Below are 55,550 nucleotides of genomic sequence, written 5' to 3' on the forward strand. Positions count from 1 at the left end.
CGGCCGATCGGCCTGCTCTCGGGCGGCAATCAGCAGAAGGCGCTGCTGGCGCGCTGGCTCGCCACCGAGCCGCGTCTGTTGCTGCTGGACGAGCCGACCCGCGGCATCGATGTCGGCGCGCATGCCGAGATCATCCGCCTGGTACGGGACCTCTGCGACCAGGGGCTGGCGCTACTCGTCATCTCCTCCGAGCTCGACGAGATCGTGACCTATTCCAACCGCGTCGTGGTGCTGCGCGATCGTGCCCATGTCGAGGAGCTCAAGGGCGAGGCGGTCGAGGTCTCCAGCATCCTGGCCGCGATCGCGGCCGACGGCGCGACCGCAGCGCAAGGGGCGGTGCCATGACGCTCCGCCTGCCGCGCCGTGGTCTTGCGCAAGCGCTCGCGCTGATCGTGATCCTGCTCGCCGATCGCCTGGTGTCGCCGCAATTCTTCAACCTGCATCTGCAGGACGGCCGGCTGTTCGGCTCCGTCATCGACGTGCTCAACCGCGGCACCCCGGTGGCGCTGCTCTCGCTCGGCATGGTCCTGGTGATCGCGACCGGCGGGATCGATCTGTCGGTTGGCGCGGTGATGGCGATTGCCGGCGCCACGGCCGCGAGCCTCGCCGACGCGCATTCCTTGCCGGTCGTGCTGCTGGCGGCGCTGGGTGTCGGTCTGCTGTGCGGCCTTTGGAACGGCATCCTGGTCGCGGTGCTCAGGATCCAGCCCATTGTCGCCACCCTGATCCTGATGGTGGCCGGGCGCGGCATCGCGCAGCTGATCACGGAAGGGCGCATCGTCACCTTCACCTCGCCCGACCTGGTGTGGCTTGGCAATGGCGCGGTGCTCGGCCTGCCGACGCCGGTCGCAATCGCGATCGGCATGCTGCTGCTCACGGCGGCGGTGGTGCGCGGCTCGGCGCTCGGGCTCCTGATCGAGGCGACCGGCGGCAATGCGCGCGCCAGCGAGCTCTCCGGCGTCGGCACCCGCGCCATGATTCTAGCGGTCTATGTCTGGTGCGGCATCTGCGCGGCGCTGGCCGGCGTGATCGCGGCCGCCGATATCATGGGCGCGGATGCCAACAATGCCGGGCTCTGGCTCGAGCTGGATGCGATCCTCGCCGTGGTGATCGGCGGCACCTCGCTGTTCGGCGGTCGTTTCAGCCTGGTGCTGGCGGTCGCGGGCGCGCTGATCATCCAGGCGATGAACACGGGCATCCTGCTGTCCGGCTATCCGCCGGAGCTCAATCTGCTGGTCAAGGCGGTGGTCGTGCTCGCGGTGCTGCTGGTGCAATCGCCGCGGCTGTCCGATCTCTCCGGCATCATGGCGCGGTGGCGGAGCAAGAAGCCATGAAACGTCTGTCGCCGATCGCGATTACCGCGCTGGTGCTCGTCGCCGGCTTTGCGCTTTGTGCGCTGCAATTTCCCAATATCGCCTCCACGCGCGTGGTCGCCAATCTGCTCACCGACAATGCCTTCCTCGGCATCGTCGCGACCGGCATGACCTTCGTGATCATCTCGGGCGGCATCGATCTGTCGGTCGGCTCGGTGATCGGCTTCACCACGGTGTTCGTGGCCTTGGCGATCGAGCGCTGGGGCATCCCCCCCTATCTCGCCTTTGCCATGGTGCTCGGGCTGTGCGCGCTGTTCGGTGCGGCAATGGGTAGCATCATCCATATTTTCGACCTGCCACCCTTCATCGTCACGCTGGCCGGCATGTTCCTGGCGCGCGGCGTCAGCTTTCTGCTCTCGACCGAGTCGATCCCGATATCGGCGCCGATCTATTCGACCGTGTCGGATTTCGCGATCCGGCTCCCCGGGGGCGGGCGGCTGACCGCAATCGCGATCGCGATGCTGGTGGTCCTCGTCGCCGGTGCGTGGCTCCTGCATCTCACGCGGTTCGGCGCCAATGTCTATGCGCTCGGCGGCAGCCGTGCCACCACGGCCCTGATGGGCATCCCGGTCGGGTCGATGACCGTCCGAATCTATATGCTGTCCAGCGTGCTCGCGGGTCTCGCCGGAATCGTCTTCTCCTTCTATACTGCGGCCGGCTATTCACTCTCCGCCGTCGGCGTCGAGCTCGACACCATCGCCGCGGTGGTGATCGGCGGCACGCTGCTCACTGGCGGACAGGGCTCGGTGATCGGCACCTTCCTAGGGGTCCTGATCCAGGGCATGATTCAGACTTATATCAATTTCGACGGCACGCTTTCGAGCTGGTGGACCAAGATCGCGACCGGCGTCCTGCTGTTCGCCTTTATTGGCCTGCAGCAAGGACTGATTGCACTGTCACGCCGCTCGGCGGCCAAAACCGCGAGGGCTCACGCATGACCTCGCATATCGTCGTCATTCCGACCCGCCGGGCGCATTCCAACCACGCGGAAGTGGCGCGCAGCATCGGGATCGATATCATCTCCGGACGCTATTCCGAAGGCACGCGGCTGCCGGGCGATGCCGAGCTGACCGCCATGTTCGGCGTGTCGCGGCCGGTGCTGCGCGAAGCCGTGAAAACGCTCGTCGCCAAGGGCCTGCTTTCGACCAAGGCCCGGGTCGGCACTGTGGTGCGCGAGCGCGCGGCCTGGAACATGTTCGATCCTGACGTGCTGGCCTGGCATCTCGATGCCGGCATCAACAGGCGCTTCCTGTCCGATCTTGCTGAAATCCGGCTTGCGGTCGAGCCGCGCGCCGCCGCGCTCGCTGCCGAACGCCGCAGCGAGAATGATCTCGACGAGATGCGCAAGGCGATGGAGCGGATGCGGCGCGAGCCATCGACCTCGATGGCCTTCGCGGAGGCCGATCTCAGCCTGCATGTCGCGGTCGCCAATGCTGCCGGCAATCCGTTCATGCGTTCGATTGGCGCCGTGATCGAGGCGGCGCTGCGCGCTTCGTTCGTGCTCAGCGCGCCGGTCGAGACCGCCGATCGTGAGACCGTGCTGGTCTGGCACCAAAGCATCGTCGATGCGATCGCCGCCTGCGATGCCGAAGCGGCATCCGCTGCGATGATCGAAGTCATTCACAACGGCCGGCGCCGCCATGCGCAGTCGGTCGAACAAGCGGATCAGGAATGAGCAACGACAATTCAAAGCAGGCTGATCGGAAGAAACCGCTGCGCAGCCAGGCGTGGTTCGGCCGTCAGGACAAGATGGGCTTTTATTATCGCTCATTCCTGAAGAACAGCGGCACGCCGCAGGACCGGTTCGAGGGCCGGCCGGTGATCGGTATCTGCAACACCTGGTCGGAGCTCACGCCCTGCAACGCGCATTTCCGTGTCATCGCCGAGCATGTGCGCCAGGGCGTGCTCGATGCCGGCGGCTATCCACTGGAATTTCCGGTCTCCTCGCTCGGCGAGGTGACGATGCGCCCGACCGCGATGCTGTTCCGCAATCTCGCCTCGATGGATGTCGAGGAGGCGATCCGCGCCCATCCGCTCGATGGGGTCGTGCTGCTGATGGGCTGCGACAAGACCACGCCGGCGCTGCTGATGGGCGCCGCCTCGGCGGATCTGCCGACCATCGGCGTCTCAGGTGGCCCGCAGCTGCGCGGCGTCTATCGCGGCCAGATCATCGGCTCCGGCACCAACATCATCTCGATGAGCGAGCAGCTGCGCGCCGGCGAGATCACCTTGGCTGAATTTCATGAAGCCGAAGCAGCGATGAACCGCTCGGCCGGCAGCTGCATGACCATGGGCACGGCCTCCACCATGGCCTCGATGGTGGAAGCTCTCGGGATCGGCCTGCCTGAGAACGCCGCGATTCCGGCCGCTGATGCGCGCCGCAACCTGTTAGCGCGCATGTCCGGTCGTCGCATCGTCGAGATGGTCGGCGAAGATCTCAAGCCGTCGGACATCCTGACCCGCGCCGCCTTCGAGAACGCGATCCGCACGCTTGCTGCGATCGGCGGCTCGACCAATGCGGTCGTGCATCTGCTCGCGATCGCCGGTCGCCTTGGCGTCGAGCTGTCGCTTGAGGATTTCGACCGGCTGTGCCGCGACGTGCACTGCCTGGTCGACCTGATGCCCTCCGGCCGCTTCCTGATGGAGGACTTCTATTATGCCGGCGGCCTGCCGGCGGTGCTGCGCGCACTCGGCGAGCGCGGGCTGCTGCACAAAGATGCCCCCACCGTCAACGGCAAGACGCTGTGGCAGAATGTGGAGTCGGCGCCGAACTGGAACTCGGAGGTGATCACGCCGTTCGAGACTCCGTTCAAGACTGAAGCCGGCATCGCCATCCTGACCGGCAACCTCGCGCCCAACGGCGCCGTCATCAAGCCGTCGGCGGCCTCGCCGGAACTGATGCGCCACACCGGCCGCGCCGTTGTGTTCGAGAGCGTCGAGGAGATGCATGACGCCGTCGATGACGAGAGCCTCGACATCGATGCCTCCTGCATCATGGTGCTGAAGAATTGCGGCCCGAAGGGCTATCCGGGCATGGCTGAGGTCGGCAACATGCCGCTGCCGGCCAAGCTGCTCCGCCAGGGCGTGCGCGACATGATCCGCATCTCCGACGCCCGCATGTCCGGTACGGCCTACGGCACCGTGGTGCTGCACGTCGCGCCGGAAGCAACCGTCGGCGGCCCGCTGGCGCTGGTGAAGAACGGCGACATGATCACGCTCGACGTCGCCGCACGCTCGCTGCACCTGCATGTCAGCGACGAGGAACTCGCCACCCGCCGTGCCGCCTGGAAGCCGCCCAAGCCACATGCCGCGCGCGGCTATCAGAAGCTTTACGTCGATCACGTGCTGCAGGCCGATCGCGGCGTCGACTTCGATTTCCTGGTCGGGCGCAGCGGCTCGCCCGTGCCGCGCGACAATCACTAGAGGTGTTCATGACTGCATCCGTCAACCCGCGTTATCAAGGCGTCTTCCCGGTCGCGCCGACCGTGTTCGATGCCGATGGCCGCCTCGACCTCGAAGGCCAGAAGCGCGCGATCGATTTCATGATCGATGCCGGCTCGCACGGCATCTGCATCCTCGCCAATTTCTCCGAGCAGTTCGTGCTGACTGATGACGAGCGCGACACGGTGATGACGACAGTGCTGGAGCATGTCGCCGGCCGTGTGCCGACCATCGTGACGACCACGCATTTCTCGACCTTCGTCTGCGCCGAGCGCTCGCGCCGCGCCCAGGAGAAGGGCGCCGCGATGGTCATGGTGATGCCGCCCTATCACGGCGCCACCTTCCGCGTGCCGGAGGCATCGATCTACGAGTTCTACAAGGGCGTGTCGGACGCGATCTCGATTCCGATCATGGTGCAGGATGCGCCGGTCGCCGGCACGCCGCTGTCGGTGGCGTTCCTGGCCCGCATGGCCAAGGAGATCGAGAACCTGGCTTATTTCAAGGTCGAGGTGCCGCGCGCCGCAGAGAAGCTGCGCGCGCTGATCGAAGCCGGCGGCACCGCGATCGAGGGGCCGTGGGATGGCGAGGAGGCGATCACCCTGATGGCCGATCTCGACGCCGGTGCAACCGGCGCGATGACCGGTGGCGGCTATCCCGACGGCATCCGCCAGATCACCGATCCTTATTTCGCCGGTGAGCGCGACAAGGCGATCGACGCCTATCAGCGTTGGTTGCCGCTGATCAATTACGAGAACCGGCAGGCCGGCCTTGCCGCCTGCAAGGTACTGATGAAGGAGGGCGGCGTGATCCGGCACGACACGCTGCGCGCGCCGCAGCCGCCGATGCATCCGGCGACCCGCGCCGGCCTGATCGAGATCGCGCGCCGGCTCGATCCGGTCGTGCTGCGCTGGGGGCGGTAATGGCCGAGCTTCGCGTAGCCATTGTCGGGTTCGGCAAGATCGCGCGCGACCAGCATGTCCCCGCGATCAACGCCACCGAGGGCGTGACGCTGGCGGCGGTCGCAAGCCGCAATGCCTCGCTGCCGGGCCTGCCGCATTTCAGCACCATCGAAGAGCTGTTGCGCAATGGACCGGAGATCGATGCGGTCGCGCTGTGCACGCCGCCGCAGGTCCGCCGCGCCCAGGCCGTTGTGGCACTCAAGGCCGGCAAGCATGTGATGCTGGAGAAGCCGCCTGGCGCAGCCGTCAGCGAACTCGATCCGCTGGTGGCGCTTGCGGCCGCGCAAAAGCGCACGCTGTTTGCGACCTGGCATTCCCGTTACGCGCCGGCGGTCGAGCCCGCGCGCAACTGGCTCGCGCGCCGGCGCATCAAAAGCGTCAAGATCGACTGGAAGGAGGACGTGCGGGTCTGGCATCCGGGGCAGGCCTGGATCTGGGAGCCCGGCGGGCTCGGGGTGTTCGATCCCGGCATCAATGCGCTGTCGATCCTGACCCGCATTCTGCCCGAGCCGGTGTTCGTCACCTCGGCCGAGCTGTCGTTCCCGTCCAATCGCGCCGCGCCGATTGCAGCCAATCTCGCGCTCACCGATACCGGCGGGCTGCCGATCGCAGCCGAGTTCGATTTCCGCCAGACCGGGCCGCAGAGCTGGGACATCGTGGTCGACACCGATGACGGCCGGCTGAGACTGTCGAGTGGCGGCGCAAGGCTGGTGGCGGGCGACGAGGTGCTGGTCGACGAAAAGGAGGCCGAATACCCCGGGCTCTATCGTCGCTTCGTCGAACTGACCGCGCACGGCGCCATCGACGTCGATCTGGTGCCGCTGCGGCTGGTGGCCGATGCGTTCCTGCTCGGCGGCCGCCGCATCGTCGAACCATTCGAGGACTAAACGCATGGCGGGCGCACGCATCATCGAGGACGTGTTCGGCACCTTGCCCGATGGGCGTGCTGTCGATCGCGTCGTGCTGCGCGGCGAGCGCGGCTTCGAGGCGCGTATCATCACCTATGGCGCGGCGCTGCAGGCGCTGATCGCGCCGGATGCCGGCGGCGCGTGCGACGACGTCGTGCTCGGCCATGACGACATCGAAGGCTATCTCGCGCATCGCCAGTATTTCGGCGCCACCGTCGGCCGCTACGCCAACCGCATCGCGAATGCGCGCTTCGAGCTTGACGGCGAGACGGTCCGGCTCAGTGCCAATGATGGGCCACACGCGCTGCACGGCGGCCCTGATGGCTTTGATCGCAGGCTGTGGCAGATCACCAAGGTCGAGGACGGCCCGCAGCCGGCCGTGACCTTGCTTTATGTCAGCGCTGATGGTGAGGCGAACTATCCCGGCCGGCTCGATGTTCGCGTCACTTATCGGCTGACCGCTCCCACCGAGCTGTCGGTGGAGTTCACGGCGAAGACCAGCCGTCCGACCATCGTCAACCTGACCAATCACAGCTTCTTCAATCTGGACGGCGTGTCGGCGCAGACCGACATTCTTGATCATCGGCTGACGGTCGCCGCCGACCATTTCCTGGGGATCGATGAGACCGCAATCCCGCTGCCGGGGCTGCCGCGTGCGGTCGAGGGGACGCCGTTCGACTTCCGCGAGGCGACTGCCATCGGCGCACGCATCCGCGCCGACGACACGCAGCTCCGTAACGGGCACGGCTACGACCACAATTTCTGCCTGCGCGGCGGCGGGTTGCGGCTTGCCGCGTGCCTGGAGGCGCCGCGCTACGGCCGCGTGATGGAGCTCCTGACCGACCAGCCCGGCCTGCAGGTCTATTCCGGCAACTATCTCGACGGCACCAAGGGCGGCAAGGGACGGCTGCATCGACAGTCCGATGCGCTCTGCCTGGAACCGCAGGTCTGGCCCGACGCGCCGAACCGGCCGGATTTTCCGAGCCCGCGCCTCGTGCCGGACCAGACCTACAAGCACAACATTGTGTATCGCTTCTCGACCTCCGGAGCTGGCGCATGATCGAGCAGGTGCCGACGTCCGTTCTCTGCGCCGAGCGCTGCCATCTCGGCGAGGGCCCGACTTATGATCCCGCAACTGACACCGCCTGGTGGTTCGATATCCGCGAAGGCCTGCTGTTCGAGGCCAAAATCGGCAGCGGCGAGGTGCGCCGCCATGTGCTCGGCAAGATGGCCAGCGCGCTAGGGCGGATCGATGCCGCACGCCAGCTGATCGTCACTGAGGACGGGCTCTATATCCGGACCGTCGCCGATGGCGCGCTGTCGTTGTACCTGCCGCTGGAAGCGGACAATCCGGCGACACGCTCCAACGATTCCCGCGTGCATCCGAGCGGCACGTTCTGGATCGGCACCATGGGCCGCAAGGCCGAGCGCGGCCTGGGTGCGATCTATGCGCTGCATCGTGGCGAGCTCAAGCGGCTGTTTCCGAACATCACCATTCCCAACGCGATCTGCTTCAGCGCCGACGGTTCGGTCGGCTACTTCGCCGACACGGACGAGAACGTGCTCTATCGCGTCGCGCTCGATGCCGCGACAGGCCTGCCGCTGCAAGCGCCGACCGAGCTGATCCGGCATCGTGGCATCGGCGGCCTGGATGGCGCCGTGGTCGATGCCGAGGATCGGATCTGGAATGCGCGCTGGGGCGGCGGCTGCGTCGACGTCTACAGCCCGCAAGGCGAGCACCTGCGCTGCCTGAAGGTGCCGGCGAGTCAGGCCAGCTGCCCGGCCTTCGTCGGTCCTGATCTGTCGCGCCTGCTCGTCACCTCGGCGTGGCAGGACATGGACGAGGCGGCCAAGGCCGCCGATCCGGAACATGGGCGCACCTTCCTGCTGGAGGTCGGCGCGCGCGGCCGCGCCGAGCCCGACGTCAAGCTCTCAAGCTAAGAGGAGGATCGTTCAGCAAGGCAATTCGCTGCTACCGAGCTATCCTGGAACTGCAATCAGAGATCGCACGTTCGTTTGTTCAAAGTCGAGAAGACAAAGGGAGTGAAATATGTTGAAACTGAAGACCATCGTGGCCGCGGCGCTCGCCGGCCTCGGCACCGTCGCGCTGTCCGGCGCGGCCATGGCCCAGAGCAAGCCGACCATCGGCATCGCGATGCCGACCAAGTCGTCGGCGCGCTGGATCGACGACGGCAACAACATGGTCAAGGTGCTGAAGGAGCGCGGCTACAACACCGACCTGCAATATGCCGAGGACGACATCCCGAACCAGCTCTCGCAGGTCGAGAACATGGTCACCAAGGGCGCCAAGGTGCTGGTGATCGCCGCGATTGATGGTACCACTCTGTCAGACGTCTTGAAGCAGGCCAAGGACAAGGGCGTCACCGTGATCGCCTATGACCGCTTGATCCGCGACACGCCGAACGTCGACTACTACGCGACCTTCGACAACTTCCAGGTCGGCGTGCTGCAGGCGCAGTCGATCGTCGACAAGCTGGGCTTGAAGGACGGCAAGGGGCCGTTCAACATCGAGCTGTTCGGCGGTTCGCCGGACGACAACAACGCCTACTTCTTCTACAACGGCGCGATGTCGGTGCTGCAGCCCTATCTCGACTCCGGCAAGCTGGTCGTCGCCTCGGGCCAGAAGGGCATGGACAAGGTCGCCACGCTGCGCTGGGACGGCGCCACCGCCCAGGCCCGCATGGACAACCTGCTCAGTGCCTATTACGGCAACAAGCGGGTCGACGCGGTGCTGTCGCCCTATGACGGTCTCTCGATCGGCATCATCTCGTCCTTGAAGGGCGTCGGCTATGGCAGCGGCAACCAGCCGATGCCGGTCATCTCCGGACAGGATGCCGAGGTGCCGTCGGTCAAGGCGATCCTGCGCGGCGACCAGTACTCGACCATCTTCAAGGACACCCGCGACCTTGCCAAGGTGACCGCCGACATGGTCGATGCCTCGCTGAGCGGCAAGCAGGTGCAGGTCAACGACACCAAGACCTACAACAACGGCGTCAAGGTGGTGCCTGCCTATCTGCTCAAGCCGGTCGTGGTCGACAAGAGCAATTGGGAGAAGGTCCTGCTCGACAGCGGCTACTACAAGAAGTCGCAGGTCGAGTGATCTTGCTCTAAATTCCCTCTCCCCCTTGCGGGGAGAGGGGGCAGGCTGAGGGAAGCCTCCGTGACTTTCGCGGAGGCTTCTGCTCACCTCTTCCCGCAGGCGGGGTGAGTTGAAGGCGGGGGAGATGGAAGTCTTGGACAGGGACACAAAACGATGACCGCAATCCTGGAGATGCGCAACGTCAGCAAGAGCTTTGGCAATGTCCAGGCGCTGCGTGACGTCAGCTTCACGGTCGAGCCAAGCGAGATCCACGCCCTCGTCGGTGAGAATGGCGCCGGCAAGTCGACCCTGATGAAGGTGCTGAGCGGCGTGTATCCGCATGGCCGCTATGAGGGCCAGATCATTTTCGAAGGCGAGGAGCGGCGTTTCCGCGACATCAATGATTCCGAGGCGCTTGGCATCATCATCATCCATCAGGAACTCGCGCTGATTCCGCTGATGTCGATCGCCGAGAACATCTTCCTGTCGCACGCCCCGTCGCGCTTCGGCGTGATCGATCGCGACGAAGTCTACCGGCGCACCCAGCAATTGCTGGCCCAGGTCGGCCTGAAGGAGTCGCCCGATACGCTGATCACCGATCTCGGCGTCGGCAAGCAGCAGCTGGTCGAGATCGCCAAGGCGCTGTCGAAGCGCGTTAAGCTGTTGATCCTGGACGAGCCGACCGCGAGCCTGAACGAGGCCGACAGCCAGGCGCTGCTCGACCGGCTCGTGACCTTCCGCGAGCAGGGGATCTCCTCGATCCTGATCACCCACAAGCTGAACGAAGTCGCCCGCGTCGCCGATCGCATCACGGTGCTGCGCGATGGCCGTTCCGTCGATGGCATTGATTGCCGGGCCGAGCCGGTCCTGGAGGACCGGATCATCAAGAGCATGGTCAATCGCGACATGGCGCATCGCTTCCCGGAGCGGCAGCCGAAGATCGGTGAGCCCGTCTTCACGGTCGAGAATTGGTCGGTCTATCACCCGCAGCATCCCGACCGCCAAGTCATCAAGAATGTCAATTTCGAGGTGCGCCGCGGCGAGATCGTCGGCATTGCCGGCTTGATGGGTGCCGGCCGCACCGAATTCGCCATGAGCCTGTTCGGCCGTGCCTGGGGCACCCACATCACCGGCAGCGTTCGGCTCGAGGGCCACGACGTCAATCTCTCCAGCGTGCCGGCCGCGATCGATGCCGGGCTTGCCTATGTCACCGAGGACCGCAAGCAGCTCGGCCTGATCCTGGCCGACGACGTCCGTAAGAACATCACGCTGGCGAGCCTGTCTCAGGTCGCGCCCAAGGGCGTGGTGGACGACATCGCGGAACTCAAGGCGGCGTCCGGCTATCGTGGCCGGATGCGGATCCGCTGTTCGGACGTCTATCAGGAAGTCGGCCAGCTCTCGGGCGGCAACCAGCAGAAGGTCGTGCTGTCGAAATGGCTGATGACCGATCCCAAGGTGTTGATCCTGGACGAACCGACGCGCGGCATCGACGTCGGCGCAAAATACGAGATCTATTGTATCATCAACGAGTTGGCGGAGGCCGGGCGCGGCGTGGTGGTAATCTCGTCGGAAATGCCGGAGCTGCTCGGCATCTGCGACCGGATCTGCGTCATGAATGACGGCGCCTTTGTCGGCGAATTTGCCGGCCACGACGCTACGCAGGAGAAAATCATGCGTGCTATCATGCGCAACGAAGCAATCAAGAACCAGCAGGACGACCGCCTCGTGGCGCGGGTGGGAGGATAAGAATCATGACTGACAAGACGGTTTCGCTTCCCGAGGAGCGGACGCATGGCAGCTTCCTGAAGAACAACCTGCGCAGCTACGGCATGATGCTGTCGCTGGCTGCGATCATGCTGTTCTTCCAGTTCATGACTGACGGCACCTTGCTGCAGCCGCTCAACCTGACCAACCTGGTGCTGCAGAACAGCTACATCGTCATCATGGCGCTGGGCATGCTGCTCGTGATCGTCACCGGACATATCGACCTGTCGGTGGGCTCGGTGGCGGGCTTCGTCGGTGCGGTCGCGGCTGTCCTGATGGTCCGCTACCACGTCGATTTCCCGCTCGCGATTCTCGCCTGCCTCGTGGTCGGCGCAGCGATTGGTGCGGCCCAAGGCTATTGGGTGGCTTATTTCGGCATTCCCTCCTTCATCGTCACGCTGGCGGGCATGCTGGTGTTCAAGGGCCTGGCGCTGGCGCTGCTGCAGGGCCAGTCGGTCGGTCCGTTCCCGGCGACGTTCCAGAAGCTGTCCTCCGGCTTCATCCCGGAGATGTTCCCGAGCGCGGCGCATCTCTATCCGACCTCGCTCGCGATCGGCGCGCTGCTCACCCTCGGCCTGGTCTATGCCAGCGTGAAGGGACGTTCGCGCGAGCAGGCGCATGGCATCGAGGTCGAGCCTTTCGCGGTCTTCGCTGCCAAGAACGTGGTGCTTGCCGGGGTGATTTTGTACTTCACCTATCTCATCGCCTCGCATCGCGGCCTGCCCAACGTGCTCGTGATCATGACCATCCTGATCGCGCTCTACGGCTTCATGACCCGGCGGACCGTGGTCGGCCGGCAGATCTACGCGGTCGGCGGCAATGCCAAGGCGGCGAAGCTCTCCGGCATCAAGGCCGAGCGGCTTGTCTTCCTGACCTTCGTCAATATGGGCGCGCTCGCGGCGCTGGCCGGCCTCGTCTTCGCCGCGCGCCTCAACACCGCGACTCCCAAGGCCGGCCTCGGCTTCGAGCTCGACGTCATCGCGGCCTGCTTCATCGGCGGCGCCTCGGCCTATGGCGGCGTCGGCCGGGTCGGCGGCGCCGTGGTCGGCGCCATGATCATGGGCGTGATGAACAACGGCATGTCGATCCTCGGCATCGGCATCGACTATCAGCAGGTCATCAAGGGCCTGGTGCTGCTCGGGGCCGTCTGTATCGACGTCTACAACCAGCGCCGCTGAGCGCGATCCAAGTTGTTGCGGGGGGCAGCCGCGCCCCGCAACAGCACCCTCAAGAAGCTTCTCCTCTTCGGGCGCGCTTCGGCGCGCTTTTTGTTCTCCGGATATGGCGAAGAAAAAAATCCTATAAGATTGCCAGATAGCTCCGACATGATTTCATGACGTCCAGAGAGCAGCGGCTGCGCCGCGCTGGGCGTTCAGGGGATTTCGATGTCGGATATTGCGGTCAGGCCCGCCACAGGGGTCGTCTCCAAGGGAAGTTGGACTGAGGACTGGCTTGCCGTCGTCATCGGTCTTCTGGTTTTCGCGCTCGCGCTGTTCAGCCTTGCCGGCACCGATCTGCTCGGTTGGGCGGTGACGACGTCGGTCTACACCGATCTCGGTAAGGCGCTGGCACCGGTCGCCAAGGGCTACGCCGCGCTCGGTGGGATCGGCGCGCTGCTCGCGACCTACGCGTCGCTGCTGGTCGTGCTCACCGCTGGAATCGCTGCGCTCGGCGGCGACCTCAAGCGCTTCGTGCTCGCCTTCACCGTCGTGTTCGCCATCGCTTATGCGAGCTGGGTGGTCGGCAGCTATGCCTATGTCGCTGCGGTCACGCCGGCCGAACAGCAGAAGTTCGGCATTGCCTGGTCGCTGAAGCTGACCAATGAGGGCGGCTTCGTCGTCGCGCTGCTGTCGGGCCTAGTGATCGCCAATTTCTTTCCGCGCTTCGCCGAATGGCTGAAGGAGGCGATCCGCCCCGAGCTCTACATCAAGATCGCGATCGTGATCCTGGGCGCGACCATCGCGGTGACGGCGGCCGGCCGGCTCAACCTCGCGTCCTCGGTGCTTCTACGCGGCGTCGCCGCCATCATCGAGGCCTATCTGATCTACTGGTCGGTGGTCTATTTCGTCGCCCGTAAATGGTTCGGCTTCAGCCGCGAATGGTCGGTGCCGCTCGCCTCGGGCATCTCGATCTGCGGCGTGGCCGCGGCGATCGCCACCGGCGGTGCGATCCGGGCGCGACCGTCGGTGCCGGTGCTGGTCTCCTCGCTGGTCGTGGTATTCGCGGTGGTCGAGATCCTGATCCTGCCGTTCCTGGCCCAGACTTTTCTGTGGCAGGAGCCGCTGGTCGCCGGCGCCTGGATGGGCCTTGCCATCAAGACCGATGGTGCCGCGGTCGCCGGCGGCGGCATCACGGAATCGCTGATCATGGCCAAGGCGGCCGCCGAAGGTATCAAGTATCAGCCGGGCTGGATCCTCGCGACCACCGCCACCGTGAAGGTGTTCATCGACATCTTCATCGGCATCTGGGCCTTCATCCTCGGCTATATCTGGACCAACTACGTCACGCCGCGCACCGACAAGGCCAAGGCCAGCGAGATCTGGGAGCGTTTCCCGAAATTCATTCTCGGCTTCGTCGTGGTGTTCGCGGTCTCACTGTGGCTTGCGGTCGGCACCACGCCCGAGATCGCCAAGGCGCTGCCGGCGGCGGCAGGCGAGGCGAATGTGTTCCGGGTGATCTTCTTCATCCTGACCTTCTTCTCGATCGGCGTGCTCTCGGACTTCCGCAAGCTCTGGCAGGACGGCTTCGGCAAGCTCGCCGCGGTCTATGTGGTCAGCCTGTTCGGGTTCGTGATCTGGGTGGGCCTATTGATTTCCTGGCTGTTCTTCAGTGGCGTCAAGCCGCCGCTCGCCAGCTGAGTTGGAGGAGGGCGCAATGTCAGCCAATGATGTGAATGCACAGAGCAACAATGCGGTCGAGCCGTTGCTGCCGATCGAGAAGAAGCTGATCGGCTACAGCCTGAGCCTCGGCATCGTGCTGCTGGTGATCTTGGTGGTGCTGAACCATCTCTATCCGGCGCAGCTGTAATTGCCTGCTAGCCCGCTTTTTCGGCTCTCTCCATCGTCATTCCGGGGCGCGCGGTCACGCGCGAACCCGGAATCCATTTCCATGCGGAACATGAGGCAAAATGGATTCCGGGCTCGCGCTGCGCGCGCCTCGGAATGACGATCGAGAGAGTATCTGGAGAGAAGCCGCGGCTGTAACCCGCGCGTGCCCATCATCTCTAACGGCGCTTTAGATCACGGTGGGCAAACTACGCTTTGCCCACCCTACGGATCGCGACAGCCGCTACACCACGTGGAAATTCGACACGGAATCGTTGGCGAGCTGGGCAACCAGCTGCAGCTCCCAGTCGATATAGGCCTGCATCGCCTGAGCCGCGTTGTCGGTGCCCTCATAGGGACGCTTGTAGACGTCGTCGGCGTTCGAGATCCAGGACATTTGGTCGCGATCGAGCTCGCGGCCTGACGCGGCCCAGGCGCGGGTGCCGCCGACAAGGACGCGAACGTCGCGCGCTGTTGTGGCGCGTGCATCGGGCAAGGCAAGAGCCGCTTCAGCCCCATCCTCGCTGGTCAGGACAATCGCGCCGTCGCCGGGCAGCTTCGCGAGATCTTCGGCAAACCGCGAGGCCAGCACGAAGTGGGCGCCCGGAATGTGGCCGGCCTTGTAGACCGGGCTGCGGGTGAGATCGACGATGGTCCAGGCGGAAGGATGAGCGGCAAGCTCGTCGGCGCCGATCGCCGCAGCACCAAGATCCGGCACTGCCGGCCGTCGCGCTATGCGCAGGCCGGTCTCGCTTGGCGCAACGACGTCGGGACCGACGATCGATGCATCCCATCCCATCTGCACCAGCCAGGAGGCGGTCATCCGGGCGCGCACGCCATCGTCATCGAACAGCACGAGACGCGCGCCGCGTACGCCCACCCATTCATCGGTCGCCTGCACCAGCTGGCCGCCCGGCGCCGAGACGAAGCCGTCCGGATGCGAGGTGGCATATTCCTCGGGCGTTCGCACATCCAGGCAATACAGCGTTCGCTGATCCTCTTCCGCGCGCAGGCGGTCGAACGCCGTGCGATCGAGCAACTTCACGCCGACGCGCTCGGCCCAGGCCTTCGCATCCGCCAGCGCCGCGGCGTAGCTCGTCTGCGGCCGTTCCAGAAACCGCGCCGCCTTGCCGCGCTCGACCTGGTGGCCGGCCAGCGTCCAACCGATGGTGCCGTTGCGCAGCGCATAGATCCGGTTCGGCAGGCCGGCATTGATCAGCGACTGCGTGCCGATGATCGAGCGGGTGCGCCCGGCGCAGTTGACGATGATGGTGGTATCCGCAGATGGCGCGATCTCGCGCGCGCGGAAAGCAAGCTCGCCGCCGGGCACGCTGACCCCGCGGGGAATGCTCATGGTGCGATATTCCTCGAAGCGGCGGGCATCGAGCACGACGAGGTTGGACTCGGTTTCGATCAGCGCCTTGGCCTCGTCCGCAGAGAGTGAGGGCGTATGCCGGACGGCCTCGACCAATTCTCCGAACGCCTTGCTCGGCACGTTGACGTCGCGGAACACCTCGCCGAACCGTGCGTAACCCGCAAGCCCACCCTCGAGGATCGACACGTCGCTGTAGCCGAGGGCCCTGATCCGCGGCACCGCGCGGGCGGCATATCCCTCGCCGTCGTCATAGACGACGATCGGCGCGGTGAGCCGCGGGATGAGGTCAAGGATGCGCAGTTCGATCTGGGACAGCGGCAGCGAGACCGCGAAGAACGGATGCGACAGCGAGTAGGGACCTTCCTCGCGCACGTCGAGCAACGCCACGTCCTCGCCTGCGCGCCACCGCCGGCGCAACTCGGCCGGCGGCATCAGCGGGAGCTGCTCAAGGTTCGTGTCCGGGCCAGAGGTTTGGAACAGTGTCATTCGAATATCCGGAAATGAAGTCGCTGGTGGCGCCGGTCTCCGCGTCATAGACCGCGCGACGGATCCGGCCGATATTGCCGCCATAGACGTGGATGCTGATCGAGGAAGCGTCCGGCAGCCCGTTCGAGATGGCGTGGATGTCGCCGATCCCAGGCGAGACCGCGGCCACCTGGCCGGCCTTCAGCCGCTCCGGTGCTGTGCCACGCAAAGATCCGTCCGCATGTCGTTCATAACTCACCGAAATCTCTTCTCCGCGCAGCACGCCGACCAGGCCCCAGACGCGGTGATCGTGGATCGGTGTGCCCTGGCCGGGCCCCCAGACAAAGCTCACGATCGAGAAGCGGTCAAGTGGATCCGCATAGAGCAGATATTGCCGGTAACGGCTGTTCGTGGTCGTTGCGTGGGCCTCGGGCAGCCAATCATCGTGCCTGATGAGGTCTTCAAGCTTTGGCTTAAGATACGCGAGGATCGCAGCCTCGGCGGTTTCCGTGTCGGTTTCCGCTTGCAGCAGGCGCGCCGTGTCGACGACAAAGGCGCGCAGCCTGGTGATGTCACTCATCCCGTATCTGTCCGGTCCCTGGGCGGCCGGTGGAATGCGACGCGAGCGAAGCCGTCGCAGTCCGCCGGGTCACACGTGAGGGCCGAGCATTGCGATGTAGAAGAGGTCTTCGTTCGACAGCGACACACCTTCGCACCGAGTGCCTGCTCGATGACCGACATGCCGATCAGAAACGGGCATCAGACGGCCGATCCAGTTACCGAACCACGAGACGTAGCGCATGAAGACCTCCACGCAAGCATCGGCATCGCATCGAGATATCACGAGCTGGACATGGCCGAACACAGCCAAATCCGGCCCTGAGCGAGTTTGACAGAATCATGCCCGTTGCAGTGCGTCCTCAGCAAAATCATGTCGTGCTATGCGCAAGCGCGCTGGTCTGTTTCCGCGCTCTCCTCGGCGTGATCTGCGCCGACCGGCTGCAACCGCTCCAGCCAACGGGTCTTGAACGCCAGCCATGACGCTGTGTCCTGGAAGGCGACCTCGGCGAACCATTCGACAGTGAGCGCGCCGCTTGGCCAGCAACGCTCCTGATCATGCCAGCAGACAACAGGCCAGCGCGGGTTGCGGTAGGCGCGGCCTGACGCGTCATGCAGCGACGGCCGGCCGAGATGGTCGATCAGCCAGGTCATCACTTCCGGCAGAAACGTGGCTGCGAAGGATACGCCGTGCCGGCCGATCCGTTGTGGCATCCGCATCACGCGCTGGTCGATGACCGCGAACGCCGGCGGCACCGCACCGGAATTGAATTGTCGGATCATCAGCAGCCGGAAGCCGCAGTCGCCCAGTTCGGCGGGCACCGCCTGGATCGCGGTTGGCTGAAGTGGAGCCGTCATGTTCATACCAGCGCTCCCTTCGCCTGTTTGAGCATGTGATCTGATGACAGCAGTGCGCCGTCGCACACGACGAGCGCGCCAAATCCCGTTGCCAGCGCCGCGCAGACCGCAAGCGCTGCTGCCTCCTCGCGCGGATCGCCGCCCCATTTGCAGCAGATCGCCACGTCGCGGTCGCCGACGGTCGCCTGCAGGGCAGGCATCGCCGCCAGCTCGGCGGCCGCATCCTTGAAGCGAAGATCGAAGCCGGCATCCTCGCCATCGAGCGTGCAGGGGAGATAACCTGATGTCTCGAACGGAACGTAGCCCTCGTCGAGGGTCAATGCGAATGGCAGCCGCGCGATCGCCTGCTGCAGCGCTTTCCGCGCTGGAACATCAGCGCGTTTCAGAAATGCAGTCAGCGCCCGCGCCATCTCATCTCTCCATTGCGATCTGCACGCCGCCGATCACGGCGCACAGGCCACCTGGCGCGGAACCGGACATTGGCCGACATCCGACGCACGACATTCGACAAACCGGCCAATACGGCAGGTTGTGTTTCAGTAAATCAAATTCCGTGCCAGTTAGTGGATGCTGCGGCCGTGCTCAGTCGGGTCGTCCGCACCTGCGGCGAATTGCGCAATCGCGCTCGATTGGTGGTGCACCAGACGCCAGGCGCCATCGATATGACGGAAATAATTAGTGGCCGCGAGCGGCGCCCCGTCGACGAGCTCGATGCAGATGACGCGTCCGTGATCGCCGTCGACGATCGCATAGGGCTCGGCACAGACGATCTGCGGTCGCCCCGGATTGTTGAGGATCTCGCGCCAGCTGCCGATCACCGACATGCGGCCGACGATGGCCGGCCAGCCCGGGTGGATGCAGGAGATGGTCTCCTGATCGGCCCAGAGCGCGGCAAGCGCGGCAAAATCGCCAGCTGCGAAAGCCGTGTAGAAGGCCGCATTGGCGGCAATGATGTCGCTGACCTCACTCATCGTCATGGCGTGAGCCAAGCTGATGCGGAAATCAAGCGGCAATTGGACCGGCGATGCGCGGCGCGCTTTGCGCGAATCTTGCAGGACCTTGTCGCAACGCATCATGGCGAGGTCTGAGCATGCTCGAAACGGCCATTGTCGGGGGTGGATTGTGCGGATTGGCACTCGCGCGCAGCCTGCAGCAGAGGGGAATGACGTTTGCGTTGTTCGAAGCCCGACACAGGCTCGGCGGACGCATCCTGTCGGTCACGGCCAGCTCGGGGCTGGCGCTCGACCTCGGCCCAACCTGGTTCTGGCCGGACACACAGCCGCTGCTCACGAGCCTGATCACCGAACTGGGGCTCGCTTATTTCCCCCAGCATGACGATGGCACGGTGCTGCATCTGACCGAGGCCGATAAGGCGGCCGAGCAGATCAGCGGTCCGCCGATCCACCAAGGCGCACAGCGCTTGCCGGGCGGCATGGCGAGCCTGGTCGCGGCGCTGGCGGACGAACTGCCGAACGAGCGCGTGCATCTCGGCTATCAGCTGACGCGCATCATGGACTGCGTGACGCATGTCCGGCTCGTCTTTGCGACCGCAACCGAGTCAGTGGTCGTCGATGCAAAGCGGGTCGTGCTGGCGGTGCCGCCGCGATTGCTGGTCGATCACGTCGGATTTTCGCCCGCGCTCGACGATGCGACGTCGGAAGCGATGCACAATGCCGCCACCTGGATGGCCGCGCAGGCCAAGGTCGCGATCGCCTATGATCGCGCGCATTGGCGCGACAAGGGCCAATCCGGCAACGCGTTCGTCAGCCATGAGCAGGCCGTGGTCGGCGAGATCTTCGATGCTTGCGACGGCGACGGTGCCAAGGCCGCGCTCGGTGGCTTCCTGGCGTTTCCGCCGCAGCTGCGCGAGGCCTTCGCCGTTGGGCTGCCGATGCTGATGGCGAGCCAGATGGTGCAGCTGTTCGGTTCGGCGCTCGACGGCGGCGAGCAGCACTACCAGGACTGGGCGAGCGAGCGCTTCACCTGCAGCGCCGCGGATCGCGCCGAGCCGCGCAGCGAGCATATCGAGATCGCCAATCCGATGCTGCGCCGGGCATTGTGGGACGGCCGGCTCCATCTCGGCGCCGCCGAGACCGCCAGCCATGCCGCCGGCTATCTTGAAGGCGCGGTGAACGCCGCACGGCGCATCGAACGTGCACTGGCGCGGACCAGCGGAACGGGCGAGGGCAGCACGAGGCGCGGCCAGATCGCCGTCGATGCCAAGCTGTCCGGTAATGACGCCAGCCTCGCCTGGTTCGCCTCCTGGGTCGCCGCGCAGCGCGATGCGGCTTTCGACGATTATCGCGCCCGGCTCAATCGCAGCCTGGCCACGCAGCAGCGCGAGCAGCTGACGCAGCTTGCTATTCTCGGCGCGATGGAAGCCGTGTTCGCAGCGGCATTGCAGGTGATCGAGGCGCTGACCTTCGACATGCGCGGCGTTGCGGTCGAGCGTGGCCGTTCCGCGCTGACACCGGAGGTGCAGAAGCCGTTCCGCGACATCATGCAGTCGCTGCTGGACGATGCGGTCGCCTTCAACCGAACCTCCTGTGCGCTGTCGAACTTCCCGCACGAGCACAAGCCGTCGAAAGATTATGTGCAGACGATCCTGCGCGACATTGCCGCAGCCTGGCAGGAGTTCTCGCTGGCGGCCAATCGCGTGCTGCTCGCGAAGGCGGAGGCCGCGGCGCGACAGCCGAGCGGCGTGTCATCATGAACTCAGGCAGACCGAAGGCGCGTCGCGTATGAAGTTGCAGATCGAGCGGCCCCATATCGAGGCCATGAGCGCGGCGTTTCCGCATTTGACATCGCTGAAGGAGCAGCTCCGGTTCGGCGAGAAGGTCGAGGTCGACTTCGCGCAGCTTGCGCCGGCCGAGCTCGATGTCCTGCGTAGCCTGTATCAGAAGGCCGGCCCGGAATTCCACGCCCGCGCCGCGCACATTGCGACCCTGCAGCGCGCCTTTGCTGATACCAGCACGCGCTTCGCGGAGAACGAGCTCGAGGCCGTGCTGCCGGCGATTGCCCGTTACCTGATCGCGAACGCGATCCGCGGCTGGATGTTCACCGCCAATGTTGCGAGCCGGCCGTTGCCTTATGTGGTGACCCGGCTCGACTATACGGCGCCCTCGAACGACGAGGCCGGCCGCGTCTTCATCGAGCTGAAGGCTAACGCCAAGGGTGCGATCACGACCGCGACGTCGCGAATTTCCGCCGGCGACATCGTCGGCAGGACGGTGGCGGAGATCTTCGCCGCCAAGGGCTTTCTCAAGGAAACGCCTGAGCTGATCGCAGCCTATGACGAGACCGCCGAGCGCTATTTCGCCTGGCGCGGCCGTTATGGCGCGCAGTTCTCCGGTCGCGGCACCGGCTTCTTCGCCGACGATCCGAACTCGTCGCACCGCGACATGGATTGGTCGCGCAAGGATGTGATCGTGCTGTCGTCCGGCGGCGGCTGCGCGCGGCTGGTCAACGACGAAGGCATCCTGACCGAGCGGGCGCTGACATTGGAGGTCACCGGCGACATTCTCGGGCAATATCTGCGCAAGGCGGCCAAGAGCAATCTCTACGACGCCGAGGAGGAGGTCGAGCAATCCAGGGCCGCCATTCCAAAGGGGCTGTTCAGCCGCATTCCGGTGCATCCCTACATGCTGATGTTCCATCTCGAGCTGCACCATTACCTCTGGGTGCATGCCGACGACATGGAGCCCTATGCCTATCAGCCGGATCTCAAGCAGAAGCTGGTGCTGCCGGAAGAGCAGACCGACCTGATCGACATCCTCACCGCCGAGATGGATCTGCTGATGGATGATATTGTTGCCGGCAAGTCCGGCGGCACCACAGTGCTGTGCGCCGGCCCGCCCGGGGTCGGCAAGACGCTGACTGCCGAAGTCTACGCCGAGATCATCGGCCGGCCGCTGTACCGGGTGCATTCCGGCCAGCTCGGGCTGAACGTTGCGGCGATGGAGAACGCGCTGAAGGAGGCGCTGACGCGCGCGCAGCGCTGGGGCGCCGTCATGCTGATCGACGAGGCCGACGTCTACATCAAGCGCCGTGAGGACGACATGACTATGAATGCCGTGGTCGGCGTGTTCCTGCGCGTGCTCGAATATTTCAACGGGCTGCTGTTCCTGACCACCAACCGGATCGACGATATCGACGAGGCGATCGTCTCGCGCTGTATTGCGCTGATCAAGTTCAGTTCGCCGGATGCCGAAGCGCGCCGTCGCATCTGGCGGGTGATGAGCGAGCAGTTCGGGCTCAAGGTCGACGTGGAGCTGATTGACCTCCTGGTCGAGACGTTTCCGGCCGCTTCCGGCCGCGACATAAAGGGCCTGGCGAAACTGGTCGCCAAATACTGCCACCACAAGGGCGTGCGACCGGACATCGAGGTATTCCGGCGCTGCGCGATCTTCCGCGGCATCGATCTCGGCGATCATGCGCCGCTTGCAGCGGAAGCGGCGGAGTGAGCGCGCCTGTCTACACGAATTGGCCGAGGGCCGCCGGATTGTAGCCTTCCTCGCGCAACACCCGCTGCACCACGGGTCGCGCCAGCATCCGTTTGTAGTGCGCCGCGAGGTTGGCGGGCAGGGCAATGCCGACCTTGTCGGCCCAGAATTCGACATAGAACAGGATCGGGTCAGCGACGGTGAAGTCGCCGCCCAGATAGGGGCGCTCATCAAGCATCTTGTTCAAGACCGCAAAGCCCTTCACCACGATGTTGCGGCCGAGCGCACGCACGGAGTCCTGATCGGCTTCATTGCGGCTGAAGGTGGGGGTAGCGAAGATGCGTGCGAAGCCATGGCCGTGCACGGTGCCGGCGATGTAGGTCATGGCCTCGATCAGCCGGGTTTCGGTCTCGACATCGTGAGGCCACAGCCTGCCGCGTCGTCGCGTCCGCCCGAGCCAATAGGCGATGGCCGGCACCTCGGTGAGCACGCTGCCATCGTCGCGCACCAAGGCCGGTATGGTCGCTTTTGGATTGATCGCGACATAGTCCGGCTTGAAATTGTCGCCGGCCGGCAGGTTGACGATGTGAGCCTCGAACACCTCTTCGAGCTCTTCGAGGATGATGTGGATGCCGGTCGAGCACGAGCCGGGCGTCATGTAGAACTTCATCATAGCCGTTCTTGTCCGCTTCCCGACATGCATACGAATTCGCGCCATACGGCATGCTTCATGCAAGGATTGATGCAGTTGTCTCTGTCGTGAAGACTGGAAGAGGGCGAGCCATGACACCCCGCGAGCCGGAGGTCTTCGTTATTTGTTCCGCCAGGAGCATCGCGCCGGGCGAGGCCAAGGCCTTCAGCCTGTCGCGGATCGGCGACAATGGCGAGGCGCGGCCGTTTCCGATCGTGATCATTCAGACCGCCGCCGGCGGCTTTGTCGGTTACGTGAATTCCTGCCCACATGAGGGCAAATGGCTCAATATCGGCAGCGGACAGTTCTTCAACGAGGACCGCAGCCTGCTGGCATGCGGCCGTCACGGTGCCGCTTTCGAGATCGAGAGCGGTGCCTGCGTCGACGGTCCTTGCAAGGGAGCAAGCCTCGAGCCGATCGCGCTCGCCGTGGTCGATGGTGATGTCTGTCTCTGCGGCGTCACCCTGGTCGAGGACGACGGAATCCCCGATCCGTTCGAGGATCCCGACGAGACCATGGAGATCATGATTCATCCGGACTAATGGCTGCTATGTCCAGATCTCGCCGCTTGCTCGGCTGTCACCTCGCCCCGCTCGCGGGGAGAGGTCGGATTGCATCGAAGATGCAATCCGGGTAAGGGGGACTCTCCAGGAATTCGGTCTTCCGAGACTCCCCCTCACCCCAACCCTCTCCCCGCGAGCGGGGAGAGGGAGCACACCGCCCGCAATGCGCGAGCCAGAGACTAACTCCCAGATGCGCCCTAGAACCCATCCTCCTTCTTCCCCCATGGATGACTCCCGGGAACGAGCGAGGCCTTGATGCCGGCCTTCTCGACAGCGTCGATGCTCTTGAAATAGGTCGCCTCGTGCACCAGGGTTCCGGTCTTGGTGGTGATGGCGACATAGCGGGCGACCGTGTCGGTCTCGCAGAGATAGCCGCCGCCGGGATCGGCGGTGCTGCGCAGATTGCCGTCCCAATCGACGAAAAAGCCGGTCGGCTCCGACATCGCAATTCTCCTAATCCTGAGCTGGGTTTTCGTTGTCGTCCGAAACGAGACCGTCGAACGCTGCCGCGACGATGGCGCGGCAGTTCAGGAGCCGCTGATATTCCGCTTTGCTCACAACGACAGTGTCGGTTGCTTCCTCCGCCGCCGAAGTTGCCGCCTGCAGCGCCTCGAACAGCGCCCGTTCGAGCTGATAGATCCGCTCGCTGGCGCGCTCGAGATAGGGCACCGGGTTGGCGCGCACATTGGCCTCGTGCAGCGCGTCGAGGCTCAACAGCTTGCGGAAGCGCCGCTCGGTCTCGCGCAGCTTGAGGCCGAAATCGTGCTCGATGACACTCATGCACTCGCCCCGCTTACGGTCGGTGCGGCTGCGCGCGTCGCACGCCGCAGCAGCGTCAGGCATTCCAGTGAAGCCGCCATGTCGAGCGCGGTGAAGCCGTCCAGCGTCTCGGCGCTGATGTCGGCACCCTTGGCCAACAGAAGCGCCACGACCTCGGCCTTGCCGGAGGACGCGGCATACATCAGCGCGGTGGCCCCATTGTCGTTGCGGTTGTCGATGTCGATGCCGGCTTCGGTGAGCACATCGATAATATCCAGATGGTTGCCGACGCAGGCGAGCCACAGCGCATTATTGCCGTCGGCATTGGTGGCGGCAATCGTAGCGCCGGCCGCCAGCAGCTCGCGCAGCACCGCCACGTTCCCGAGATGCGCCGCCTTCATCAGCGGCGTGGTGCGATTGGCAACCGTGGCATTGACATCATCTTGCGGAAATCCTTGCGCGTCGAGCCAGCGCGCCAGTGTCTCACTCACGGTCGCCGGTGTGCTGGCAGGGGTATGCAGCCGCCAGGCCTCATAGCCGCCATCGAGGCTGTACACCTCGGCGAAGCCGAAGTCGGAGAAGGTCTGAGCGTATTCCTGGCTGGCGTTGCCGTGATAGCAATAGATCAGGATCGGCGTGTGTCTGTTCGTTGCGGTGATCAGCTGCGATAGGTTGCGCTGCGTGAGATGCTGCGCGCCGGTGATATGGGCTTGCGCAAACGAAGCCGCATCACGGACGTCGAAGCGCAGCACGTCGTCGCGCTGCAAGAGCTCCGACGCGAAGCCGACGTCGATGCGCTGGAAGGGAATGCGCGGTCTCATGGCAAAGCTCCCGCTTCGTTGCGCGTGCGGCCGGGATAGGCCGCGAGCGTGGTGATGCGATCGTCGATCAGCGCGCGGCCGACGGTGAAGTGATAGATGGTCTGAAACCTCTGCGTCGTGATGCCGAGCATCTCGTGCACGGACTCGTCGAAGAAGCAGCCGATGCCGGTGCCGCGCAGGCCGGCCGCTTCGGCTTCGAGGTACAGCGCCTGGCCAAGCAGTCCGGCTTCCCAGTGCAGCTGCCGGTAACGCCAGGGATTGATACTGACGGCTTCTTCGAACTCGGCGAGCATCGCGACTGCAAAGCAGCTGTCGCCGGCGATCGCCTGATGGCAGCTCGCGGTTCTGATCACGCCGCGGCTGTCGGTCGGCAGCAGCCGATACAGCGGCAGATGCGCAGGCGCGCCGTCGACGCGTTGCCAGTCGAAGTCTGCGCGCAGCGCGCGCCGCAGCGCCTGCTCGGCCCTGGCATGTCTCGGCAGCGCATAGACGCCGGGCGCGAAACCCTCGACCCGGTGCACGAACAGCACCGGATGCAGCCGGGGAGCAAACGTCCAAACGTCCCATGGCAGGATCTTGCGCGGCAGCAACGGATCGAGCAGACGATAGAACTGATCGCCACACATCGTGAATTTGGCGTCGAAACGCTGCGCGCTGCGCCGGCCCAGGATGATCTCGGCGGCGCGCACCTCCGATGCGATCGGCAACGGCGGACAACACATCGGCGCTTCCGCAACGTCGCGACCTTGGCCGGTCGTGGCTGCACTGACCTCGGCAATCACCGGCCAGCGATAGAGCGGATGCCGATCGAGCCGGTTGGCCTGCCCGGTCCAATGATCTGCCGCCGTGTAAGGACAGGGCGGCGTGACCGCGTGCCCGGCGCCGCGCGGCTCGATTGCGAGCAGCAAGTCGGCATCCTCCGCTTCCGCGCCGGCAAAATCGGCTGCGCGATCTAGACCCATAGCGGCCGCCAGCGTCGCGCTATCAATGTCCTCGATCACCCGCGCGCGCCAGCCCAGCGCGGCCGCGGCATAGGCGATAGCGCCGAGCGCGTGGCCGATATCGAGCTGGCAATAGCGGAAGGCGCGCTCGCCATATTTCCAGGCCTCGCGCCAATGGATCGACGAGAGGCCGAGCCAGAGACGCGACGGTCGCTGCGGCGATGTTGCCGGCCGGCAGCGCTGCTCCAGGACGTGATCGCGGCTGACATAATGATGGAGGCCGTCGTCGAGACCGGGGATGCCCGCCGTAATCAAGTAAGCTTCGGTCGGATGCAGATTGCCGCTGGAAGGATTGCAGCGCAGCGCCCAGCGGTCGGGACCCAGTTCCTTCCAGGCGGCCAGGCCGAACGAGAGTTCGAGCAGCAAGGCGATGGTGTCGATCGTGAGCGCCGCCGGCGGAGTCGTCGCTCCATAGAGTTGCGCGAACGTCGCCGCGAGCCGATCTGACGTCAGCGCCAGCGCCGTCCGCGGGCTGCCGACGAACTCGCGGAACGGATTGGGTTGCGCGTCCCAGTCCAGCGTCTCCGGGCCCGCAGCATAGCGCCTGAGGCTATGCTTGGTACGGGCATGATAGCTCAACGCGATCTCGGCATCCGTCGCGGGCTGTGGCGCAAAGGAAGTCGGCACGCAATAAATCCTCTCCCAAAGCGTGCGCGCAGTGCGCCCGCTCGCGGTTCGCGGCCGCGGTCCGGCCGCCCACGACGTAGCAAGTTCTATTCCCGATGCCGTGGGGACCATCTGTGGGACGGATGCAAGAATCTGTCTGCGGGAGGAGGTCAGCTTTGTCGGATTTCGGACAGGGCTGGCCGCGCTGTCCGAATCAGGACAGCGCGCCCCTCATTGCTTCATCACAGGCTCGGATCGATCGTGCGAGGTGAGGGCTTCCACTTTGGCCTTGATCGAGAGCCAGGTCCGGTGTGCATCGAGCTTGTGGCCGATCTTGAAGCTCAGTGCCATCTGGCCGGCAAAGGCCGCGCCGTCAGCACCATATTGTTCGGCGATGATCCATGCGGTCTGCCAATGGTCGGACTCGGTCGCCATAGGTCGCGGCTCCGCCGTCGCTGTCACAAATCCAACACCAGCGTGTCGCCCTTCGCACGCGAGACGCAGGGCAGGAAATAGCCCTGCGCGCGCTGGTCGGGAGAGAGGCGCTTGTCGCGATGCTCGACCTCGCCTTCGACCACCCTGGTCTTGCAGGTGCCGCACATCCCTTGCTCGCACGAGGTCGGGATCTTGACGCCGTTCTCTTCGAGGTGCGCAGTGACGCTCTTGTCGCCGGGAATCTTGAAGGTCGCGCCGGTCGAGGCGATCTTGACCTCGAACACCTTGTCGAGCAGCGCCGCAGCCGCCTTGGCGGTGAAGCGCTCGACATGGATGCGCTCCTCGGCAAAGCCCTTCTGCTTTGCGAGCGCGATGATCGGGTCCTGCCACCAGTCGACGCCGCAGATGAAGAGCTGGGTGTCCTCAGGGCGGTCGGCGAGCACGGTGGCAGGCTTCAGCAGCTGATTGTCCTCGCTCGATTCCTTGTAAAATATGGTGTTTTCCGCGAAGGCGGAGGCCTCTATGGTGGCACGGAAGGAATCCGGTGACATCAGCGCGAACACGTAGTGCAGCTCGAACGGAATGTTCTTCGCCTTCAATGTGTCGGCAATGCTGAGCATCGGCGTCACGCCGATGCCGCGCGCCAAGAGCAGCGCGCGCGTCGTGGTCTTCGGAATCTTGAAGCGATTGCGCGGACGGCTGACCTGCAGCCGGTCACCTTCATTGATGTCGATATGCAGCGCCTTCGAGCCGCCGCGGCTGTTGGCGTCCTTCCAGACTCCGATGCAGTAGCGGTTGCGCTCGGATGCACTGTTGAGCAGCGAATATTGCCGCACCAGCCCATTCGGCAATGTCAGGTCGATATGGCTGCCCGGCGTAAAGCCGGGCAGCGGTTGATCGTCCGCTGGGACGAGTTCGAACGAGGCCATGTTGTAGGCCTCGATGGCCTTTCTGGCCACGACCACCGTGTGCAGGGCGTCCGTCATTGCTCCACTCCATCATGCCAGCCGGCTGAGGGAGGCGATGCAAGGAGGGGGCCAAAGGCGGTTTGGCCCCGAAGAGCAACGGCAATGTGTCGCGACCTCGACGCATGCGACCTGTTTGCGTAGAAGGCGGTCGTCACTCCTCGTCAATGGTGCTTTCCATGGAAACGTCCGCAAGCTCCCATCCGCAGCCGACAACCGCACTCACGATACGGCCGATGGAGGAGCGCGACGTGCCCGAGCTGCTTCGGCTCATGCACGGCATCGTCAGCTTCGAACGTGGTCAGGATTTCAATCTCACCGAGGCGGAGCTGGTGCGCCGCGGCTTCGGGGAGCGGCCCGAGTTCGGCGCTTACGTTGCGGATGCCGGCGGCAATGCCCTCGCGGGCATGGCGGTTCACTACGAAATTCCGTTCATGCATACGTTGCGGCCGCTTCTGATGATGAAGTGGCTCTATGTCGATCCGCAGTGGCGAGGTCGTCGCGTCGGCCAAGAATTGGTACGGCAGATGGCCCGGCACGCGCGTGCCACCGGCCATGAGCGCTTCTACTGGTTCGTCCTCAACGACAATGCGGCGGCGCAGTCATTCTATCGCGGTGTTGGTGCGATGGAGGACCCGGAATGGCGGCGGTGGATCATGCCCGCGGAGTCCGTGTGCCGGCTCACGGAAGAGATGGAATGACGGGATAGACCGATCGAGCCAGAGCGAGCGCCCGTTCGTCTCGACGAAGTCAGCCGGAACGGGACGCTACTCTGCGCGCGCCAAGATCTCGTCCCATGCCTCCGGTGTGACCGCATAGGGGCCGACAGCTCCGGCGTGAAATCTGCGCCAGAGCGACGGTCGGACCAGGCAGGCGACGAGCGCGGCGAGCACGGGCACCGCCGCGATGGGATCACCGGCGACTGGTGTCAGTTCCTCAATCGTGCCGGCATATTCGGCGCGTGCAAAAATAGCATTGAAGGCTTCATGAAGGACGACGCGACGCGCACCGGATTGCTCGGCAGCTCCGAGAATGGCAAGCAGCGTCTGGCGCGTGCGCACCGTCGGACGACCCACCGGCCTCTGCGCGGGCCTTGCGCCGCCGACCAGGTCCAGCATCGCGGCGACGAGATCGACGCCCGCGGCATAAGCGTTTCCGGGTTCGACGAGTCGAGGATTGACGTCGATGATCACGGGGCCGCTGGCTGCAACGATCAGGTCCATCGAAAGACCGCCATGCCACCCGAGCGCCGCAACCAGCCGCACGAGCATGTCGGCGAGATCAGGCAAGGCAATGCTCTGCTTCAGCGAGGCTCCGCCGCCGACACCTTCCCGCAAACGCAGGCAGGCATGATGTGCGATCAGGCGGCCCTGATCTGCAACCGCCTGGACCATGACGAGCGGGCCGGATGCCTGGCTCTGGACTAACAAGCCGGATTGCCCAAGACCGGATTGCCCAAGGCCGGATTGAAGGCCCAACGCGCGCGCTGCCGCCTCGAGCTCGCGAGCGTTGCTGGCGCGCCGGACTCCGGAGCTCGCCGTGCTCACGGGGCGTTTGACGAAAACCGGATACGTCGTGATCTTATCGAGCTCGTCCGGACTGGCGATCACGAATGTCTGCGGCTGTGGCGCGCCGATGGCTGTCAGGGTGCGAAACGCGGAGATCTTGTCCTGCACCTGCGCCAGGCTCTTGAACGGCGGCACGATCGTGCTCACCCGAAGCTGCTTCCGGTGCGCTGAGAGCACAGTCACCTGCTCTTGGGTCGGAAACAGCAGGTCGGCCTTGCGCTCACCTGCGATCCGCTCGGCGGCGGCGAGCCAGCCGAACGGATCAAGGCCAAAACGGGGGACGTGGTGCACCGCCCTGACATGCCGCGTGAAGCGCGTCAGGCAGAGTTTCGAGGACGAGAGAAGCTCGACCTCGTGCCCGAGCGCGCCGAGGCGTCCTGCGACCTGGCGGGAGGTGAGGCCGGATCCTTCGGACAGCAAGATGCGCATGACAAAGCCCAACCCCGGCAAGCGCCTCAAGCGGTCGCGTGGGTAGCTGGCCTACGCTTGTCGCCCCCGTTCGGCAAGCTCAAGTCGATATTGAAAGAGGCGCCCGCGAGGGCGCCTCCATCGCTGATGTGATTGTAAGGAGTGTTCAGAAGCTGTCGGTCAGCGCCATGCCGGGATCGCTGAACGAAGGGCGACCGCTCTCGACGTGTCCGGCGACGCGCCGCAAGAAGCTGTCATCGGAGTCGCTGGTGATGACGAAGTCATACCAGAGGCCGGTCTTGCGCAGCTGCCAGTAGAGCTCCTTGCCGTGGCCGGAGCCGGACACTTTGACATCCCACGACGTGGCCGGTCCGCCATGGCTGGGTCCCGGGAAGAAGGCCGGTGCATCGAAGCCGAAGCCGACAGCGTCGAAATCGGGAGCCGAGCGGAAGCCCGGTATCGCGCCGAAGCCCACCGGATGGAAGCCCGGCAGCGGACCAAAGCCCGGACACATCGGCTGCAGCGCAGCCGAGACGGAGGCGGTGACGGCCTGCAGCGGCCCATAGATCTTGTTGGACTTCACGGTGAAGTTCACGTGGCCGTTGCCGTCGTTGCGCAGCTGCATGTGCAGCCCACCCTCGAAGACATTGTAGCCGACGAAGATCTCGGGGTTCGGCGCATTATGCAGCTTGATCTTGCTGAGGTCGCCCTTGAACTGACGGTGGAAGCCGTTCGGGCCGAGCACCCACAGATCATACAGGCCGTCGGTGCCGGCGGTCCATTCGTCGTCCAGCATCCGGCCTGCCTCGACGGTGTAGCGTCGCGGAATGAGGTCGAGGTGCAGTCTGTCATAGACGTGGAAGACGGCGCCCGCAAAGCCGGTGTTGGCGAACAGGAGCCTGACCTTGCCGCTGCCGGCATCGGCCTGCGCGGTGGCGTGCAGGATGTAGGGCAGCGGACGCGCGTAGCGCACCCCGGTCTCCTGGAACAGCGGCTGCGGCGTCGCCGGCGCAACCGGCGCAGGCAGCGTCTTCTGATGCGCATCCGATGCCTGCCAGTTGCTCTGGTCGGGCAATTCCGGGAAGCGCGGATCGTTGGGGCTGGCGAAGTCGAAGGCCGAGGTGAGATCGCCCGAGATGGCGCGATGCCATGGGCTGATGGCGTCGACCTTGATGCCGAAACGCTTCTCGAGGAAGCGGCCGACAGAGGTGTGGTCGAACACCTGCGAGTTGACCCAGCCACCCTTGCTCCACGGCGACACCACATACATCGGCACGCGGGCAGAGAGACCCCATGGGCGGATGTTGCCGCTGATCGTATCCGCAGCGGTCAGCACGTTGCCGACCGTGTTGGAGAAATACTCACCTGCGAGCGACATGGTCGCCTTGCCCATCAGGTTGCCGTTGATGTCATAGGACGGCACTGCCGGCGCCGGCAGGTGATCGAAGAAGCCGTCATTCTCGTCGAAGGTCAGGAAGAAGACGGTCTGGCTCCAGAGCTCGGGGTTGGCGGTCAGCGCTTCCAGCACCTGGTCGGTGAAGTTGCCGGCGCGGGTCGGACTGCCGCCGCCGGGATGCTCGGAGTTCGCCTGCGTCGGCAGGATCCACGACACCTGCGGCAACGTGCCGGCCATCACGTCGGCCTTCAGGCGGTCGAGGTAGTCCGGGCCGCCGGTCAGGCCGTGCACGTAGTTGGGATCGCCCGGCTGCGCATGACGAAAGCTCGAGAACGCCAGACAGCCGTGCATCGCGCCGGTCCAGTTGTCGTTCATGTCCTGATAGATGTGCCAGCTGACGCCGGCCTTGTTCAGGAGGTCGGGAAGCGTGTCCCAGGTGAAGTCGCTGCCGACATATTTGTAGGTCGGCTGCGGCTGCGGCTGACCCGCCACCCACTTCGACGGATTGGGCCAGCAGCGGAGATTGTTGGGTTCGGCATCGTTGGTGGTGCAATTGATGCCTTGCGCGCGCAGCGCCGGATTGAAGTTGGAGCCCGACCAGAACGTGATGCGGTTCGGGTCGGTGCCGGTCGTGATCGAGCAGTGATAGGCGTCGCACAGCGTGAAGGCCTCGGCGAGCGCAAACTGGAACGGGATGTCGTCGCGGCCGAAATAGCCCATCGCATAAGGGGTCTTGTACTTGGGCCAGTAGCCCATCTTGCCCTGGTTCCAGGCAGCCTGGCTGTCGCCATAGGAGTGCGGCGTGCCGTAGCCGACCAGCGCGTTGCTGGTTGCGGAATCGCGGTGATAGGGCGGGATCTCACGGGTGCCGTCGGACTGGAACCACACCGGCTTGCCGCTTTCGAGCGGAATCGGGAAGCGATCGCCGAAGCCGCGCACGCCACGGAGGGTGCCGAAATAATGGTCGAACCCGCGGTTCTCCTGCATCAAGATCACGACGTGCTTGACGTCCATGATGGTGCCGGTCCGGCGCCGCGCCGGAATGGCGAGCGCCTGGCGGATGCTGGCAAAGGCGGCGGTCGCCGTGGCGCCCGCCAGAAAATCACGACGTGTAGTCATCCTGTATCGCCTTCCTGGGTTCGAAACAGTCTTCAAAAAACGGATCGTGGTGCGCAGCGCTGCGTGGGAAGGCCGCGCGGGTCAGCAGGACGGGGCGTAGCAACGCGAATTGACGATGGTGTGAATATTTTATCTACGTGATAATTTATTCTGAGTTTTTCTCAGTATAACGTTGGGACCAGGCAGGATGGGGTGATCGCGTCGGCGGGCAACCCGCCAGTGACATTGCGGGACGGCGGAGCAGGCCAGGGGCGAGTGCATGCGGGAGCGGAGTGCAGGGTGGCGTGAGTGGGCCGGACACGTCCGGCAATCACGCGGCGATTGACATCACAACCGGGGCTGCACTTTGCTCCAGCCGATCCACCAGACGGATTCTCACGTAGTTCGCGAGGGCGCGGGTGACAGTTTCGACCTTGAATGCAGGACCGGCCGTCAACGGCATCCTATCCCGCGTGCGTGAATTGCAGACGGATCTTCCTCCGAAAGCCAGGCAGATCGCCGAGCTGATCCTCGCGCAACCTGAGTCCTTCATTCACATGTCAATCACCGAGGTGGCCGAGACATGTGGAGTCAGCGAGGGCACCATCGTCTCGTTTTGCCGACGGGTCGGCGTGCGCGGGTTTCAGGAGCTGAAGATTCTTCTGGCGCGGGATCTGATCGAGCCGGTTCGCCTGATCCAGGAGGATCTGCATCGGGGCGACGATCCGACCACCGTCACCGATCACATCTTCGCGGCGCACGCCGCATCACTGCACGAGACGCGCCGCCTGCTCTCGATGGAATCGTTGGCGAAGGCGGCAGGCCTCCTAAGGCAAGCTCGGAGAATTGAGATCTACGGCATCGGAAGCTCAGCGCCGATCGCGCAGGATCTGTCCTATCGCCTGCTGCAGCTCGGGCTTGCTGCGAACGCTGTCGTCGATTCCCATGTCCAGGCCGTCAGCGCGGGCATGACCGGTCGTGATGTCACGACCGTGACGGTGTCTCACTCGGGCAGCACGGTCGAGACGGTGCTGGCGACGCGGTTGGCGCGGGAAGCCGGCGCCCGGACCATCGGCATCACACGGCTCGGCAAGTCGCCTCTCGCGGCTCATTGCGATGTTCTGCTCTATACCGTCGCCAATGAGACCCGCTACCGTCCCGAGGCCATGAGCAGCCGCGTCGCTCAGCTCGCCATCATCGATACACTGGTCAGCTGCTGCGCATTGACCGATACCGAGCGCTCGGTCGACCGGCTGCAACACGCCGCGCGCATCCTGTCCGAGAAGCGGTTTTGAATCGGCCGGTGACTTACCACAGCGCGGCGCCGGCTGTGTTCCGGCAGCCTGCACGCCGCAATGAGTCGATCACTGGGCCCCGTGGATGAAGGCTTCCATCTCCTCCGGCGTGAGCTTGCCGTCCTTATTGGTGTCCATCGCTTTGAAGATCCGCTCGTGAGCTGCCTGGAACTCCTGCAGCGAGATAGTCCCATCGCTGTCGGTATCGATCAGGGCAAACATCATGCGCATCAAAGGTCGTCCCATCGCGCCGCGACCCATCATGCCGCCCCCCATCATATGTCCCATCATGCTGCCGCCCATCATGCTTCCGGGCCCCATCATGCCGCCATACTGTCCCATGGGACGCGACTGCGTCTGTTGCTGATCGGTCTGGGGTGTGGTCTGGGTTTGTGCCAAGGCACCCGCAGCGCCGCATGCCAGTATGAGGGCAGATGTCGTCAGTCCCAGGATGTGCCTGTGCATTGAAGCCTCCTTCAAAGGGTCATCACCGGCCGATAATTCCGCCCCAGCAATATTGATCCTATCACTTCGCGAAGTCGCTGAGCCCATTCTGATTCCGAGCTTTCGCTCACACTTTCGCGCGAAGACGACGGCCAAGATCGAAATTCGTGGGCATCATGACCAAGTCGCGGACCGTCATGCCGCGCGCCGTCAGCATGAACATCACGTTGAGGGGCTCCTCACCACCGTCTTGGAACAGTGACCGTTATACGACAGGAACAGATCGAGCTTGTGCGTATCCGGGCACTTGGTCAGGCGGATTGCAGTCCGTAGGATAGGTTGAGCGTCAAGCGAAACCCATCGCCAACGGCTTGTCCGTATCGAGGATGGGTTTCGCCTCCGGCTCAACCCATTCTACGCATTCACCCGAGGACGGTCCGGTCGCGTCGGTTTGATTTCCACGCGACGGTTGTGGTTTTTGCACGGCTACATCGGATAGGGTGGTCCGCGACATCGGCCGGGGAGTGGGGGACTGCATGATTGGCGTCACGCGTGTTGGGACGCGTCCGTTCGTGACCTGGGCGGCGGTCGTCGTGCTGGCCTTCGTATTCGCAGCCGGGAGCCGCGCAGAGGCCGCGTTCGATTACGCCCGCTACAAGGAGGCCAGCCTCGACGATCTCATGGCGTTGCCGCGGCCGGCCAAGGGCGTCGACATCAGCAACGACGCGCCGCTCAAGCTCGAGGTGACGCTTGCAGACGCCGGGGGCGCCTGTCCAACAGAGTTGCTGAAGCGATCGATGGCGATGTCCGGCTTCACGAAGGAGCAGGTCGACGGGCTCGGGGTCTCCCATTGCATCACGGTGCGCTCGGCCAAGGGGCGGGACCTCAAGGTCTTCGTCCAGGACATCCTCTACGGCTTCCTGCCGCGCGAGGTGCCGGTCGGCGGCAAGCTGACGCTCTACGCCGTCCACGTGTTCACCTCGACCGACGGTCCGGGACTTCTGGTGAACGAATTTCAGACCGTGCAGCCTGCGGAGCCGGCAAAGCCGCAATCCGAGGCCAAAATGGCGTCATGCGGCTGCTGGACGTTGGGCGATCATCCCGGCATCGACATGACGGCAGACAAGGAGGGCATGCCGGTCGCCGCGATGGAGGACGGCGTGGTCGTCAAGGTCGAGGCAGCGGAGCAGGCGCCGGGGGACCTTCCCATCATCGGCGGCTGCGGCCGCTATGTCGTGCTCAAGCACGTCTATCCGAACGATGCCGTCGTCTTTACCCGCTACGTCCATCTCGGCCGTCTTGTCGATTCGAAGGGTAAGGTGCCTGCCGTCGGCGCTCGCGTAAAGAACGGCGAGATGATCGGCGAGGTCGGTCCCAGCAAGACCCTGCATTTCGAATTGCGTCCGGTCGCGCAAGGCAACGCCACGTCCGATCCGGCCTGGGCCGAGCGCTATGGGGGGATCGCCGACATGGAATGGTCGCACTACCAGCCGGTGGATCCGCAGAAGTTCGATCCCGACGCGTTCGGCGGTTCGGGCAAGAGCGGGAAATAGGACTGTGACATGTCAGTAAACCGGAGTCGCGCAAGCACGGCGCTGTCGCTGGTCATCGTCGCCATGCTGTCGACATCCCCGGCTGCCGTTGCGCAATCCGCTGCAGCTCCGGCGCAAGGCTTGCCGGCGGACCTGAAGGACTTGCGCGGCGAATGGCACCGGGCCGGAGCCGGGTTCGGCTGCAAGGTCGTTCCTCCGCGACAGCTGTCCCAGGAGCAGCTGATCGCGGTGATGGCGCGCGCCTGCCTGCGCCTTGGACCGCTCGTGATCGGCGATGCTGCTGATAGTGCCAGGTCGGTGCTCGGGCCGCCGCACCGGATCTTGAAACAGCCGCAGGACCAGGTCGCCTGGATCTACTTCATCGGCCAGCGCGAGCACTATCCGTACTTCGTCGTCACCATCGCCGCCGACAAGATCGTGGCGCTGCAGGTCACCGGCGGGACCGCCGCGCCCGGCTATGATTTCAGCCATGTCGCGCTCGGGGCCGCCACCGATGATCTCGTGGGCGTGTTCGGCCAGCCCAGCCATTTCGAGCCGAGCGAACTGAAGGACACCGAGCTCTGGACCTATCCTCCGCACCCCTTCTCCTTCGAGCTCAAGGGCGGGCGCGTGATCTCGATCCGGATTCGTCAGCCTTGATCCGGTCTGCATCGACTTTCAAGGAAGCGCCGCGCCAAACGACCAAGCACGTAGGATGGGTTGAGCGGAGCGAAACCCATCGGCTATCAGCGTATGATGACGAAGACGGGTTTCGCCTTCGGCTCAACCCATCCTACGCACCTCTGTCTGTGGCTCGGCTTCGCCAACGCGCGACGACCTGATCAGCGTCCAGCACGCCGAGCTGGGTCGGCGGCCCCTCCAGCACGGTCGCGTTCACCTTTGCGATCTCGGCGTTGAGCGCGGAAATACGACGACGAACGGCCGTTTCGTCCGGAAGCGTCTCGATCGTCGCCAGTTCCTTTTCGATCTTGCGCCGTAGCTCGAGCGCCGGCGGCAGCATCGAGATCTGCTCGCGTTTGATCAGCTGCTTCACCCACCACAGCGGGTCATGCTCCTGGCCGAGATCGGTAAGCGGCTTGCCGGCTCCCGGCAGATTGTCGAAAGCGCCCTGATCCTGGGCGACCCGGATCCGCGCCTCGACCCACGATTCCCAGCTCGCTCCCAGCGGTTTGCGCTCAGTCATGGCGGGCTAGTCCTTATCTTAGGACGCTCCGGTAATTGTATCACATTGTGCTCTCGCGGACCAATGGTTGCGGCCGTAGTGTTCAGGTCGGCGACGCTCAACAAAACGCAGCCGCGCAAAAAAGAAGTTCGCGCGTGTTTCCAAGGCGATCACACATTCCAGGTCTCGGACGGCAATTATTCGATTGCTGTTTTTCAGAAATTGTGCTTATCTCCTGATATCCCGCCTCGTGCAGAGGGACGTACGCGTCGTCACGATACGTTGAGGTGGGCTGCGATGGACGTTGTCGCGTCAGGCGCTTCGCGCAAGACGACTGATGTGGCGTCGGACGGTCAAGTCGTGTGGTCCTGACATCCCGGTGCTGATGTCTGCGCAGTGCGCTTTGGCGCATTGTCGCTACGGGGGCAATCAAGCCGGTCCCCGGGGAGAGCTCGAAGCAGCCGTTAAAACCATTCGCGCGGGGACGGCCGGGATGTCTCGGCCGAACCTGTGGTGACTGCCGCCTGCTTTTCTTTTGCAGGCGGGCCATGGGGGCGGCGAGCTCCCGGCCTTCCTCGCGCTCTCTCGAATTCTTGGAGGGACATGACTGCCGCATCACTCGGGCGTCGAACGCCGCGGGACAAATCTGCTCGTCTCCCTGATTTCGATGATGGCGGCGTTGTCCTCGAAGCTGTCGACCAGGTCTTTGCTGTCGTCCCGGACAAGCGCGTGTAACGCGCGCAGATCCGGGACCCATAACCCCAGGGAGATATTCGAGGCACGATGGTCGATCCGCTTCCCGCAGCCAATCGCCGGGGGTGCCTATGGGTCTCGGGTCAAGCCCGGGACGACACTGAGTATGAGGCGCGCCTCTGGACAGCCTTTGTCAGCATGCGACATGTCAGCTTTGCAGCGGTCGCCGGATACATGTATCCAGCAGCCGACAACGAAAAGGAAACGCCGCCATGACCAAGACCGCCGCCGAGATCGAAGACATCAGGCAGATCCACGAGCTCCTGCAGAACTGGGCGATCTGGCGCGATGCCGGTGACTGGGAGCGCTTTCGCACCGTGTGGCATCCGGACGGGCGCATGATGGCGACCTGGACCCAAGGCACCGGCGATGAGTTCATCGAGATCAGCAAGCAGGCCTGGGCCAAGGGCGTCAACATCCTGCACTTCCTCGGCGGCATCTCGGTCGATCTCGCAGGCCATCGCGCCATCAGCCAGACCAAGATGACGATCTCGCAGCGCGCCGAGGTCGAAGGCGTGCTGTGCGACGTGCTCTGCACCGGGCGCTTCTATGACTTTCTCGAAAAGCGCGGGGACACATGGGGCATCGTGCTGCGCCAGCCGATCTATGAGAAGGACCGTATGGATCCGGTGACGCCGGGCGCCGTGCCGGCGCTGGACCATGCGCTGCTGGAGCAATTTCCGGTCGGCTATCGCCATCTCGCCTATCTGCAGACCCGGATCGGCTACACGGTGAAGCGCGACATGCCGGGGCTGAAAGGGCCGGAGGTCGAGGCGCTCTACGCCCGCGGGGCGGCCTGGCTCAGGGGCGAGGGGCTTTAGGCCGCGACTCTCGGCGCCTTTCTGGTCGGAGGATCAGGGAGGCCTGCAGGCCTATTTGAGGTATTATGATAGGCAAAAAGTAACTCGGTTCATTTTATGTATACATAAACTTCCATCGCCTGCTTGAAATCAAAGGATCTTGCGCGAGAAGTCAGGATTATTGTATACAGTTCGCATCCAATAAAAACGGACGCGAGGAAATTGCCATGGCCGCCGCCTTTCCCATGAATGCCTGGTACGCCGCCGCTTGGGACGCCGAGGTGAAGCAGGCGCTGCTGCCGCGCACGATCTGCGGCAAGCACGTGGTGATGTACCGCAAGGCCGACGGCACGGTGACCGCGCTCGAGGATGCCTGCTGGCACCGCCTGGTCCCGCTGTCGAAGGGGCGGCTCGAAGGCGACACCGTCGTCTGCGGCTATCACGGCCTGAAATTCAATGCGCAGGGCCGCTGCACGTTCATGCCCTCGCAGGAGACCATCAACCCGTCGGCCTGCGTGCGCGCCTATCCCGCGATCGAGCGCCATCGCTTCATCTGGCTGTGGATGGGCGATCCGGCGCTGGCCGATCCCGCTGATATTCCGGACATGCATTGGAATCATGATCCGGCCTGGGCGGGTGACGGCAAGACCATCCATGTCAAATGCGACTATCGCCTCGTGGTCGACAATCTGATGGATCTCACGCACGAGACTTTCGTGCATGGTTCATCGATCGGCAATGAGGCCGTGGCCGAGGCGCCGTTCGATGTCACCCATGGCGAGCGCACCGCAACGGTCACGCGCTGGATGCACGGCATCGAGCCGCCGCCGTTCTGGGCGAAGCAGCTCGGCAAGGAGGGGCTGGTCGATCGCTGGCAGATCATCCGCTTCGAGGCGCCGTGCACGGTGACCATCGATGTCGGCGTGGCCCCGGCGGGGACCGGTGCGCCGGAGGGCGATCGTTCGCAGGGCGTCAACGGCATGGTGCTCAACACGATCACGCCGGAAACCGAGCGCACCTGCCACTATTTCTGGGCCTTCGTGCGCAACTACCAGCTCTCCGAGCAGCGGCTGACGACCGAGATCCGCGAGGGTGTCTCCGGCATCTTCCGCGAGGACGAGCTGATCCTGGAGGCGCAGCAGCGCGCGATGGATGAGAATCCCGGCCGCGTGTTCTACAACCTCAACATCGATGCCGGCGCGATGTGGTCGCGGCGGATCATCGATCGCATGATCGCGCGCGAAACGCCCTTGCGTGAAGCCGCGGAGTGATCGCGATGGCCGAGCGCGAAGCCGATCGCTCCGTGTCGCAGACCGTACGGGCCCAGCTGGCGCTGCGTGACCTGATCCTCTCGGGATCTCTGCGGCCTGGCGAGCGCGTCAGCGAGTTGCAGGCGGTCGAGGCTACCGGTGCCTCACGCACGCCGGTGCGCATGGCGCTGGTGCGGCTCGAGGAGGAGGGGCTGCTGGAGACGATCCCCTCCGGCGGTTTCATGATCAAATCGTTTTCCGAGCGCGACATCCTCGATTCCATTGAGCTGCGCGGCACGCTCGAAGGGCTGGCGGCGCGGCTCGCGGCCGAGCGCGGCGTCTCGGTGCGGGATCTCGAGCCGTTGCGCGAGTGTCTGGCGCAGATCGACGATCTGGTCGCGCAGGATCCGATCTCGATCGAGGCGTTCTCGTCCTATGTCGCGCTCAATGCGCGGTTTCATGCGCTGCTCGCCGAGCTCTCGCGCAGCCCGCCCGTGATCCGCCAGGTCGACCGCGCCTGCGCGCTGCCCTTTGCTTCGCCGAGCGGCTTCGTGATGGCGCAGTCGGCGCTGCCGGAGGCTCATCACATCCTGCTGCTGGCGCAGGATCACCACCGCATCGTGCTCGATGCGATCGAGAACCGCGAGGGCGCGCGGGCCGAAAGCATCATGCGCGAGCATGCCCGCCTTGCCGCGCGCAACCTGCGGGCAGCGCTGAAGACGCGCAGTCATTTCGATCTGGTCCCGGCCTCGGCGCTGATCAAGACGCCGAGCGCGAGCTGACAGGAGACGACCATGCGGTTCGAAGACAATTGGAGTTCCGCCACGCTGGTCGCGATCCGCGACCTCACGCCGGGCATCCGCGAATTCACTGTGCGGCCGGATCATTATGCCTGCGCGCCTTACGCGCTCGGCAGCCATATCAAGGTCGGCGTGCTCATCGATGGTCAGCCGGATGTGCGCTCTTATTCGCTGGTCGGAGAAGCTGATGCGGCGGGCTATCGTATCGCGGTTCGGCGCGCCGAGGACTCGCGTGGCGGCTCGCGCTATCTGTGGTCGCTGCAGCCGGGCGCCCGGCTGCAGGTGACAAGCCCGGCCTCGCTGTTGCAGGTCGACTGGCAGCGCGGGCACTATTGTCTTATCGCTGGCGGCATTGGCATCACGCCGTTGGTCGGCGCCGCGCAGGCGTTGCTGCGCAAGACGCCGAACGTCGCGCTGCATTATGCGGTGCGCTCGCGGGCCGATGCGGCCTATGCCGACGAGCTGAAGGCTACGCTTGGCGAGCGCGTGACCTTCTACGCGGCGGGCGAAGGCGAGCGGCTTAATCTCGCGCAGCTGTTTGCCACGCTGCCGTCCGATGCTGTCGTGTTGTTCTGTGGCCCGATGCGGATGCTGGAGGAGGCGCGTCGCGCCTGGGCCTCATGCGGCCGGGCGACAAGCGATCTCAGCTACGAGACCTTTGGCTCCAGCGGCCGCTTCGCGGCCGAGCCGTTCCGGGTGCGCCTGCGCGAGAGCGGCGAGGAGATCGTGGTGCCGCGCGACCGCTCGATGCTCGACGTCCTGAACGCCGCCGGCCACGAGATCATGTCCGATTGCCGCCGCGGCGAGTGTGGTGTCTGCGCGGTCGACGTGGTCGCGATCGAGGGTGAGATCGATCACCGCGACGTCTTCTTCAGCGAGCATCAGAAGCACGAGAACCGCAAGCTCTGCCCGTGCGTGTCGCGCGCGCATGGCGTGGTGACGATCGATACGCTGGAGCGCGCCGACGCGATCTGAAGGGTTATGGGTCTACGTGACCGAGTTCACCCACAGCACCACGGCCTTGGCCCGCTTGGCCGGATTGCTGAAGCGATGCGGGCGGCGGCTGGCGAAGCGGAAGCTGTCGCCGCTGGTCAGCGTCCAGGTCTCGTCGTCGACGGTCAGAATCATCTCGCCTTCGAGCACCAGCCCGGCCTCTTCGCCGTCATGGGTGTAGAGCTCGTCGCCGGTCGAGCCGCCGGGCTCCATATGCACCAGGAACAGATTGAGCTTGCCGTCGGTGCCGGTCGGATGCAGCAGCTGCTTTGAAATTCCGCTGCGCCACAGCTTAAGCTCGGCGCGCTCGCCCGCGCGTGTCACGATGCCGGATGCGGCATCCGAGCTGGCATTGGCGCCGCCGAACAGCGCGGCGATGCCGACGCCGAGCACGTCGGCCAGCGTTGCCAGCACCCGCAGCGACGGTGATGACAAGCCGCGCTCGACCTGACTGAGGAAGCCGACCGAGAGTGCGCTGCGGCCTGCGACCGTTTCCAGCGACAGGTTGGCGCCGTGCCGGAGCTCGCGCAGCCGCTGCCCGACCGCCACGTCCATCGCCGGCTCGGCCGGCTTCGTCTCGGCCCTGGATTTGGCTCTGGATGCCTGTTTGCCCATTCCTGCGTCGTTATCCGGTTCTTTCAGCCTTTTTCATTTGCATGAAATCCGCTTGCCAAGTCCAGCGCATGATGATCAAATTTTCATATAGATGAAAACGGCCTGGTCCAAGCCGCATGCGCCCCCAAGCGCGCAATCGGTGCGGGAGCTGGGCCCGGAGGAGGTCGTGCCATGCTGGTCAAGCGTTTCGCCCAATTCGTGCTGGGGACGTTGCTTCTCGCGAGCCCTGCAACAAGCGTTCCGGCCGCGGCCGAGCAGGTGCTGAAGGTCGGGAGCACGCCGACCGGTATTCCTTTTACCTTCCTCGACACCAAGACCCAGACCATCCAGGGCCTGATGGTCGATCTGATCACCGAGATTGGCAAGGATGCCGGCTTCTCGGTGCAGATCGAGCCGATGCAGTTCTCGGCGCTGATCGCCGCGCTCAATGCCAACAAGGTCGACATCATCGCGGCCGCGATGTTCATCACTCCCGCCCGCAAGGAGGTGATCGACTTCTCCGATCCGATCTACACCTACGGCGAAGGCCTGGTGGTGCCGAAGAGCGACGCCAAGGACTACGCGAATTATGACGAGTTCAAGGGGCAGGTGGTCGGTGCCCAGGTCGGCACGGCCTTTGTCGATGCGCTGAAGAAGACCGGCCAGTTCAGCGACGTGAAGGCTTACGACACCATCCCCGACATCATGCGCGACGTGAACGCTGGGCGGCTCAAGGCCGGCTTCGCCGACTATCCGATCCTCGCCTACAATCTGAAGCAGGGCGGATTTCCCGAGGTGCGCATCGTCGAGAGCTATAAGCCGACCATCATCGGCTCGGTCGGCATCGGCGTGCGCAAGGCCGATCAGGAGCTGCTCGGCAAGATCAATGCGTCGCTGGCGAAGCTGAAGCAGAACGGTACGGTCGCCAAGATCCTCGATAAATGGGGCCTGAAGGCTCAAGATCTCTGATTTGGCGCTCTCATGGAGAAGTTTGCGCGCGACGCCGTCGAGTTCCTGCCGATCCTGTTGAACGGCGTCGCGCTGACGATCGTCGTCACGCTCGGTTCGCTGGTGGTCTCGACCCTGCTCGGCCTGATCTGGGCGATGATGCGGGTTTCCGGCATCCGCGCGCTGTCATGGGGCAGCGCGGCGCTGATCAACATGATCCGCGGCATTCCGATCATCGTGCTGCTGTTCTATCTCTATTTTGTGATGCCCGATCTCGGTGTATCCCTGACCGCGCTGCAGGCCGCGATCATCGGGCTCGGCGTCGCCTATTCCGCCTATCAGGCGGAGAATTTTCGCGCCGGCATCGAGGCGATCGACAAGGGCCAGATCGAGGCGGCGCAGGCGATCGGCATGAGCTGGTGGCTGACGATGCGGCGCGTGATCCTGCCGCAGGCGGTGCGGATCGTGCTACCGCCCTATGGCAACGTCATGATCATGATGCTGAAGGATTCCTCGCAGGCCTCGACCATCACGGTCGCCGAGCTCGCATTGCAGGGCAAGCTGATTGCGTCCTCGACCTTCAAGAACACCAGCGTGTTCACGCTGGTGGCGCTGATGTATTTGACCATGAGCATCCCGCTGATCCTCCTGGTGCGGCATTTCGAGAAGCGGGGGCCGCACCGATGATCGAGCTTGCGGACGTCCACAAGCGCTTCGGGCGCAACGAGGTGCTGAAGGGCATCACGGCCTCGGTCGAGAAGGGCGAGGTGGTCTGTATCATCGGGCCGTCCGGCTCCGGCAAGTCGACCATTCTCCGCTGCATCAACGGCCTGGAGAGCTATGACAGCGGCGCGATCCATGTCGAAGGCCTCCGCGTCGACCGCGACTCACGCTCGATCGTCGCGATCCGCACCCAGGTCTCGATGGTGTTCCAGCGCTTCAACTTGTTCCCGCATCGGACTGCTCTGGAGAACGTGATCGAAGGTCCGCTGTTCGTGAAGAAGGAGCCGCGCTCTGAGGCGATCGCGCGCGGCCGCGCGCTACTTGCGCGCGTCGGCCTGGCCGACAAGGCCGAAGCCCATCCGCCGCAGCTCTCCGGCGGTCAGCAGCAGCGGGTTGCGATCGCCCGTGCGCTCGCCATGCAGCCGAAGGCGATCCTGTTCGACGAGCCGACCTCGGCGCTCGATCCGGAACTGGTCGGTGAGGTGCTCTCGGTGATGCGCAAGCTCGCCGACGATGGCATGACCATGGTCGTCGTCACCCATGAAATGGGCTTTGCCCGCGAGGTCGCCGACCGCGTGCTGTTCATCGACGGCGGCGTCATCGTCGAGCAGGGGCCGGCGAAGAGCCTGCTCAACCAGCCGCAGCATCCGCGCACGCAGGATTTCCTGCGTCGCGTGCTGCACCCACTCTAAGAGATCGCGCAATGACCGGGCCCGTTCGATTCCCGCTGCCACCGAGTCTCTATGCCGATACGGCGGTGGCATCGGTCGCCACTCCGCCGCTTGAAGCGGACAAACACTTTCCCGTGGCCATCATCGGCGGCGGCTTCACCGGGCTCTCGACCGCGCTGCATCTGGCCGAGCAGGGCGTGCAGGCCATCGTGCTGGAGGCGCAGGAGCCGGGCTGGGGCGCCTCGGGCAACAATGGCGGCCAGATCAATCCCGGCCTGAAACATGACCCCGAGCAGATCGAGGCTGATTTCGGCACAGATCTCGGCCGGCGCATGGTCGCGTTTGCCTATGGCACGACCAACTTCACGCTCGATCTGATCCGCCGCTATCAGATCCCCTGCGAGGCGCGACAGAACGGCACCTTGCGGGCGGCCTACAACGAGGCTGCCGCGAGCGGTATCCGTGCCACCGCCGAGCAATGCATCCGCCGCGGCATGCCGGTCAAGCTCCTGAATCGCGCTGAGTTGCGCGAGAGGACCGGTACCGACCGCTATCTCTGCGCCATCCTGGATAGTCGCGGCGGCGATCTGCATCCTCTCAGCTATGCGCGGGGTCTGGCGCGTGCTGCGATCGCAGCCGGCGCTTCGGTTCACGGCGAGACGCCGGCGCTATCCTTATCGCGGGATGGCAGCCGTTGGCGCATCACCACGCCGCGCGCGAGCGTACATGCGGACAAGGTGCTGCTCGCGACCAACGGCTTTACTGACGATCTCTGGCCCGGCCTGCGCCGCACCATCGTGCCGGTGTTTTCCTCGATCGCCGCGACGGCGCCGCTCTCGGATGAGGTCGCGCGCGCGATCATGCCGACGCGCTCGGTGTTGTACGAAAGCGGCCACATCACGGTCTATTATCGGATCGATCAGCACAATCGCCTGCTGATGGGCGGGCGCGGGCCGATGCGCTGGATCAAGAGCCCGACCGACATCTCATATCTCATTCGCTATGCAGAGCGGCTGTGGCCGCAACTGAAGGGTATCGCCTGGACTCATGGCTGGAACAGCCGGCTTGCGATCACAGCCGACCATTACCCGCATGTGCATGAGCCGGCCGACAATCTCCTGGTCTCGCTGGGGTGCAATGGCCGCGGCGTCGCCTTATCCACTGCGATGGGTGCTCAGCTCGCGCGGCGCCTCATCGACGGAGCCAAAGCCGAGATCGACATGCCGATCTCGGACATCAAGCCGATTCCGCTGCACGCGTTCTGGCCGGTCGCGGTGACCGCCACCGTGCTGACCGGCCGGGTGCGGGACCGACTCGGTGTTTGACCGCGCGCCTGCGATCCCCGTGGCGAGCGGGGCTCAGCCGGTGCTGGCTCGTAACGCTGCGGCCAGCGTCTTGAGCGAGGCCCGGGCCCGCGCGTCGGTCACTTTTGCGTGCATGACGACATCGCGCGCCGGCAGTGGCGGCAAGCCGAACTGTGCGCCGACCTCGATGGTACCGCGCGGCGCCACACGCTGCCCCAGTGCGGCAACCGCTAGTCCGGCAGCGACAGCCGCACCGATGGTGCCGAGGCCGCCTCCGACGAACGCCTCGCGCCAGGGAATTCGGGCCGCCTTCAAGGCACCGATGGCGAGGTTGCGCACGCTGCAGGGTTCGGCCTGCGTCGCCAACGGCAGCGGCTCACCGGGACGGTAGGTGAAATCCGGAGCGGCGAACCAGCCGAAACTTTCCTTCACGATGGGCTCGCCCCCGCGCCGGCGATTGTCGTGACGGAATACGATTGCCGCATCGACGATGCCGCGGTCGAACTCGTCGAGCACGTCGCGCGATGCAGCGATGCGGATCTCCAGCACGAGGCCGGGCTCGGCGCGCTTCATTCGTTTCAGCAACACCGGCAGATCGGCACCGACGATGTGGTCGCTCATGCCGACCGTCAGGCGGCGTGATGCGGCGCCGAACGACTGCAACGCGAGCTGATGCGCAGCGGTGAGCGCGCGTGCCGGTTCCAGGAATGCGCTGCCGTCCGCAGAGAGCTGGACATGGCGCGGTGTGCGGTCCAAGAGCCTGCGGCCAAGCCCGTCCTCAAGCCGCTTGATCTTGAGGCTGACGGCCGATTGCGTCGTCTCCAGCGCCTCCGCCGCACGCGTGAAGCTCTTCAGGTCCGCGGCCAGCACGAAGGCCTGCACCGCCTCGATGTCCAACGACTTCATCGCCAACCATTTAAAATCGATATCATTGATATCTCATATCATGGAATTTTAAAATGATAAATCGTTGCTACGTTCAGCCCCGTGTTCGAAGCATTCAGGAGACGGCAATGCCATTTACACGCGTTTCACTTAGGTCCGGCAAGTCGGCGGCCTACCGCAAAGCGATCCTCGAGGGCATCTATCGCGCGCAGCGGAAGGTGTTCGATGTGCCGGAGGATGATCGCTTCATGGTGGTGAACGAGCATGACGGTCCGGATTTCTGGTACGGCGCCGATTATCTCGGGATTCACCGCAGCGACGATCTCGTCATGATCCAGATGACGGTCAGCAATACGCGTCCGCTCGCCAAGAAGCAGGCGCTCTATCGTGAGATCGTGGCCCAGCTGACCAAGGATCCCGGGCTGCGGCCCGAGGACATCTTCATCAACCTTGTAGAAGTCGTGCCGGAGAACTGGTCGTTCGGCAACGGCATTGCGCAGTATGTATCGGAGCAGAGCTGAGCTTGGGCCCAAAGCCGTCGTCAGCTGATCAGCTGATCTCGTCACGCACGCGGGCGGCGGCCGCGCACATCGCCCTCAGCTTGCCGAAGGCGGTGGTGCGGGCCAGGTATTTCATGCCGCAATCCGGCGCCAGCACCAGTCGACCAGGCGCGACATATCTGAGACCGCTGCGAATCCGCTCGGCGATGACAGCGACCGGCTCGATCTCGGGATCGCCGAGATCGAGCACGCCCAGCACGATCGTCTTGCTGGCGAAGTCCCTGAGCACGCCGAGGTCGAGCCGCGGTTGCGCCGCCTCGATCGAGATCTGCTGCGCTTGGCTGTCGGCCAGCTCGATCAGGAAAGGATAGCCCGTCGGCTTGGTCGAGCCGGGCACAATCGCGGCATAGCCGAAGCAGACATGCACCACAGTCGGAATCGTGATGCGATCGAGCGCGCGGTCGATCGCCTTGACCGCATAGCGTCGCGCGGCGTCGGGGTTATTGCGCACCCACGGCTCATCGAGCTGGATGATGTCGGCGCCCGCTCTCTGCAGATCGCGCGCCTCGGCATTGACCACCTCGGCGAACGCCATCGCCAGCGCTTCTTCATCTCCGTAGAATTCGTCCTTCGCCTGCTGGCTCAAGGTGAACGGGCCCGGCAGGGTGATCTTGGCAGTGCGGTCGGTCTGACCGCGCAGGAACTCAAGGTCGCGCAGTTCGATCGGGTGATGACGCCTGAGGGGGGCAACGACGCGCGGGACCGGTGTCTTCAGTCCGGATCGCGAGACGATGACGGCGGGATTGTCGGTATCGATCCCATCGAGCGCGGTGGCGAAGCGATTGGAGTAGCTCTCGCGGCGGATTTCTCCATCGGTGACGATATCGATGCCGGCGCGCTCCATGTCGCGGATGGCGACGGTGGTGGCGTCATCCTGCGCTTCTTCCAATTGCGGTTTCGGAACGCGCCAGAGGCCTTGCATGCGGATGCGCGGCACCGATTTCGACAGCAACGCGCGATCGATCAGCCAGCCCGGCTGCGGATAGCTTCCAACCACTGACGTCGGCAACAGGTGCTTGGGCAGGCTCACGATCGTCTTCCTTCTTTCGTAACCAGACGACGCGATTCATGGTCAGGCATTTCCTAGTGCAGCGAACTTGAAGTTCAGCTCAATTTATGCGTGCATTATTCATGGGACTTCGATTCAAAGGCGCGCCAAAATCCAAGACCCTTTTTGTCCTTCGAATCCGCAATTCCCTGAGGGGGCCACTGCGAAACGAGGCCGGCTTTGGATTCGGGACACTGCCGCCACCGATTGAAGTCCGTGAAGAGACCCTGCCGTGGGAAGCAGGGCACTTCGGACCGGCGAATGGAGAACGATATCACCCGGCTGCGCGAAGCATAGACGGAAGTTGCGAGGATCGAGCCTTGGCACGACTCGTCGGGAGTGCCGCACCGCAAGGACTGAGCCCGGCGAGATGGCCGTGCGACCTTGGTTCAACATGCAATCGTCATCGCAATGTCATGAAACTGCAGCGGATTTCCATCTCCCGTCGTTGACGCAACGCAAGGCGTTCCGGGTCGCGTCGGCTACAAACGCACCAACTCGTGACAGACCAAACGCGGCGTGGTGCCGCTTGAGTCTGCCGCGCGCGAACGACCATCACAAATCGCCTCTATCGTCGCAACCGACGCATCTGGAGAAGGACGCGCGTGTCTTCCTTGGCCGGTAAGAAAGCACTGCTGATCGGCATCGCCCATGAAGAGTCGGTCGCGTTCGGCTGTGCCACGGCGTTTCAGACCCAAGGTGTCGATCTCGCGATCACTTATCGGGACGACAAGTCCGTCGGCTTCGTCCGGCCGCTTGCTGAAAAGTTGGCGACCGACGTTCTTCTGCACCTTGATATGCGTAACGACATGAAAATTCGGCGGCTTGATCGACGAGGTCAGCCGTATCCGGGGGCCACATCGACGTCACACCGCAGGTCAGAGGCATGATCGATTCCGAGATGAACTCGCGCTATTCACAGGCTATCCATGACACATGGGCCAATGCCGGCGAGCAGATGCAAATGCTCGCGGCGCTGAGCGCCCGGCATGCACAGGCGATCGGCCACAATCAGCTGCAAGCGGCCACCGCCGCATGGACTGGCTGGCGCGATCTGCTGCCCGATCTGCTGATCCCACGTGCCGATGCGCAGGCGGCCGAGTACATCCGCGATGCTGGCCAGCGTTTCGTGCTGTTCCTTGACACCTTGTGTCAGCGTGGCGACGCGGCGATCGAACGCGAGAAGGATGGCTTTCGGCCAGTGCTTGCCTTCGATTACGACATGATCGTCGACGGCCGTACGCTGCCTGATCCCGTAAATTACGCCCTGGTCCGAATCCATCCCCCGGCCGGCACGGCAGCGCCGCGTGAGGATGCCCGGCCGTGGGTCATCATCGACCCGCGCGCCGGTCACGGCAGCGGCATCGGCGGCTTCAAGAGCGAGTCAGAGGTCGGCGTCGCGCTCAAGCATGGTCATCCCGTGTATTTCGTCATTTTCTTCCGCGATCCCGAGCCAGACCAGACCTTGGCCGATGTCTGCGCGGCCGAGGCAGCGTTCCTGCGCGAGGTGCATAGCCGGCACCCGCGTGCGCCGAAGCCGCTGGTGACCGGCAATTGCCAGGGCGGCTGGGCGGCGATGATCCTAGCTGCGACACATCCGGATCTGATGGGACCGGTGGTCATCGCCGGCGCGCCGCTGTCCTATTGGGCAGGCGAGACGGGTCGCAATCCGTTTCGCTATTTCGGCGGCATCGCCGGTGGTGCGGTGCCGGCCGCGCTTACCGCGGATCTCGGCGGCGGCAAGTTCGACGGCGCCAATCTGGTGCTCAATTTCGAGATGCTCAATCCCGGCAAGACTTGGTTCCGCAAGAACTACGATCTCTTCGCGAACGTCGACCGCGACGCCAGCCACTTTCTCGATTTCGAGCGATGGTGGTCCGGTTTCTATTTCATGAATGAGAACGAGATCCGCTGGATCGTCGAGAACCTCTTTATCGGCAATCGCCTGACGCGGGGCGAGGCCGTACTTAGCGACGGCACGCCGGTCGATCTCAAGCGCATCGAGGCACCGGTAATCGTGTTCGCCTCCCACGGCGACAACATCACTCCGCCGCAACAGGCATTGAACTGGATTCCGGATCTCTATCCCACGGCCAAGGAGATCGAGGCCAGTGGCCGCGTCATCATCTATACGCTGCATGACTCGATCGGCCATCTCGGCATCTTCGTCTCTGCCCAGGTCGCCAATAGGCAGCACGAGCAGATCGGCTCGGTGATCAAGACCATCGAATCGCTTGCCCCCGGCCTCTACGAGATGTTGATCGTGAAGAGCGGCGAAGCCACCACGGTTTCGTTCGAGGCGCGCAGCATCGACGATGTCCTCAAACTCGATGATGGCCGCGACGAAGAGGTTGAGTTTGCCGCTGTGGCCGGCTGGTCGGAATGGGCAACCAAGACCTACGAGCTGACCTTGCAGCCGATGCTGCAGGCGCTGGTGACGCCCGACGTCGCAGCGGCACAGAAGCGGCTGCATCCGCTGCGTCAGCAGCAATATCTGCTCTCGCATCGCAATCCGCTGCTGGTCAATATCGGGGAGCTTGCACATGAGATGCGCACGCACCGTGCACCGGCCGCCACGGACAATCCGCTTTTGAAGCTCGAGAAGATGGTCGCCGATGCCATCGAACGCAGCTGGGACCTCTATCGCGACAGCCGCGATGCCGGAATCGAGCTCCTCTTCCATGGCCTGTATGGAACACCGTGGATGAAGCATCTGGGGACGCTGCGCCGGGCGCGTCGACAGTCCCATGACGTCAGCCGCCTGCCGCATATCCAGGAGGCGGTCAGGAAAGCCAAGCTCGGCGGCTATGCCGAGGGCATCGTGCGGATGCTGATCCTGCTGGCGCGCACACGCGGCTCGGTCCGGCGCGACCGGCTGGAACGTTCTGACCGGCTGTTGCATTCCCGTCCGCCGTTCAACTCGATGACGCCGGAGATGCGCAGCCGCATGATCTATGAGCAGTCGCTGATCGTGGAGTTCGCAGGCCCGGAAGCGATCACGAGTTTGGAAGATCTGCTCAGCGATCCCGTCGATCGTTACAGCGCGCTCAACCTCGTGCTCGATGTCGCGGGTCCGATCGCGGACATGGATGCGCCGACCGTTGCGATGTTCAAGCGCTTCCAGCGGACGCTGCTGACGATGGCGCGGGACTGGTACGATCCGGAGGGAGCTGTCGCGTCTCCTACCGGGGATGACGGCGCCGAGCGCAGCCGGACGGGCTCGGGGGCGTCGTCGCGATTGAAGGAATCCGCAGCATGATCCGCGAGAACAGGCTCTATGATGAACTGAAGGTTGGCGATACCGGTTCGATCAAGCGCGTCTGCACCGCCAACGACCTCTATATCTTCGCCCATGCCTCGGGCAATCTCAACCCGTTGCATATGCCTGAACAGAACGGCGAAGCGTGGTCGGACGCGATAGCGCCGGCGATGTGGATCGGCGCATTGGTCTCCGCCGTGCTCGGTAATATCCTGCCGGGCCCCGGCACGCTGTACAAGGCACAGAGCTTTCGATTCATCAATCGCGTGCATGTCGGCGACGAATTGAATGTCACCGTGACCGTGCGCGAAAAACTTCCCGAAGGCGTGGTCCGGCTCGACACGGTGATCACGGGGCGGGGCGGCGACTGCGTTGCCGAAGGCGTGGCCGAGGTGCTGGCGCCCGCGCGCAAGGTGCATGCTGACGACAGCATCGTGCCCGAGCTTCTGATCCAGCGGCATCGCCACTTTGACCGCCTCTTGAAAGCCTGCGAAGGTTTGCCGCCGCTGGTCACCGCTGTCGTCGTTCCGGAAGACCAGAGCTCGCTCGGCGGTGCGATGCTGGCGGCTGACCACGGTCTGATCCGCCCCGTTCTCGTGGGGACGGCGGCAACAATCGCGGCCGTCGCGAAGGATCTTGGCCTCGATCTGACCGGCGTCGAGATCCTCGATGTGGGTGGTGACGACGCCGCGGCGGCTGCGGGCGTGGCCCTGGTCCGCAGCGGCAAGGCAGACGCGCTGATGAAGGGGCATCTGCATACGGATGCGCTCTTGCATCATGTGGTCAAGCATGACGGCGGCCTCCGCACCAGCCGACGTCTCAGCCACGCCTTCGTGATGGATGTGCCTGGACTCGATCACGTGCTGATCGTCTCGGATGCGGCCATCAACATCGCTCCAGATCTGACGGCCAAAGTCGATATCACCCAGAATGCGATTGACGTTGCGCTCGCGCTTGGGATCGAGAAGCCTAAGGTCGGGGTGCTCTCCGCGGTCGAGACCGTGAACCCGCAGATTCCATCGACGCTTGATGCCGCAGTGCTCGCGAAGATGGCCGATCGCGGCCAGATCCGAGGCGCCGTGGTCGATGGACCGCTGGCCATGGACAACGCGATCGACGTCACGGCCGCCAAGACCAAGGGGATCACTTCGCTCGTTGCCGGTCATGCCGACATTCTGATCGTGCCGAACTTGGAGGCCGGGAACATGCTCGCCAAGGAGCTCGTTTTCGCTGCTCAGGCGGAGGCCGCCGGGCTTGCGCTCGGCGCCACCGTTCCGATCATTCTGACCAGCCGCGCCGACGGCGACAAGGCGCGGCTTGCATCCTGCGCCATCGCGTCGCTGTATAAAGCGTGGAAGGATGGCGGTCGGGCGCGCATCCATCTCGATCAGGCGGCTGAATAGTGAAGCACATCCTCACCCTCAATTCAGGTTCGTCCTCCATCAAGTTCGCGCTGTTCGAAGGCCAGGCCGAACTCGTCGAACGCATCCGTGGCCAGATCGAAGGGCTCGGCGCTCACGATCCACATCTGACGGCCGAGCAGGGCGGTCACAAGGTCGTCGACGAGCATGTCGATGCGGCCAAGGCAGCCGATCATGAGGTCGCTCTTAGCCTCGTGCTGGCGTTACTTGACAAGACCATCGGGCGGACCGCGATCGAGGCTGTCGGACACCGCGTCGTGCACGGTGGCATCGAATTCTCAGAATCCATCGTACTCGACAGCACCAATATCGAGAAGCTGGCAAAACTGATTCCGTTGGCGCCGCTACACCAGCCGCACAACCTCGCCGGCGTCCATGCGGCACACAAGGCCTTTCCGGATGCGCTGCAGGTCGCCTGCTTCGACACCGCCTTCCATCGTTCGCATCCCTGGGTCAACGACGCCTACGCGCTGCCGCGACAGTTCTACGACGAAGGCATCCGGCGCTACGGTTTTCACGGCCTGTCCTACGAATATATCATCGAGCATATGAAGCAGATTGCGCCGCTCTACGAGCAGGGCAGGGTCGTCGTCATGCATCTCGGCAATGGCGCCTCGATGTGCGCGATCCGCGACGGCCAGAGCGTCGGCTCCTCGATGGGGTTCACGGCGCTCGATGGTCTGCCGATGGGCACACGCTGCGGCCAGCTCGATCCCGGCGTTGTGCTGTATCTGTTGCAGGAAAAGGGAATGACGGCCGAGCAGATCACCGATCTGCTCTACAAGCAGTCCGGGCTGAAGGGCCTCTCCGGCCTGTCGCAGGACATGCGCGAATTGGAAGCGGCCGGGACCCGCGAAGCGGCGCAGGCGATCGACTATTTCGTCTTCCGCATCCGCCGCGAGCTCGGCTCGATGGCTGCCATTCTCTCGGGCCTTGACGCTGTCGTATTCTGCGGCGGCATCGGTGAGCACGCCTGGCGAGTTCGCGAGCACGTCTGTCAAGGTTTTGAATGGCTCGGGATCGAACTCGACGACATCAGAAACCAGGCCGGTGAAACCGTGATCTCGTCGGATCGGTCGCGCGTCCGCGTCTTCGTCATCAATACGAATGAGGAGATGATGATCGCCCGCCACACGGCGCGATTGCTGGCTGCGAGTCACTAAGTGGGCCGGTTCCGATCAGCGCAGGGTCTGCGGCGCAGTCCAACAGTATTCTCTCAGTCATGACCGCTGGCGGCGTTACACTTTGTTACGCCGTCTGCTTCTTGTCGCAACACCCCGGCAAACTCACCCGATGATCCTGATCACGACGCCAAGCCGGTGTCAGTGAAAAAGGATCTCATGACCATGCGTAAATCTGCTCTCGCTTCGCTGTCGCTGGTGGCGGCGTTTGTCGTTTTTCAGGCTTCCGCGGCCAATGCCTGGACCCGTTCCGGCGGCGGAGTAGGACCCCGCGGCGGCACCTGGCATTCGTCGGGTTCGGGCTCCTGCGCCGGTGGCAGCTGCAGCTCCAGCCAGAGCTTCACAGGTCCGGCCGGCCGCACCGCCACCCGCCAGGGCAGCACCACATGCGCGGGCGGCGCCTGCAATCACAGCGCAACTGTCACTGGTCCGAACGGCGGCACGGTGACGCGTAACAGCACAATCACCCGCAACTAACCTGCTGCGCGGCGTGGATCACCTCTCATGGCCCACGTCGTGCGCTCCTTCTCATTGCCTCCGCTCGCCGATTTTGCCCCTTGCCTGTCGCGCCGATTTGGTATCTCCAAGTCTGGACAACAATAAGCAGTCCGGAGGAGACATGAGCGGCAGTCGCGCGGCTTCGCACGAAACGGATTTGGAATTTGACTACGTCGTCATCGGTGCGGGTTCCGCCGGTTGCGTGCTTGCCAACAGGCTGAGCGCCGACGGCAAGCACAAGGTGCTGCTCCTCGAAGCTGGTCCCAAAGACAGCAACATCTGGATCCACGTGCCGCTCGGCTACGGCAAGCTGTTCAAGGACAAGTCCGTCAACTGGATGTATCAGACCGAGCCCGAACCCGGGCTGGACGGCCGCTCAGTGTTTCAGCCTCGCGGCAAGGTGCTCGGCGGCTCCAGCTCGATCAACGGGCTGCTCTACGTGCGCGGCCAGCACGAGGATTATGATCGCTGGCGCCAGCGCGGCAATGTCGGCTGGGGCTATCAGGACGTGCTGCCCTATTTCAAGCGGGCGGAAAATCAGCAGCGCGGCGCCGACGACTATCACGGGGCTGGCGGACCGCTTTCGGTGTCGGATTGGCGGCACGAGGATCCGCTTTCGGAAGCGTTCGTCAAGGCCGCTGTCGAGACCGGCCTTCCCTATAACCCTGATTTCAACGGCGCGGCCCAGGAGGGCGCCGGCTTCTTTCAGACCACGACGATCCGCGGTCGGCGCGCGAGCAGCGCGTTCTGCTATCTGCGTCCGGCGAAGCACCGCAGCAACCTGCACATCGAGACCGATGCGCAGGTCGA

At 64.3% G+C, this 55,550-nt stretch carries 56 protein-coding genes (2 of these 56 cut by a window edge); 36 read left to right on the forward strand and 20 right to left on the reverse strand.

The window, feature by feature from the left end; translation table 11 throughout:
- From ACQR1W_RS16665 to ACQR1W_RS16730, 14 genes are all read left to right on the forward strand, one after another.
- A protein-coding gene (locus ACQR1W_RS16665; RefSeq protein WP_434851772.1) for a sugar ABC transporter ATP-binding protein crosses the window boundary here: on the forward strand, positions 1-345 show its final stretch. It extends 1,215 nt beyond the left edge of the window; the window shows 345 of its 1,560 coding nt (coding positions 1,216-1,560); its start codon lies off the left edge, out of view; its stop codon occupies positions 343-345.
- Complete coding sequence (locus ACQR1W_RS16670; protein WP_434851773.1) at positions 342-1,334, forward strand: ABC transporter permease; 993 nt, start codon at positions 342-344, stop codon at positions 1,332-1,334. The genes ACQR1W_RS16665 and ACQR1W_RS16670 overlap by 4 nt, the downstream gene beginning before the upstream one ends.
- Complete coding sequence (gene yjfF / locus ACQR1W_RS16675) at positions 1,331-2,311, forward strand: galactofuranose ABC transporter, permease protein YjfF (RefSeq protein WP_008972502.1); 981 nt, start codon at positions 1,331-1,333, stop codon at positions 2,309-2,311. Before ACQR1W_RS16670 ends, yjfF begins: the two co-directional genes overlap by 4 nt.
- Entirely contained in the window at positions 2,308-3,048 is a 741-nt protein-coding gene (locus ACQR1W_RS16680; protein ID WP_008972501.1) for a FadR/GntR family transcriptional regulator, read from the forward strand. Before yjfF ends, ACQR1W_RS16680 begins: the two co-directional genes overlap by 4 nt.
- Entirely contained in the window at positions 3,045-4,796 is a 1,752-nt protein-coding gene (locus tag ACQR1W_RS16685; RefSeq protein ID WP_434851774.1) for an IlvD/Edd family dehydratase, read from the forward strand. The genes ACQR1W_RS16680 and ACQR1W_RS16685 overlap by 4 nt, the downstream gene beginning before the upstream one ends.
- A gap of 8 nt (positions 4,797-4,804) precedes the next feature.
- Positions 4,805-5,734, forward strand: a complete 930-nt coding sequence (locus ACQR1W_RS16690) for a dihydrodipicolinate synthase family protein (RefSeq protein WP_434851775.1) — start codon at positions 4,805-4,807, stop codon at positions 5,732-5,734.
- A complete protein-coding gene (locus tag ACQR1W_RS16695; RefSeq protein ID WP_434851776.1) occupies positions 5,734-6,660 on the forward strand; it encodes a Gfo/Idh/MocA family protein in 927 nt (308 codons plus the stop codon). The genes ACQR1W_RS16690 and ACQR1W_RS16695 overlap by 1 nt, the downstream gene beginning before the upstream one ends.
- Positions 6,661-6,664: 4 nt before the next feature.
- Positions 6,665-7,741: an aldose epimerase family protein gene (locus ACQR1W_RS16700; protein WP_434851777.1), complete on the forward strand. Its 1,077-nt coding sequence runs from the start codon at positions 6,665-6,667 to the stop codon at positions 7,739-7,741.
- Positions 7,741-8,622: an SMP-30/gluconolactonase/LRE family protein gene (locus ACQR1W_RS16705; protein WP_434851864.1), complete on the forward strand. Its 882-nt coding sequence runs from the start codon at positions 7,741-7,743 to the stop codon at positions 8,620-8,622. Before ACQR1W_RS16700 ends, ACQR1W_RS16705 begins: the two co-directional genes overlap by 1 nt.
- A gap of 109 nt (positions 8,623-8,731) precedes the next feature.
- Positions 8,732-9,802 (forward strand): multiple monosaccharide ABC transporter substrate-binding protein, encoded by a 1,071-nt coding sequence (chvE, locus tag ACQR1W_RS16710; protein ID WP_434851778.1) that lies wholly within the window; start codon positions 8,732-8,734, stop codon positions 9,800-9,802.
- A gap of 153 nt (positions 9,803-9,955) precedes the next feature.
- A complete protein-coding gene (gene mmsA / locus ACQR1W_RS16715) occupies positions 9,956-11,527 on the forward strand; it encodes a multiple monosaccharide ABC transporter ATP-binding protein (RefSeq protein ID WP_434851779.1) in 1,572 nt (523 codons plus the stop codon).
- A 5-nt stretch (positions 11,528-11,532) separates the two neighbouring features.
- Entirely contained in the window at positions 11,533-12,723 is a 1,191-nt protein-coding gene (mmsB, locus tag ACQR1W_RS16720) for a multiple monosaccharide ABC transporter permease (protein ID WP_434851780.1), read from the forward strand.
- 207 nt (positions 12,724-12,930) lie between these two features.
- Positions 12,931-14,403: a putative sulfate exporter family transporter gene (locus tag ACQR1W_RS16725; protein ID WP_434851781.1), complete on the forward strand. Its 1,473-nt coding sequence runs from the start codon at positions 12,931-12,933 to the stop codon at positions 14,401-14,403.
- A gap of 16 nt (positions 14,404-14,419) precedes the next feature.
- Positions 14,420-14,572 (forward strand): hypothetical protein, encoded by a 153-nt coding sequence (locus ACQR1W_RS16730; RefSeq protein WP_434851782.1) that lies wholly within the window; start codon positions 14,420-14,422, stop codon positions 14,570-14,572.
- A gap of 261 nt (positions 14,573-14,833) precedes the next feature.
- Here ACQR1W_RS16730 and ACQR1W_RS16735 read toward each other — a convergent pair whose 3' ends face one another.
- The 6 genes from ACQR1W_RS16735 to ACQR1W_RS16760 all read right to left on the reverse strand — a co-directional run bounded on the left by ACQR1W_RS16735 (position 14,834) and on the right by ACQR1W_RS16760 (position 18,816).
- Positions 14,834-16,450, reverse strand: coding sequence for a rhodanese-like domain-containing protein (locus tag ACQR1W_RS16735; RefSeq protein ID WP_434851783.1), 1,617 nt, complete (start codon positions 16,448-16,450; stop codon positions 14,834-14,836).
- A complete protein-coding gene (locus ACQR1W_RS16740; RefSeq protein ID WP_434851784.1) occupies positions 16,410-17,009 on the reverse strand; it encodes a cysteine dioxygenase in 600 nt (199 codons plus the stop codon). Before ACQR1W_RS16740 ends, ACQR1W_RS16735 begins: the two co-directional genes overlap by 41 nt.
- A 69-nt stretch (positions 17,010-17,078) precedes the next feature.
- A complete protein-coding gene (locus tag ACQR1W_RS16745; protein WP_434851785.1) occupies positions 17,079-17,231 on the reverse strand; it encodes a hypothetical protein in 153 nt (50 codons plus the stop codon).
- Between the two features lie 137 nt (positions 17,232-17,368).
- Complete coding sequence (locus tag ACQR1W_RS16750) at positions 17,369-17,845, reverse strand: hypothetical protein (protein ID WP_434851865.1); 477 nt, start codon at positions 17,843-17,845, stop codon at positions 17,369-17,371.
- Positions 17,846-17,847: 2 nt separating this feature from the next.
- Positions 17,848-18,255, reverse strand: a complete 408-nt coding sequence (locus ACQR1W_RS16755; RefSeq protein WP_434851786.1) for a hypothetical protein — start codon at positions 18,253-18,255, stop codon at positions 17,848-17,850.
- Between the two features lie 150 nt (positions 18,256-18,405).
- On the reverse strand, positions 18,406-18,816 hold the full coding sequence (locus tag ACQR1W_RS16760) for a nuclear transport factor 2 family protein (RefSeq protein ID WP_434851866.1): 411 nt from the start codon (positions 18,814-18,816) through the stop codon (positions 18,406-18,408).
- A 119-nt stretch (positions 18,817-18,935) separates the two neighbouring features.
- Here ACQR1W_RS16760 and ACQR1W_RS16765 point away from each other — a divergent pair, with 119 nt between their 5' ends.
- Both ACQR1W_RS16765 and ACQR1W_RS16770 read left to right on the forward strand, forming a co-directional pair.
- Positions 18,936-20,558: a flavin monoamine oxidase family protein gene (locus tag ACQR1W_RS16765; RefSeq protein WP_434851787.1), complete on the forward strand. Its 1,623-nt coding sequence runs from the start codon at positions 18,936-18,938 to the stop codon at positions 20,556-20,558.
- A gap of 28 nt (positions 20,559-20,586) precedes the next feature.
- Entirely contained in the window at positions 20,587-22,308 is a 1,722-nt protein-coding gene (locus tag ACQR1W_RS16770) for an ATP-binding protein (RefSeq protein ID WP_434851788.1), read from the forward strand.
- Between the two features lie 10 nt (positions 22,309-22,318).
- Here the strand turns inward: ACQR1W_RS16770 and ACQR1W_RS16775 are convergent, their stop codons facing one another.
- Complete coding sequence (locus ACQR1W_RS16775) at positions 22,319-22,957, reverse strand: glutathione S-transferase family protein (RefSeq protein WP_434851789.1); 639 nt, start codon at positions 22,955-22,957, stop codon at positions 22,319-22,321.
- A gap of 113 nt (positions 22,958-23,070) precedes the next feature.
- Between ACQR1W_RS16775 and ACQR1W_RS16780 the strand changes: the two genes are divergently transcribed.
- Positions 23,071-23,520, forward strand: a complete 450-nt coding sequence (locus ACQR1W_RS16780; RefSeq protein ID WP_434851790.1) for a Rieske (2Fe-2S) protein — start codon at positions 23,071-23,073, stop codon at positions 23,518-23,520.
- A 218-nt stretch (positions 23,521-23,738) separates the two neighbouring features.
- Here the strand turns inward: ACQR1W_RS16780 and ACQR1W_RS16785 are convergent, their stop codons facing one another.
- The 6 genes from ACQR1W_RS16785 to ACQR1W_RS16810 all read right to left on the reverse strand — a co-directional run bounded on the left by ACQR1W_RS16785 (position 23,739) and on the right by ACQR1W_RS16810 (position 28,149).
- A complete protein-coding gene (locus ACQR1W_RS16785) occupies positions 23,739-23,984 on the reverse strand; it encodes a hypothetical protein (protein ID WP_434851791.1) in 246 nt (81 codons plus the stop codon).
- Positions 23,985-23,994: 10 nt separating this feature from the next.
- Positions 23,995-24,321 carry a hypothetical protein gene (locus ACQR1W_RS16790; RefSeq protein WP_434851792.1) on the reverse strand — a complete coding sequence of 109 codons (327 nt, stop codon included), beginning with the start codon at positions 24,319-24,321 and terminating at the stop codon, positions 23,995-23,997.
- On the reverse strand, positions 24,318-25,052 hold the full coding sequence (locus tag ACQR1W_RS16795) for an ankyrin repeat domain-containing protein (protein ID WP_434851867.1): 735 nt from the start codon (positions 25,050-25,052) through the stop codon (positions 24,318-24,320). The genes ACQR1W_RS16790 and ACQR1W_RS16795 overlap by 4 nt, the downstream gene beginning before the upstream one ends.
- Before the next feature lie 65 nt (positions 25,053-25,117).
- The gene (locus tag ACQR1W_RS16800; RefSeq protein ID WP_434851793.1) at positions 25,118-26,749 is read right to left on the reverse strand and encodes a nitroreductase family protein; all 1,632 of its coding nucleotides are present in this window, start codon (positions 26,747-26,749) and stop codon (positions 25,118-25,120) included.
- Positions 26,750-26,959: 210 nt separating this feature from the next.
- The gene (locus tag ACQR1W_RS16805) at positions 26,960-27,163 is read right to left on the reverse strand and encodes a hypothetical protein (RefSeq protein WP_008968705.1); all 204 of its coding nucleotides are present in this window, start codon (positions 27,161-27,163) and stop codon (positions 26,960-26,962) included.
- Positions 27,164-27,186: 23 nt separating this feature from the next.
- Positions 27,187-28,149, reverse strand: coding sequence for a PDR/VanB family oxidoreductase (locus ACQR1W_RS16810; protein ID WP_434851794.1), 963 nt, complete (start codon positions 28,147-28,149; stop codon positions 27,187-27,189).
- Positions 28,150-28,307: 158 nt separating this feature from the next.
- On the opposite strand from ACQR1W_RS16810, the gene ACQR1W_RS16815 reads away from it, so the two are divergent.
- Complete coding sequence (locus ACQR1W_RS16815) at positions 28,308-28,829, forward strand: GNAT family N-acetyltransferase (RefSeq protein ID WP_434851795.1); 522 nt, start codon at positions 28,308-28,310, stop codon at positions 28,827-28,829.
- A gap of 66 nt (positions 28,830-28,895) precedes the next feature.
- Here the strand turns inward: ACQR1W_RS16815 and ACQR1W_RS16820 are convergent, their stop codons facing one another.
- Together ACQR1W_RS16820 and ACQR1W_RS16825 are read right to left on the reverse strand one after the other, a co-directional pair.
- On the reverse strand, positions 28,896-30,125 hold the full coding sequence (locus ACQR1W_RS16820) for an ATP-grasp domain-containing protein (protein ID WP_434851796.1): 1,230 nt from the start codon (positions 30,123-30,125) through the stop codon (positions 28,896-28,898).
- Between the two features lie 145 nt (positions 30,126-30,270).
- A complete protein-coding gene (locus ACQR1W_RS16825; protein WP_434851797.1) occupies positions 30,271-32,619 on the reverse strand; it encodes a phosphocholine-specific phospholipase C in 2,349 nt (782 codons plus the stop codon).
- 398 nt (positions 32,620-33,017) lie between these two features.
- On the opposite strand from ACQR1W_RS16825, the gene ACQR1W_RS16830 reads away from it, so the two are divergent.
- Positions 33,018-33,893: a MurR/RpiR family transcriptional regulator gene (locus ACQR1W_RS16830; RefSeq protein ID WP_434851798.1), complete on the forward strand. Its 876-nt coding sequence runs from the start codon at positions 33,018-33,020 to the stop codon at positions 33,891-33,893.
- A 69-nt stretch (positions 33,894-33,962) separates the two neighbouring features.
- On the opposite strand, the gene ACQR1W_RS16835 is transcribed toward ACQR1W_RS16830, so the two are convergent.
- Entirely contained in the window at positions 33,963-34,358 is a 396-nt protein-coding gene (locus ACQR1W_RS16835) for an EF-hand domain-containing protein (RefSeq protein ID WP_434851799.1), read from the reverse strand.
- A gap of 515 nt (positions 34,359-34,873) precedes the next feature.
- On the opposite strand from ACQR1W_RS16835, the gene ACQR1W_RS16840 reads away from it, so the two are divergent.
- Together ACQR1W_RS16840 and ACQR1W_RS16845 are read left to right on the forward strand one after the other, a co-directional pair.
- On the forward strand, positions 34,874-35,890 hold the full coding sequence (locus ACQR1W_RS16840; RefSeq protein WP_434851800.1) for a M23 family metallopeptidase: 1,017 nt from the start codon (positions 34,874-34,876) through the stop codon (positions 35,888-35,890).
- A 9-nt stretch (positions 35,891-35,899) separates the two neighbouring features.
- Positions 35,900-36,529, forward strand: a complete 630-nt coding sequence (locus ACQR1W_RS16845; RefSeq protein WP_434851801.1) for a hypothetical protein — start codon at positions 35,900-35,902, stop codon at positions 36,527-36,529.
- A gap of 133 nt (positions 36,530-36,662) precedes the next feature.
- Here ACQR1W_RS16845 and ACQR1W_RS16850 read toward each other — a convergent pair whose 3' ends face one another.
- Positions 36,663-37,073, reverse strand: coding sequence for a DUF1992 domain-containing protein (locus ACQR1W_RS16850; RefSeq protein WP_434851802.1), 411 nt, complete (start codon positions 37,071-37,073; stop codon positions 36,663-36,665).
- 944 nt (positions 37,074-38,017) lie between these two features.
- Here ACQR1W_RS16850 and ACQR1W_RS16855 point away from each other — a divergent pair.
- The 4 genes from ACQR1W_RS16855 to ACQR1W_RS16870 all read left to right on the forward strand — a co-directional run bounded on the left by ACQR1W_RS16855 (position 38,018) and on the right by ACQR1W_RS16870 (position 41,630).
- A complete protein-coding gene (locus tag ACQR1W_RS16855; protein ID WP_434851803.1) occupies positions 38,018-38,626 on the forward strand; it encodes a nuclear transport factor 2 family protein in 609 nt (202 codons plus the stop codon).
- A gap of 206 nt (positions 38,627-38,832) precedes the next feature.
- The gene (locus tag ACQR1W_RS16860) at positions 38,833-39,876 is read left to right on the forward strand and encodes a Rieske 2Fe-2S domain-containing protein (protein ID WP_434851804.1); all 1,044 of its coding nucleotides are present in this window, start codon (positions 38,833-38,835) and stop codon (positions 39,874-39,876) included.
- 5 nt (positions 39,877-39,881) lie between these two features.
- On the forward strand, positions 39,882-40,637 hold the full coding sequence (locus tag ACQR1W_RS16865) for a GntR family transcriptional regulator (protein ID WP_008972271.1): 756 nt from the start codon (positions 39,882-39,884) through the stop codon (positions 40,635-40,637).
- A gap of 12 nt (positions 40,638-40,649) precedes the next feature.
- Positions 40,650-41,630, forward strand: a complete 981-nt coding sequence (locus ACQR1W_RS16870; RefSeq protein ID WP_434851805.1) for a PDR/VanB family oxidoreductase — start codon at positions 40,650-40,652, stop codon at positions 41,628-41,630.
- 12 nt (positions 41,631-41,642) lie between these two features.
- On the opposite strand, the gene ACQR1W_RS16875 is transcribed toward ACQR1W_RS16870, so the two are convergent.
- Complete coding sequence (locus tag ACQR1W_RS16875) at positions 41,643-42,263, reverse strand: cupin domain-containing protein (protein WP_434851806.1); 621 nt, start codon at positions 42,261-42,263, stop codon at positions 41,643-41,645.
- A gap of 171 nt (positions 42,264-42,434) precedes the next feature.
- Here ACQR1W_RS16875 and ACQR1W_RS16880 point away from each other — a divergent pair, with 171 nt between their 5' ends.
- From ACQR1W_RS16880 to ACQR1W_RS16895, 4 genes are read left to right on the forward strand one after another with little or no spacing between them, the layout of a single operon-like run.
- Positions 42,435-43,211: an ABC transporter substrate-binding protein gene (locus tag ACQR1W_RS16880; protein ID WP_008972274.1), complete on the forward strand. Its 777-nt coding sequence runs from the start codon at positions 42,435-42,437 to the stop codon at positions 43,209-43,211.
- Between the two features lie 12 nt (positions 43,212-43,223).
- A complete protein-coding gene (locus ACQR1W_RS16885) occupies positions 43,224-43,877 on the forward strand; it encodes an amino acid ABC transporter permease (RefSeq protein ID WP_434851807.1) in 654 nt (217 codons plus the stop codon).
- A complete protein-coding gene (locus ACQR1W_RS16890; protein ID WP_434851808.1) occupies positions 43,874-44,605 on the forward strand; it encodes an amino acid ABC transporter ATP-binding protein in 732 nt (243 codons plus the stop codon). Before ACQR1W_RS16885 ends, ACQR1W_RS16890 begins: the two co-directional genes overlap by 4 nt.
- 11 nt (positions 44,606-44,616) lie before the next feature.
- Positions 44,617-45,909, forward strand: coding sequence for an FAD-dependent oxidoreductase (locus ACQR1W_RS16895; RefSeq protein WP_434851809.1), 1,293 nt, complete (start codon positions 44,617-44,619; stop codon positions 45,907-45,909).
- A gap of 33 nt (positions 45,910-45,942) precedes the next feature.
- Here ACQR1W_RS16895 and ACQR1W_RS16900 read toward each other — a convergent pair whose 3' ends face one another.
- Positions 45,943-46,794 carry a LysR family transcriptional regulator gene (locus ACQR1W_RS16900; RefSeq protein ID WP_434851810.1) on the reverse strand — a complete coding sequence of 284 codons (852 nt, stop codon included), beginning with the start codon at positions 46,792-46,794 and terminating at the stop codon, positions 45,943-45,945.
- A 107-nt stretch (positions 46,795-46,901) separates the two neighbouring features.
- Between ACQR1W_RS16900 and ACQR1W_RS16905 the strand changes: the two genes are divergently transcribed.
- Positions 46,902-47,294, forward strand: a complete 393-nt coding sequence (locus ACQR1W_RS16905) for a tautomerase family protein (RefSeq protein WP_434851811.1) — start codon at positions 46,902-46,904, stop codon at positions 47,292-47,294.
- Positions 47,295-47,322: 28 nt separating this feature from the next.
- On the opposite strand, the gene ACQR1W_RS16910 is transcribed toward ACQR1W_RS16905, so the two are convergent.
- Positions 47,323-48,357, reverse strand: coding sequence for a 5-methyltetrahydropteroyltriglutamate--homocysteine methyltransferase (locus tag ACQR1W_RS16910; protein ID WP_434851868.1), 1,035 nt, complete (start codon positions 48,355-48,357; stop codon positions 47,323-47,325).
- A 629-nt stretch (positions 48,358-48,986) separates the two neighbouring features.
- Here ACQR1W_RS16910 and ACQR1W_RS16915 point away from each other — a divergent pair.
- From ACQR1W_RS16915 to ACQR1W_RS16940, 6 genes are all read left to right on the forward strand, one after another.
- Entirely contained in the window at positions 48,987-49,271 is a 285-nt protein-coding gene (locus ACQR1W_RS16915; protein ID WP_434851812.1) for an SDR family oxidoreductase, read from the forward strand.
- The gene (locus ACQR1W_RS16920; RefSeq protein WP_434851813.1) at positions 49,268-51,640 is read left to right on the forward strand and encodes a DUF3141 domain-containing protein; all 2,373 of its coding nucleotides are present in this window, start codon (positions 49,268-49,270) and stop codon (positions 51,638-51,640) included. The genes ACQR1W_RS16915 and ACQR1W_RS16920 overlap by 4 nt, the downstream gene beginning before the upstream one ends.
- Positions 51,637-53,043 (forward strand): bifunctional enoyl-CoA hydratase/phosphate acetyltransferase, encoded by a 1,407-nt coding sequence (locus ACQR1W_RS16925; RefSeq protein WP_434851814.1) that lies wholly within the window; start codon positions 51,637-51,639, stop codon positions 53,041-53,043. Before ACQR1W_RS16920 ends, ACQR1W_RS16925 begins: the two co-directional genes overlap by 4 nt.
- Positions 53,043-54,224: an acetate/propionate family kinase gene (locus ACQR1W_RS16930; protein ID WP_434851815.1), complete on the forward strand. Its 1,182-nt coding sequence runs from the start codon at positions 53,043-53,045 to the stop codon at positions 54,222-54,224. Before ACQR1W_RS16925 ends, ACQR1W_RS16930 begins: the two co-directional genes overlap by 1 nt.
- Before the next feature lie 183 nt (positions 54,225-54,407).
- Positions 54,408-54,719: a hypothetical protein gene (locus ACQR1W_RS16935; RefSeq protein ID WP_434851816.1), complete on the forward strand. Its 312-nt coding sequence runs from the start codon at positions 54,408-54,410 to the stop codon at positions 54,717-54,719.
- A 142-nt stretch (positions 54,720-54,861) separates the two neighbouring features.
- Positions 54,862-55,550, forward strand: the beginning of a protein-coding gene (locus ACQR1W_RS16940; RefSeq protein ID WP_434851817.1) for a GMC family oxidoreductase. The gene runs 940 nt beyond the window's last position; 689 of the gene's 1,629 nt are visible here — the first part of the coding sequence; the start codon lies at positions 54,862-54,864; its stop codon lies beyond the right edge, outside the window.

This window comes from Bradyrhizobium sp. HKCCYLS1011, assembly GCF_051167795.1.
In the GTDB taxonomy this organism is placed as follows: domain Bacteria; phylum Pseudomonadota; class Alphaproteobacteria; order Rhizobiales; family Xanthobacteraceae; genus Bradyrhizobium.

Excerpts from the sequence above, each read along its gene's own strand:
- ACQR1W_RS16780 (WP_434851790.1), top strand. The coding sequence starts at position 23,071 with ATGACACCCCGCGAGCCGGAGGTCTTCGTTATTTGTTCCGCCAGGAGC.
- ACQR1W_RS16895 (WP_434851809.1), top strand. The coding sequence starts at position 44,617 with ATGACCGGGCCCGTTCGATTCCCGCTGCCACCGAGTCTCTATGCCGAT.
- ACQR1W_RS16685 (WP_434851774.1), top strand. The coding sequence starts at position 3,045 with ATGAGCAACGACAATTCAAAGCAGGCTGATCGGAAGAAACCGCTGCGC.
- ACQR1W_RS16885 (WP_434851807.1), top strand. The coding sequence starts at position 43,224 with ATGGAGAAGTTTGCGCGCGACGCCGTCGAGTTCCTGCCGATCCTGTTG.
- ACQR1W_RS16870 (WP_434851805.1), top strand. The coding sequence starts at position 40,650 with ATGCGGTTCGAAGACAATTGGAGTTCCGCCACGCTGGTCGCGATCCGC.
- ACQR1W_RS16820 (WP_434851796.1), bottom strand. The coding sequence starts at position 30,125 with ATGCGCATCTTGCTGTCCGAAGGATCCGGCCTCACCTCCCGCCAGGTC.
- ACQR1W_RS16690 (WP_434851775.1), top strand. The coding sequence starts at position 4,805 with ATGACTGCATCCGTCAACCCGCGTTATCAAGGCGTCTTCCCGGTCGCG.
- ACQR1W_RS16695 (WP_434851776.1), top strand. The coding sequence starts at position 5,734 with ATGGCCGAGCTTCGCGTAGCCATTGTCGGGTTCGGCAAGATCGCGCGC.
- ACQR1W_RS16865 (WP_008972271.1), top strand. The coding sequence starts at position 39,882 with ATGGCCGAGCGCGAAGCCGATCGCTCCGTGTCGCAGACCGTACGGGCC.
- ACQR1W_RS16735 (WP_434851783.1), bottom strand. The coding sequence starts at position 16,450 with ATGACACTGTTCCAAACCTCTGGCCCGGACACGAACCTTGAGCAGCTC.
- ACQR1W_RS16900 (WP_434851810.1), bottom strand. The coding sequence starts at position 46,794 with ATGAAGTCGTTGGACATCGAGGCGGTGCAGGCCTTCGTGCTGGCCGCG.
- ACQR1W_RS16750 (WP_434851865.1), bottom strand. The coding sequence starts at position 17,845 with ATGACGGCTCCACTTCAGCCAACCGCGATCCAGGCGGTGCCCGCCGAA.
- ACQR1W_RS16725 (WP_434851781.1), top strand. The coding sequence starts at position 12,931 with ATGTCGGATATTGCGGTCAGGCCCGCCACAGGGGTCGTCTCCAAGGGA.
- ACQR1W_RS16840 (WP_434851800.1), top strand. The coding sequence starts at position 34,874 with ATGATTGGCGTCACGCGTGTTGGGACGCGTCCGTTCGTGACCTGGGCG.
- mmsA (WP_434851779.1), top strand. The coding sequence starts at position 9,956 with ATGACCGCAATCCTGGAGATGCGCAACGTCAGCAAGAGCTTTGGCAAT.
- mmsB (WP_434851780.1), top strand. The coding sequence starts at position 11,533 with ATGACTGACAAGACGGTTTCGCTTCCCGAGGAGCGGACGCATGGCAGC.
- ACQR1W_RS16805 (WP_008968705.1), bottom strand. The coding sequence starts at position 27,163 with ATGGCGACCGAGTCCGACCATTGGCAGACCGCATGGATCATCGCCGAA.
- ACQR1W_RS16785 (WP_434851791.1), bottom strand. The coding sequence starts at position 23,984 with ATGTCGGAGCCGACCGGCTTTTTCGTCGATTGGGACGGCAATCTGCGC.
- yjfF (WP_008972502.1), top strand. The coding sequence starts at position 1,331 with ATGAAACGTCTGTCGCCGATCGCGATTACCGCGCTGGTGCTCGTCGCC.
- ACQR1W_RS16680 (WP_008972501.1), top strand. The coding sequence starts at position 2,308 with ATGACCTCGCATATCGTCGTCATTCCGACCCGCCGGGCGCATTCCAAC.
- ACQR1W_RS16740 (WP_434851784.1), bottom strand. The coding sequence starts at position 17,009 with ATGAGTGACATCACCAGGCTGCGCGCCTTTGTCGTCGACACGGCGCGC.
- ACQR1W_RS16860 (WP_434851804.1), top strand. The coding sequence starts at position 38,833 with ATGGCCGCCGCCTTTCCCATGAATGCCTGGTACGCCGCCGCTTGGGAC.
- ACQR1W_RS16745 (WP_434851785.1), bottom strand. The coding sequence starts at position 17,231 with ATGCGCTACGTCTCGTGGTTCGGTAACTGGATCGGCCGTCTGATGCCC.
- ACQR1W_RS16815 (WP_434851795.1), top strand. The coding sequence starts at position 28,308 with ATGGAAACGTCCGCAAGCTCCCATCCGCAGCCGACAACCGCACTCACG.
- ACQR1W_RS16850 (WP_434851802.1), bottom strand. The coding sequence starts at position 37,073 with ATGACTGAGCGCAAACCGCTGGGAGCGAGCTGGGAATCGTGGGTCGAG.
- ACQR1W_RS16730 (WP_434851782.1), top strand. The coding sequence starts at position 14,420 with ATGTCAGCCAATGATGTGAATGCACAGAGCAACAATGCGGTCGAGCCG.
- ACQR1W_RS16770 (WP_434851788.1), top strand. The coding sequence starts at position 20,587 with ATGAAGTTGCAGATCGAGCGGCCCCATATCGAGGCCATGAGCGCGGCG.
- ACQR1W_RS16925 (WP_434851814.1), top strand. The coding sequence starts at position 51,637 with ATGATCCGCGAGAACAGGCTCTATGATGAACTGAAGGTTGGCGATACC.
- ACQR1W_RS16890 (WP_434851808.1), top strand. The coding sequence starts at position 43,874 with ATGATCGAGCTTGCGGACGTCCACAAGCGCTTCGGGCGCAACGAGGTG.
- ACQR1W_RS16905 (WP_434851811.1), top strand. The coding sequence starts at position 46,902 with ATGCCATTTACACGCGTTTCACTTAGGTCCGGCAAGTCGGCGGCCTAC.
- ACQR1W_RS16825 (WP_434851797.1), bottom strand. The coding sequence starts at position 32,619 with ATGACTACACGTCGTGATTTTCTGGCGGGCGCCACGGCGACCGCCGCC.
- ACQR1W_RS16765 (WP_434851787.1), top strand. The coding sequence starts at position 18,936 with ATGCTCGAAACGGCCATTGTCGGGGGTGGATTGTGCGGATTGGCACTC.
- ACQR1W_RS16810 (WP_434851794.1), bottom strand. The coding sequence starts at position 28,149 with ATGACGGACGCCCTGCACACGGTGGTCGTGGCCAGAAAGGCCATCGAG.
- ACQR1W_RS16935 (WP_434851816.1), top strand. The coding sequence starts at position 54,408 with ATGCGTAAATCTGCTCTCGCTTCGCTGTCGCTGGTGGCGGCGTTTGTC.
- ACQR1W_RS16875 (WP_434851806.1), bottom strand. The coding sequence starts at position 42,263 with ATGGGCAAACAGGCATCCAGAGCCAAATCCAGGGCCGAGACGAAGCCG.
- ACQR1W_RS16845 (WP_434851801.1), top strand. The coding sequence starts at position 35,900 with ATGTCAGTAAACCGGAGTCGCGCAAGCACGGCGCTGTCGCTGGTCATC.
- ACQR1W_RS16760 (WP_434851866.1), bottom strand. The coding sequence starts at position 18,816 with ATGAGTGAGGTCAGCGACATCATTGCCGCCAATGCGGCCTTCTACACG.
- ACQR1W_RS16835 (WP_434851799.1), bottom strand. The coding sequence starts at position 34,358 with ATGCACAGGCACATCCTGGGACTGACGACATCTGCCCTCATACTGGCA.
- chvE (WP_434851778.1), top strand. The coding sequence starts at position 8,732 with ATGTTGAAACTGAAGACCATCGTGGCCGCGGCGCTCGCCGGCCTCGGC.
- ACQR1W_RS16880 (WP_008972274.1), top strand. The coding sequence starts at position 42,435 with ATGCTGGTCAAGCGTTTCGCCCAATTCGTGCTGGGGACGTTGCTTCTC.
- ACQR1W_RS16920 (WP_434851813.1), top strand. The coding sequence starts at position 49,268 with ATGATCGATTCCGAGATGAACTCGCGCTATTCACAGGCTATCCATGAC.
- ACQR1W_RS16855 (WP_434851803.1), top strand. The coding sequence starts at position 38,018 with ATGACCAAGACCGCCGCCGAGATCGAAGACATCAGGCAGATCCACGAG.
- ACQR1W_RS16775 (WP_434851789.1), bottom strand. The coding sequence starts at position 22,957 with ATGAAGTTCTACATGACGCCCGGCTCGTGCTCGACCGGCATCCACATC.
- ACQR1W_RS16790 (WP_434851792.1), bottom strand. The coding sequence starts at position 24,321 with ATGAGTGTCATCGAGCACGATTTCGGCCTCAAGCTGCGCGAGACCGAG.
- ACQR1W_RS16670 (WP_434851773.1), top strand. The coding sequence starts at position 342 with ATGACGCTCCGCCTGCCGCGCCGTGGTCTTGCGCAAGCGCTCGCGCTG.
- ACQR1W_RS16755 (WP_434851786.1), bottom strand. The coding sequence starts at position 18,255 with ATGGCGCGGGCGCTGACTGCATTTCTGAAACGCGCTGATGTTCCAGCG.
- ACQR1W_RS16700 (WP_434851777.1), top strand. The coding sequence starts at position 6,665 with ATGGCGGGCGCACGCATCATCGAGGACGTGTTCGGCACCTTGCCCGAT.